50 protein-coding genes are annotated in these 57,671 nt (G+C 63.2%); 6 read left to right on the forward strand and 44 right to left on the reverse strand.

Annotation, left to right across the window (positions count from 1 at the left end):
• Positions 1–21: 21 nt before the first annotated feature.
• The 4 genes from ftsB to pyrG form a co-directional block, all read right to left on the reverse strand.
• The gene (gene ftsB / locus V6E02_RS00325; protein ID WP_347306025.1) at positions 22–327 is read right to left on the reverse strand and encodes a cell division protein FtsB; all 306 of its coding nucleotides are present in this window, start codon (positions 325–327) and stop codon (positions 22–24) included.
• Between the two features lie 34 nt (positions 328–361).
• The gene (gene eno / locus V6E02_RS00330; protein ID WP_347306027.1) at positions 362–1,645 is read right to left on the reverse strand and encodes a phosphopyruvate hydratase; all 1,284 of its coding nucleotides are present in this window, start codon (positions 1,643–1,645) and stop codon (positions 362–364) included.
• Between the two features lie 82 nt (positions 1,646–1,727).
• Positions 1,728–2,570 carry a 3-deoxy-8-phosphooctulonate synthase gene (gene kdsA / locus V6E02_RS00335; RefSeq protein ID WP_347306029.1) on the reverse strand — a complete coding sequence of 281 codons (843 nt, stop codon included), beginning with the start codon at positions 2,568–2,570 and terminating at the stop codon, positions 1,728–1,730.
• Positions 2,567–4,213 carry a CTP synthase gene (pyrG, locus tag V6E02_RS00340; protein WP_347306031.1) on the reverse strand — a complete coding sequence of 549 codons (1,647 nt, stop codon included), beginning with the start codon at positions 4,211–4,213 and terminating at the stop codon, positions 2,567–2,569. The genes kdsA and pyrG overlap by 4 nt, the downstream gene beginning before the upstream one ends.
• A 221-nt stretch (positions 4,214–4,434) precedes the next feature.
• Here pyrG and V6E02_RS00345 point away from each other — a divergent pair, with 221 nt between their 5' ends.
• Both V6E02_RS00345 and feoB read left to right on the forward strand, forming a co-directional pair.
• Positions 4,435–4,662, forward strand: coding sequence for a FeoA family protein (locus V6E02_RS00345; RefSeq protein ID WP_347306033.1), 228 nt, complete (start codon positions 4,435–4,437; stop codon positions 4,660–4,662).
• A gap of 2 nt (positions 4,663–4,664) precedes the next feature.
• Positions 4,665–6,452 (forward strand): ferrous iron transport protein B, encoded by a 1,788-nt coding sequence (gene feoB / locus V6E02_RS00350; RefSeq protein WP_347306035.1) that lies wholly within the window; start codon positions 4,665–4,667, stop codon positions 6,450–6,452.
• Here the strand turns inward: feoB and ppsA are convergent.
• Entirely contained in the window at positions 6,446–8,812 is a 2,367-nt protein-coding gene (gene ppsA / locus V6E02_RS00355) for a phosphoenolpyruvate synthase (protein WP_347306037.1), read from the reverse strand. The genes feoB and ppsA overlap by 7 nt on opposite strands.
• A 29-nt stretch (positions 8,813–8,841) precedes the next feature.
• Here ppsA and ppsR point away from each other — a divergent pair, with 29 nt between their 5' ends.
• On the forward strand, positions 8,842–9,657 hold the full coding sequence (gene ppsR / locus V6E02_RS00360; RefSeq protein ID WP_347306039.1) for a posphoenolpyruvate synthetase regulatory kinase/phosphorylase PpsR: 816 nt from the start codon (positions 8,842–8,844) through the stop codon (positions 9,655–9,657).
• On the opposite strand, the gene V6E02_RS00365 is transcribed toward ppsR, so the two are convergent.
• Complete coding sequence (locus tag V6E02_RS00365; RefSeq protein ID WP_347306041.1) at positions 9,640–10,437, reverse strand: TrmH family RNA methyltransferase; 798 nt, start codon at positions 10,435–10,437, stop codon at positions 9,640–9,642. The genes ppsR and V6E02_RS00365 overlap by 18 nt on opposite strands.
• The gene (locus V6E02_RS00370; RefSeq protein WP_347306043.1) at positions 10,425–11,345 is read right to left on the reverse strand and encodes a pentapeptide repeat-containing protein; all 921 of its coding nucleotides are present in this window, start codon (positions 11,343–11,345) and stop codon (positions 10,425–10,427) included. The genes V6E02_RS00365 and V6E02_RS00370 overlap by 13 nt, the downstream gene beginning before the upstream one ends.
• 480 nt (positions 11,346–11,825) lie before the next feature.
• Here V6E02_RS00370 and senB point away from each other — a divergent pair, with 480 nt between their 5' ends.
• Positions 11,826–12,794, forward strand: coding sequence for a selenoneine biosynthesis selenosugar synthase SenB (gene senB, locus V6E02_RS00375; RefSeq protein WP_347306045.1), 969 nt, complete (start codon positions 11,826–11,828; stop codon positions 12,792–12,794).
• Here senB and V6E02_RS00380 read toward each other — a convergent pair.
• From V6E02_RS00380 to rpsB, 18 genes are all read right to left on the reverse strand, one after another.
• Complete coding sequence (locus tag V6E02_RS00380; protein WP_347306047.1) at positions 12,776–13,486, reverse strand: class I SAM-dependent methyltransferase; 711 nt, start codon at positions 13,484–13,486, stop codon at positions 12,776–12,778. The two genes, senB and V6E02_RS00380, sit on opposite strands and share 19 nt — an antisense overlap.
• 37 nt (positions 13,487–13,523) lie before the next feature.
• Positions 13,524–14,459, reverse strand: coding sequence for a flagellar motor protein MotB (motB, locus tag V6E02_RS00385; RefSeq protein ID WP_347306049.1), 936 nt, complete (start codon positions 14,457–14,459; stop codon positions 13,524–13,526).
• A 6-nt stretch (positions 14,460–14,465) separates the two neighbouring features.
• The gene (motA, locus tag V6E02_RS00390) at positions 14,466–15,326 is read right to left on the reverse strand and encodes a flagellar motor stator protein MotA (protein WP_347306051.1); all 861 of its coding nucleotides are present in this window, start codon (positions 15,324–15,326) and stop codon (positions 14,466–14,468) included.
• 158 nt (positions 15,327–15,484) lie between these two features.
• Positions 15,485–16,084 (reverse strand): ribonuclease HII, encoded by a 600-nt coding sequence (gene rnhB, locus V6E02_RS00395; protein WP_347306053.1) that lies wholly within the window; start codon positions 16,082–16,084, stop codon positions 15,485–15,487.
• Positions 16,077–17,231, reverse strand: a complete 1,155-nt coding sequence (lpxB, locus tag V6E02_RS00400; RefSeq protein WP_347306055.1) for a lipid-A-disaccharide synthase — start codon at positions 17,229–17,231, stop codon at positions 16,077–16,079. The genes rnhB and lpxB overlap by 8 nt, the downstream gene beginning before the upstream one ends.
• A gap of 16 nt (positions 17,232–17,247) precedes the next feature.
• Positions 17,248–18,021 (reverse strand): acyl-ACP--UDP-N-acetylglucosamine O-acyltransferase, encoded by a 774-nt coding sequence (gene lpxA / locus V6E02_RS00405; protein ID WP_347306057.1) that lies wholly within the window; start codon positions 18,019–18,021, stop codon positions 17,248–17,250.
• The gene (gene fabZ, locus V6E02_RS00410; protein ID WP_347307074.1) at positions 18,018–18,455 is read right to left on the reverse strand and encodes a 3-hydroxyacyl-ACP dehydratase FabZ; all 438 of its coding nucleotides are present in this window, start codon (positions 18,453–18,455) and stop codon (positions 18,018–18,020) included. The genes lpxA and fabZ overlap by 4 nt, the downstream gene beginning before the upstream one ends.
• A 5-nt stretch (positions 18,456–18,460) precedes the next feature.
• A complete protein-coding gene (gene lpxD / locus V6E02_RS00415) occupies positions 18,461–19,513 on the reverse strand; it encodes a UDP-3-O-(3-hydroxymyristoyl)glucosamine N-acyltransferase (protein WP_347306058.1) in 1,053 nt (350 codons plus the stop codon).
• A gap of 28 nt (positions 19,514–19,541) precedes the next feature.
• Complete coding sequence (locus V6E02_RS00420; protein ID WP_347306059.1) at positions 19,542–20,048, reverse strand: OmpH/Skp family outer membrane protein; 507 nt, start codon at positions 20,046–20,048, stop codon at positions 19,542–19,544.
• 10 nt (positions 20,049–20,058) lie between these two features.
• Positions 20,059–22,335 (reverse strand): outer membrane protein assembly factor BamA, encoded by a 2,277-nt coding sequence (bamA, locus tag V6E02_RS00425; protein ID WP_347306061.1) that lies wholly within the window; start codon positions 22,333–22,335, stop codon positions 20,059–20,061.
• A 4-nt stretch (positions 22,336–22,339) separates the two neighbouring features.
• A complete protein-coding gene (rseP, locus tag V6E02_RS00430) occupies positions 22,340–23,677 on the reverse strand; it encodes an RIP metalloprotease RseP (RefSeq protein ID WP_347306063.1) in 1,338 nt (445 codons plus the stop codon).
• Entirely contained in the window at positions 23,674–24,855 is a 1,182-nt protein-coding gene (gene ispC, locus V6E02_RS00435; protein WP_347306065.1) for a 1-deoxy-D-xylulose-5-phosphate reductoisomerase, read from the reverse strand. Before ispC ends, rseP begins: the two co-directional genes overlap by 4 nt.
• Before the next feature lie 10 nt (positions 24,856–24,865).
• Complete coding sequence (locus V6E02_RS00440) at positions 24,866–25,693, reverse strand: phosphatidate cytidylyltransferase (protein WP_347306067.1); 828 nt, start codon at positions 25,691–25,693, stop codon at positions 24,866–24,868.
• Positions 25,686–26,441, reverse strand: a complete 756-nt coding sequence (gene uppS, locus V6E02_RS00445) for a polyprenyl diphosphate synthase (RefSeq protein ID WP_347306069.1) — start codon at positions 26,439–26,441, stop codon at positions 25,686–25,688. Before uppS ends, V6E02_RS00440 begins: the two co-directional genes overlap by 8 nt.
• Before the next feature lie 9 nt (positions 26,442–26,450).
• A complete protein-coding gene (frr, locus tag V6E02_RS00450; RefSeq protein ID WP_347306071.1) occupies positions 26,451–27,014 on the reverse strand; it encodes a ribosome recycling factor in 564 nt (187 codons plus the stop codon).
• 26 nt (positions 27,015–27,040) lie between these two features.
• Positions 27,041–27,757 (reverse strand): UMP kinase, encoded by a 717-nt coding sequence (pyrH, locus tag V6E02_RS00455; RefSeq protein ID WP_347306073.1) that lies wholly within the window; start codon positions 27,755–27,757, stop codon positions 27,041–27,043.
• Between the two features lie 4 nt (positions 27,758–27,761).
• Positions 27,762–28,640, reverse strand: a complete 879-nt coding sequence (gene tsf / locus V6E02_RS00460) for a translation elongation factor Ts (RefSeq protein WP_347306075.1) — start codon at positions 28,638–28,640, stop codon at positions 27,762–27,764.
• 74 nt (positions 28,641–28,714) lie between these two features.
• The gene (rpsB, locus tag V6E02_RS00465) at positions 28,715–29,461 is read right to left on the reverse strand and encodes a 30S ribosomal protein S2 (RefSeq protein WP_347306077.1); all 747 of its coding nucleotides are present in this window, start codon (positions 29,459–29,461) and stop codon (positions 28,715–28,717) included.
• 260 nt (positions 29,462–29,721) lie between these two features.
• Between rpsB and map the strand changes: the two genes are divergently transcribed.
• A complete protein-coding gene (gene map, locus V6E02_RS00470; protein WP_347306079.1) occupies positions 29,722–30,537 on the forward strand; it encodes a type I methionyl aminopeptidase in 816 nt (271 codons plus the stop codon).
• Positions 30,524–33,106, forward strand: coding sequence for a [protein-PII] uridylyltransferase (locus tag V6E02_RS00475; RefSeq protein WP_347306081.1), 2,583 nt, complete (start codon positions 30,524–30,526; stop codon positions 33,104–33,106). The genes map and V6E02_RS00475 overlap by 14 nt, the downstream gene beginning before the upstream one ends.
• An 8-nt stretch (positions 33,107–33,114) precedes the next feature.
• Here V6E02_RS00475 and V6E02_RS00480 read toward each other — a convergent pair whose 3' ends face one another.
• The 19 genes from V6E02_RS00480 to smc all read right to left on the reverse strand — a co-directional run bounded on the left by V6E02_RS00480 (position 33,115) and on the right by smc (position 57,583).
• Positions 33,115–33,390, reverse strand: coding sequence for an EscU/YscU/HrcU family type III secretion system export apparatus switch protein (locus V6E02_RS00480; RefSeq protein ID WP_347306083.1), 276 nt, complete (start codon positions 33,388–33,390; stop codon positions 33,115–33,117).
• Complete coding sequence (gene fliK, locus V6E02_RS00485; RefSeq protein WP_347306085.1) at positions 33,383–34,459, reverse strand: flagellar hook-length control protein FliK; 1,077 nt, start codon at positions 34,457–34,459, stop codon at positions 33,383–33,385. Before fliK ends, V6E02_RS00480 begins: the two co-directional genes overlap by 8 nt.
• A 27-nt stretch (positions 34,460–34,486) precedes the next feature.
• Complete coding sequence (locus tag V6E02_RS00490; RefSeq protein WP_347306087.1) at positions 34,487–34,858, reverse strand: DUF2802 domain-containing protein; 372 nt, start codon at positions 34,856–34,858, stop codon at positions 34,487–34,489.
• Between the two features lie 230 nt (positions 34,859–35,088).
• Positions 35,089–35,430: a flagellar protein FliT gene (locus tag V6E02_RS00495; protein ID WP_347306089.1), complete on the reverse strand. Its 342-nt coding sequence runs from the start codon at positions 35,428–35,430 to the stop codon at positions 35,089–35,091.
• Between the two features lie 2 nt (positions 35,431–35,432).
• Positions 35,433–35,882 (reverse strand): flagellar export chaperone FliS, encoded by a 450-nt coding sequence (gene fliS, locus V6E02_RS00500; RefSeq protein WP_347306090.1) that lies wholly within the window; start codon positions 35,880–35,882, stop codon positions 35,433–35,435.
• Between the two features lie 24 nt (positions 35,883–35,906).
• Positions 35,907–37,268 (reverse strand): flagellar filament capping protein FliD, encoded by a 1,362-nt coding sequence (gene fliD, locus V6E02_RS00505; protein ID WP_347306092.1) that lies wholly within the window; start codon positions 37,266–37,268, stop codon positions 35,907–35,909.
• An 86-nt stretch (positions 37,269–37,354) separates the two neighbouring features.
• Positions 37,355–37,732 (reverse strand): flagellar protein FlaG, encoded by a 378-nt coding sequence (locus V6E02_RS00510; RefSeq protein WP_347306094.1) that lies wholly within the window; start codon positions 37,730–37,732, stop codon positions 37,355–37,357.
• A gap of 90 nt (positions 37,733–37,822) precedes the next feature.
• The gene (locus V6E02_RS00515) at positions 37,823–38,677 is read right to left on the reverse strand and encodes a flagellin N-terminal helical domain-containing protein (protein WP_347306096.1); all 855 of its coding nucleotides are present in this window, start codon (positions 38,675–38,677) and stop codon (positions 37,823–37,825) included.
• Positions 38,678–38,971: 294 nt separating this feature from the next.
• A complete protein-coding gene (locus V6E02_RS00520; protein ID WP_347306098.1) occupies positions 38,972–44,602 on the reverse strand; it encodes a glycosyltransferase in 5,631 nt (1,876 codons plus the stop codon).
• 114 nt (positions 44,603–44,716) lie between these two features.
• Positions 44,717–45,655, reverse strand: a complete 939-nt coding sequence (locus tag V6E02_RS00525; RefSeq protein WP_347306100.1) for a UDP-glucuronic acid decarboxylase family protein — start codon at positions 45,653–45,655, stop codon at positions 44,717–44,719.
• Between the two features lie 925 nt (positions 45,656–46,580).
• Entirely contained in the window at positions 46,581–47,123 is a 543-nt protein-coding gene (gmhB, locus tag V6E02_RS00530; protein ID WP_347306102.1) for a D-glycero-beta-D-manno-heptose 1,7-bisphosphate 7-phosphatase, read from the reverse strand.
• Positions 47,123–47,656, reverse strand: a complete 534-nt coding sequence (gene def / locus V6E02_RS00535; RefSeq protein WP_347306104.1) for a peptide deformylase — start codon at positions 47,654–47,656, stop codon at positions 47,123–47,125. Before def ends, gmhB begins: the two co-directional genes overlap by 1 nt.
• Before the next feature lie 2 nt (positions 47,657–47,658).
• Positions 47,659–48,405, reverse strand: a complete 747-nt coding sequence (locus V6E02_RS00540; RefSeq protein ID WP_347306105.1) for an S-methyl-5'-thioinosine phosphorylase — start codon at positions 48,403–48,405, stop codon at positions 47,659–47,661.
• 245 nt (positions 48,406–48,650) lie between these two features.
• On the reverse strand, positions 48,651–49,199 hold the full coding sequence (locus tag V6E02_RS00545) for a hypoxanthine-guanine phosphoribosyltransferase (RefSeq protein ID WP_347306107.1): 549 nt from the start codon (positions 49,197–49,199) through the stop codon (positions 48,651–48,653).
• 412 nt (positions 49,200–49,611) lie between these two features.
• Positions 49,612–49,980 (reverse strand): DsrE family protein, encoded by a 369-nt coding sequence (locus V6E02_RS00550; protein WP_347306109.1) that lies wholly within the window; start codon positions 49,978–49,980, stop codon positions 49,612–49,614.
• Between the two features lie 20 nt (positions 49,981–50,000).
• Positions 50,001–50,885, reverse strand: coding sequence for a UTP--glucose-1-phosphate uridylyltransferase GalU (gene galU / locus V6E02_RS00555; RefSeq protein ID WP_347306111.1), 885 nt, complete (start codon positions 50,883–50,885; stop codon positions 50,001–50,003).
• A 10-nt stretch (positions 50,886–50,895) separates the two neighbouring features.
• The gene (gene ligA, locus V6E02_RS00560) at positions 50,896–52,917 is read right to left on the reverse strand and encodes an NAD-dependent DNA ligase LigA (RefSeq protein WP_347306113.1); all 2,022 of its coding nucleotides are present in this window, start codon (positions 52,915–52,917) and stop codon (positions 50,896–50,898) included.
• A 15-nt stretch (positions 52,918–52,932) separates the two neighbouring features.
• Positions 52,933–54,033 carry a cell division protein ZipA gene (locus tag V6E02_RS00565; protein WP_347306115.1) on the reverse strand — a complete coding sequence of 367 codons (1,101 nt, stop codon included), beginning with the start codon at positions 54,031–54,033 and terminating at the stop codon, positions 52,933–52,935.
• A 34-nt stretch (positions 54,034–54,067) separates the two neighbouring features.
• A complete protein-coding gene (gene smc / locus V6E02_RS00570; protein ID WP_347306117.1) occupies positions 54,068–57,583 on the reverse strand; it encodes a chromosome segregation protein SMC in 3,516 nt (1,171 codons plus the stop codon).
• Positions 57,584–57,671: the final 88 nt, after the last annotated feature.

Genomic DNA, 57,671 nt, shown 5'->3' on the forward strand with positions numbered 1-57,671 from the left:
CGCCGCGCCTGACGGAGCGGCCTACGGCGGGGCACCAGGGGCTGGCGCGGCCCCCGGCTCATCAATCACCTGGAAGAAGATTTCATCCCGACGCACCATGCCCAGCTCGCTGCGCGCCCGCTCTTCGATCGCCTCGTAGCCCGTCTTGAGATCTGTCACCTCGGCCTCGAGCGAGGCATTCCGGCTCTTGAGCCGCTCGTTCTCGGCAAGCTGCTTCTTGAGCGCCTGATCCACTTCCCATACCTTGAGCCAGCTACCCTTGCCCAGCCAAAGGGGATACTGCAGAGCCAGGATGAGCAGGGCGAGGATCAGGGTGAGCCAGCGCACGGCTCATGCCTCCCGCACGGCGCCGGCAGTGGTGTCAGCCGAGTTGATGGAAGGCCTCGCGCCCCGCATAGGTGGCATTGTCGCCCAGCTCCTCCTCGATGCGCAAAAGCTGGTTGTACTTGGCGATGCGCTCACTGCGAGAGAGCGACCCGGTCTTGATCTGCAGGGCATTGGTGGCCACGGCGATGTCGGCGATGGTCGTATCCTCGGTTTCACCCGAGCGGTGAGAGACCACGGCAGTATAGCGCGCTCGCTTGGCGGTTTCGATGCACTGGAAGGTCTCGGTCAGGGTGCCGATCTGGTTGATCTTGATCAGGACCGAATTGGCGATGCCCTGGGCGATGCCCTCCTTGAGGATCCGGCTATTGGTGACGAATACGTCATCGCCCACCAGCTGGATGCGCCGCCCGAGACGCTCGGTGAGCAGTTTCCAGCCGGCCCAGTCGTGCTCGCTCATGCCATCCTCGATGCTGATGATGGGGTAGCGATCCACCCACCCTGCCAGGTGATCGGCGAACTCTGCCGAGGTCATGGAACGGCCTTCCGAGGCGAGCACATATTTACCATCTTGGTAGAACTCGGAACTGGCGCAATCCAGACCGATGGCCACGTCGGCACCCGGCAGGTAGCCCGCTGCCTCGATCGCCTCGACGATGAGCTTGAGCGCCGCCTCGTTGCTCTCTAGATTCGGCGCGAAGCCACCTTCGTCCCCCACCGTGGTGACGTGGCCGCGATGTTCTAGCAATTTCTTCAGCGCATGGAACACCTCGGCGCCGTAGCGCACGGCATCGCGGAAGCTGGGTGCGCCGACCGGGATGATCATGAATTCCTGCATGTCCACGCTGTTGTTGGCGTGGGCGCCACCGTTGATGATGTTCATCATCGGCACCGGCAGCGCCATGGCGCCGGCGCCGCCCAGGTAACGGTAGAGGGACAGCCCCGACTCTTCCGCTGCCGCCTTGGCTACCGCGAGGGACACGGCGAGGATGGCATTGGCACCCAACCGGCCTTTGTTCTCCGTGCCGTCCAGCTCGATCAGGGTGCGATCGATGAAGGTTTGTTCCTCGGCATCGAGGCCGATGATGGCCTCGCAGATCTCCGTGTTGACATTCTCGACGGCCTTCAGCACGCCCTTGCCGCCATAGCGCTGGGCATCGCCGTCGCGCAGCTCGATGGCTTCCTTGCTACCGGTGGAGGCTCCAGAAGGCACAGCGGCGCGCCCGATCACGCCGGATTCCAGTAGAACATCCGCTTCCACGGTGGGATTACCGCGGGAGTCGAGAATTTCGCGGGCGATGACATCGACGATTGCACTCATTTGTCTTTTCCTTGACTGATGGTTTCCGCGCAGAGCTCGCGCAGCCCACGCAGGACTGCCCGCGCCCTCCGCGTTTCATGCGTTACATAAACTCACTCTCGATGAAACCAGTGCGCTTCACTAGCGCGTCCAGCTCCTTTAGCGTGGATAGCAATTCCTTCATGCGCGGTAGCGGCCAGGCATTGGGGCCGTCCGACAATGCGCGCTCCGGCTCCGGGTGGGTCTCCATGAACACACCCGCCACACCCGATGCAACCGCGGCACGCGCCAGCACCGGCACGAATTCCCGCTGCCCGCCGCTTTTCGTGCCCTGCCCGCCCGGCTGCTGCACCGAGTGGGTGGCGTCGAACACCACCGGACAGCCCGTCTCGCGCATCACGGCTAGGCCACGCATGTCCGAGATCAGTGTGTTGTAGCCAAAGGAGACGCCTCGCTCGCATACCAAGATGGTGTCGGCGCCACCATTGGCCGCCTTGGCCTTCTGCACCACGTTCTTCATGTCCCAGGGCGCAAGGAACTGCCCTTTCTTGATGTTGACCGGCTTGCCGGTGGCGGCCACGGCCTGGATGAAATCCGTCTGGCGACAAAGGAAGGCTGGCGTCTGCAGTACGTCCACCACCGCTGCCACATCGGGAATTTCCGCTTCCGTGTGTACATCCGTGAGGACCGGCACCCCGATCTGGCTGCGCACCTCCTCCAGGATCTTGAGGCCCTGCGCCATGCCCAGGCCGCGGAAGGACGCGCCGGAGCTGCGGTTAGCCTTGTCGTAGGAAGACTTGTAGATGAAAGGCACGCCTAGTTCGGCGCAGATCTCCTTGAGGGTGCCTGCGGTATCCAGCGCCAACTGGCGCGACTCGATGACACAGGGGCCGGCGATCAGGAACAGCGGGTGTTCCAGACCGACGTCGAAACCGCAGAGTTTCATGGGAGATCTTTCCGGGCTTGGGCGCGCTGGGTGAGGGCAGCGCGGATGAAGGCGGAAAACAGCGGATGGCCGTGGCGCGGGGTGGAGGTGAACTCCGGATGGAACTGTACCGCGACGAACCAGGGATGATCGGGTAGTTCGATCATTTCGCACAAGTGCTCTTCGCCGGTGGAACGGCCGCTCACGCGCAAGCCCGCCTGCTCCAGCTGCGCAAGCAGCGTGTTGTTCACCTCGTAGCGGTGGCGATGGCGCTCCACAATGAGATCCTTGCCATACGCGGCATGTCCGCGGCTGCCCGGTACGAGGCGGCATTCCTGGCCGCCTAGCCGCATGGTGCCCCCCAGGTCGGACATGGCGGAACGTTGCAACAATTTCCCGGAGCGGTCGCGCCACTCAGTGATCAGGGCCACCACGGGATAAGGTGTGTCGGGATCGAACTCGGTGCTGTGGGCGCCGGCCATGCCGGCCACGTGGCGCGCGAATTCGATCACCGCAAGCTGCATGCCGAGGCAAATGCCAAGATAGGGGATCTTGTTCTCGCGCGCGTAGCGGATGGCATTAATCTTGCCTTCCACCCCGCGCTTGCCAAAGCCACCCGGGACGAGGATCGCATCCATGTTTGCCAGAATGGCGAGATCGCCGCCTTCCAGCTTCTCCGAGTCGATGTAGTGGATGCGCACCCGACTGCGGGTATGGATGCCAGCGTGGACCAGCGCCTCGGAGAGGGACTTGTAGGACTCGGTGAGATCCACGTACTTGCCCACCAGGGCAATGTCCACTTCATGCTGGGGATGTTCCAGGGCATAGACCAGTTCGTCCCACACGCTGAGATCCGCCGGCGGCGGATTCAAGGCCAGCTTGCGGCAGACGATGTCATCCAGGTGTTGGTCATGCAGGATACGCGGGATCTTGTAGATGCTGTCCACGTCGATGGCGGAAATCACCGCCTCTTCCGGCACGTTGGTAAACAGCGCGATCTTGCGCCGCTCATCCTCCGGCAGGGGGCGGTCGGCGCGGCACAGCAGCACGTCCGGCTGGATGCCGATCTCGCGCAGTTCCTTCACGGAGTGCTGAGTAGGCTTGGTCTTGATCTCGCCAGCTGAGGCAATGTAGGGCACCAGCGTGAGATGGATGAAACAGGCATTGTCCCGCCCCACCTCGATCGCCATCTGACGGATGGCTTCGAGAAACGGCAGGGACTCGATGTCGCCCACGGTGCCGCCGATCTCCACCACCGCCACTTCTGCATCGCCCGCGCCGAGGCGGATGAAATGCTTGATCTCGTCGGTGATGTGGGGGATGACCTGCACCGTGCCACCCAGATAGTCGCCGCGCCGTTCTTTGCGGATCACGCTTTCGTAGATCTGACCGGTGGTGAAGTTGTTGCGCTTGGTCATCTTGCGGTTGATGAAGCGCTCGTAGTGGCCCAGGTCGAGATCGGTTTCCGCTCCATCCTCGGTGACGAACACCTCACCGTGCTGGAATGGGCTCATGGTGCCGGGATCGACGTTGATGTAGGGATCCAGCTTGAGCATGGTGAGCTTGATGCCGCGAGATTCGAGGATGGCGCCGAGAGACGCGGCGGCGATGCCCTTGCCAAGAGACGAAACAACCCCGCCTGTGATGTAGATGAATTTGGTCATGGAAAAGGCTGAAACAGACGGGAGTCCATCATACCGCAAAAGCCCCCCGCGGCCAAAAAAACTTGGCAGGGCGCGCGCCCTGCGCGGTTCAACCTAGATTATCCATTCTCTGGGTTGAAGGCAGCCGCGTGGGCACAGGCCACCGCGCCGGAGGACTTGCCAATCCCCACGGCGGCTGGCAGAATTAGTAACAATTCTCATTTGTAAATAAGAATGCCCTCATGGACACCTTGGCTAGCCTCAAACCCGGCGAGACCGCGATCATCACCGGGTTGCATTTCGACGAAGCCCTAAACGCGCGCCTCGCGGCCATGGGGCTACGTGTCGGCCGCCGCATCGCTCTCATCCGCCGTGCCTGCTGCAAGGGACCGCTGCAGGTGCGCGTGGGCAGCACCGATGTCATGCTGCGCCCACGCGAAGCCCGTCACATCGACATCGCGCGGACTTGAGCGTGAAGCGCATTGCCCTATTGGGCATGCCGAACACGGGCAAGTCCACGTTCTTCAATCGCCTCACCGGCGCCTCCGCCCGCGTCGGCAACTGGCCCGGCGTCACCGTGGATCTGTTGGGCGCCAAAGTGCTGCTTGGCGGCCACATGGTCGAGGTGGTGGATCTACCCGGCATCTACGATTTGCACGGCTTCTCCGACGACGAGCTGGTCGTCCGCCATTTCCTGGAACACAACCTGGTGGACCTAGTGGTGATCCTCCTCAACGCCACCCAGCTCGACCGTCAGCTCGCCCTCGCTTTGCAAGTGAAACAATTGGGTCTGCCTGCGGTACTTCTGCTCAACATGGCCGATGAGGCAGCCAAGTATGGCGTGACCATCGACACCCGGCGCATGGCGGCGGAGCTCAACATGCCGGTGGCGCTTATGTCGGCCAAGCACGGCCAGGGTTTTCAAGCAGCGGTAGAGACCATACGCCAACGGCTGGCGCAAAGCCGACCCGTGCAGCTGGAAAACCTGCGGCAGATGCTGGCGGAGGAGACATCCATCGAACAGCAGATGGAGCGTGTATTGGCCAAGGCGGTACACATTCCGCCACAGCTTGACGACGATCTCACCACGCGCTTGGATCGCATCCTGCTGCACCCGGTACTGGGGCTGCCGATCTTTTTCGCGGTGATGTACGGCCTGTTCCAGGCCATCTTCACCCTGGGCAAGCCGCTGCAGGACGGCGTGGCCTGGCTGCTTGCCGCTTTCAACCAAGCCGTGTTGACGCCCGTTCTCGCCGGTGCGCCGGCGTGGCTGTCCGGCTTGCTGATCGATGGCGTCTACAATGGCGTGGGCACGGTCGCCACCTTCGTTCCCATCATCGTGCTGTTCTTTCTGTTCATGGCCATCGTCGAGGACACGGGCTATCTTTCCCGGGCGGCGTTTCTCATGGATGCCCTCATGTCGCGCCTGGGTCTGGATGGGCGCAGCTTCGTGATGCTGCTCATGGGCTTCGGCTGCAACGTGCCCGCCATCATGGGTACACGGGTGATGCGCGCCCGCGCCCTACGCCTGCTCACCATGCTGGTGATCCCCTTCTCTCTGTGCTCGGCGCGGCTGCAAGTGTTCCTGTTCATCACCGCGGCCCTGTTTTCAGCGAAGACGGCACCCTTGGTATTGATGAGCCTGTATCTTCTGAGCTTTGCCAGCGCCATGCTCACGGCATTGTTGTTCAAGGGACGCTTTCGCAGTCATGAGCCGTTCGTGCTGGAACTGCCGCCCTACCGCTTTCCTACTCTGCGCCAGATGGTGCTACGCGGCTGGCAAGAGGTGCGCCACTTCCTGCGTCGGGCCAGCAAGTTCATCGTCGCTGGCGTGGTGATGGTCTGGTTGCTCACCCATTTGCCGCCGGGCGCAGCGCCCGGCAGCAGCGCCACCTGGGCGGGCCAAATTGGCCGCCTGCTGGCCCCAGTACTCGATCCGGTGGGAATCGACGGTCAGCTCGCCATCGCCCTCATCTTCGGCTTCGTGGCCAAGGAGATCGTGGTGGGCTCGCTAGCAGTGATCTACGGCCTGGAGGGAACGGCCCTCACCCAACACATGGCGCAGCATCTGACCTGGGCCCAGGCCTTTAGCTTCATGCTGTTCACCCTGGTCTACACGCCGTGTCTGTCCACCATCGCCACGCTGCGCAGCGAATCGCGCGACTGGCGCTTCACCTTGGCCACGGTAGGCTGGTCCCTGCTGCTGGCCTGGCTACTTAGTTTCGCCTTCTACCAGACAGTGCGCTGGCTGGGTTACTGAGGCCGCGCCAGGGCAAGCCAGGTTTCCACCACCGTGTCCGGATTGAGGGAGAGGCTCTCGATGCCTTGCTCGACCAACCACTGCGCCAAATCCGGATGGTCTGACGGGCCTTGCCCGCAGATGCCCACGTATTTTCCTGCCTGGCGGCAGGCGGCAATGGCCTGGGCGAGCAGCGTCTTCACCGCCGGGTTGCGTTCGTCGAAGGAGGCGGCTACCAGGGCCGAATCGCGGTCGATGCCCAGGGTGAGCTGGGTGAGATCGTTGGAGCCGATGGAAAAGCCATCGAAGTGTTGGAGAAATTCTGCCGCGAGGATTACGTTGGAAGGGATCTCGCACATCATGACCACCCGCAGTCCTTGCTCGCCCCGCACCAACCCTTGCTCCGCCAGCAGACTCACCACCGCCTGCCCTTCCTCCACCGTGCGCACGAAGGGAATCATGAGCTCCACATTGGTGTAGCCCATTTCCTGGCGCACTTTCTTCAGAGCGCGGCATTCCAACGCAAAGCAGTCGCGGAAGATGGGGGAGACATAGCGGGCGGCCCCGCGCAAACCCAGCATGGGATTTTCCTCGCGCGGCTCGTAACGTTCGCCGCCGATCAGATTGGCATACTCATTGGACTTGAAATCCGACAGGCGCACAATCACCGGCTTGGGCCAGAAGGCGGCAGCGATGGTGGCTACACCTTCCGCGAGACGCTCCACGTAGAATGTCACCGGATCGGCATAGCCCGCGGCCTGCGTTGCTACGGTTTTTTTGAGAACGTCCGGCAGGGCGGGATAGTCGAGGACGGCGCGCGGGTGCACGCCGATCATGCGGTTGATGATGAACTCCAGACGCGCCAGACCCACGCCATGGTTGGGAAGTTGCGCGAAATCGAAGGCGCGTTCCGGGTTGCCCACGTTCAGCATGATCTTCACCGGCGGCTCCGGCAGCGTGTCCAGACTGAGCTCGCGCACTTCCGCTTCTATCAGCCCTTCATAGACTTTGCCAGTGTCGCCTTCGGCGCAGGAAACGGTGACTGGCTGATCTTCCGTCAGCTTCTCGGTGGCATCGCCCGTGCCCACCACTGCGGGAATGCCGAGCTCGCGGGCGACGATGGCGGCGTGGCAGGTGCGCCCGCCGCGATTGGTGACGATGGCCGCCGCGCGTTTCATCACCGGTTCCCAGTCGGGGTCGGTCATGTCGGTCACCAGCACGTCGCCCGGCTGCACACGATGCATTTCCGCGGCTGACAACACGCGCCGCACCGGTCCGGCACCGATGCGGTTGCCGATGGCGCGTCCGGTCACCAACACGCGACCATGCCCTTTCAGACGGTATTGCCGCAGCACGTCCCGCGATGCGCGCGACTTTACCGTTTCCGGTCGCGCCTGGACGATGAACAGCTCCTGACTCAGGCCGTCCTTGGCCCATTCGATGTCCATCGGCCGACCATAGTGGTTTTCGATCACCACTGCCATGCGCGCCAGCGCCCGCACTTCGTCGTCCGTGAGGCAGAAACGACGACGGTCTGCTTCCGGCACGTCTTCGATACGCGTGCCCTGCCCACCTTCGCCGTACACCATACGCCGGGCCTTGGCGCCCAGCGCGCGGCGGACGATGGCGGTTTTCCCCTGGGCGAGCATGGGCTTGTGCACATAGAACTCGTCCGGGTTGACGGCACCCTGCACGACCATTTCGCCCAGCCCCCAGGAACCGGTGATGAACACCACGTCGGAAAAGCCAGACTCGGTGTCGAGAGTGAACATCACACCGCTCGCGGCGAGATCACTGCGCACCATCCGCTGAATCCCCGCCGACAGGGCCACCTGGGCATGGGTGAAGCCATGGTGCACGCGATAGGCGATTGCCCTGTCGTTGTAGAGCGAAGCAAATACTTCCTGCACGGCCTTTAGCACATTGGCTAGGCCCACCACATTGAGCAGCGTCTCCTGCTGGCCGGCGAAGGAGGCATCCGGCAGATCCTCGGCGGTGGCGGAAGAACGCACGGCGACGGACAGCTCGCCGGGAGTCGCCGCGGCCATTTTCCGCCATGCCTCGGCAATCTCCTGCTCCAGTCGGGGCGGATAGCGCCCTTCCTTCACCCAGGCACGGATCTGACGACCGGTTTCGGCGAGGGCCACTACGTCGGCCACGTCCAGGCGCTCGAGGGCTTGCGTGATGCGATCGGTCAGGCCATTGTGGGCGAGATAGTCACGAAAGGCCTGAGCCGTGGTGGCAAAGCCGCCGGGCACGCGCACGCCCAGATGGGACAGGGAACGAATCATCTCGCCCAAGGAGGCGTTCTTGCCCCCTACCCGGTCCACGTCGTGCATGGAGAGTTCTTCAAACCAAATGATGTAAGATGGTTCGCTCATAGAGGGGCCTCGTTGGCAACGGCGGGCACATGTCCATGTCTGTACGCCGCGTGTTTTTCGTTTCCGACCACACCGGGATCACCGTGGAAACACTTGGCCGTGGTCTGCTCAGTCAGTTTGATCATATTGAGTTTGTGCGCGAGACGCTACCCTTCGTGGACGACGCCAGCAAGGTGGAGGCGGCGCTGGCACGTATCACCGCCGCGGCGGCGGAAGATGGCGTGCGTCCCGTTGTAATCAGTTCCCTGGCCGACCCGGCACTACGCGACCGCTTGGCGCGTGCCCCCGCCCTGGTGATGGATGTGTTCGATCGCTTCCTACCCCCGTTGCAGGCTGAGTTGGGTACGCCTCCCGCGGGTGCAGTGGGTCGGCTGCATGGGGTGGGCGGTGCCTACGGCAGCCGCATCGACGCGGTCAATTTCGCCCTGGCCCACGATGACGGTCTGGGACAGCGTCTGCACCAGGCGGATGTGGTGTTGATCGGTGTCTCGCGCTGCGGCAAGACACCCACCTGTCTCTATCTCGCGCTGCAGTATGGGCTATATGCAGCCAATGTCCCACTCACTGCGGAGGATTTCGAGCGGGGACGGCTACCTAGTGCGCTGGATGTGGTTCGGGCGAAGCTGTTTGGCCTATCCATCCGGCCGGAACGTCTGCACCAGATCCGCGAGGAGCGACGTCCCGGCAGCAGCTATGCGGCGCTCGCCACCTGTCAGCGCGAGGTGCAGGCGGCAGAGGCATTGTTCCGCCGCCTGGACATTCCCTATCTCGATTCCACCAACATGTCGGTGGAAGAAATCGCCTCCAGCCTCGTGCACCGGCAGGGCCTACGGCCGCGCTTGTAACTGGCGCACCCTTTCGAACAGACAGACGGCTGCGGCCGCAGCCGCGTTGAGGGATTCGATGCCGCCTGGCATGGGGATGCGCACGCAGCACCGGGCCGCGGCGAGCAGCTCCGCGCTCAAGCCCGCGCCCTCGTTGCCGAAGGCGAAGGCGACGCGGCCACGCAGATCGAGATCGTAAAGAGAGGCGCGGGCGGCGAGACTGGTGGCGATCACCTCCCCTGGAAATGCCCGTGCCACCGCCACGAGATCGGCGTCTTCGTAAAGCGCCAGCGCGAACTGTGCGCCCATGCCGCCGCGCAGGGCGCGCGGTGACCAGGCATCGGCACAACCCTTGGACAAATACACGGCGTCGGCCGCGGCGGCCGCCGCGCTCCGCAGCATGGATCCGAGGTTGCCCGGATCTTGGATGTCTTCCAGCAACAAGGCGAGCCGCACCTCACGGCGAGGCGCCGTCGGAATCGCAATCAGCGTGAGCACGCCGCTGGGCGTATCCACCGGCGCAAGCGCATCCAACAAGGCATCGTCGAGAAGGGCGATGCGCCGCGCATCCAGTCCCGCAAGTAAAGCATGCGTGGCAACAGTGTCTTTTAGCCGCGCCGCGAGGAGCACCCGTTCCGGCACGCCGCCGGCGGCACGAAATGCTTCCAGCAGGTGCCAGCCATCCAGCACGGTCCGCCGCTGACGGCGGCGCTCGCGCGCCGAGGTCAAAAGCTTGCGCACGCTGCGCACCAGCGGATTGTCGGCTGAGCTGATACGCACCGGCGCGCTCACGGCAGACACACGCCCACCGACTCGGGCAGACAGATGCGACCATCGCTCCACAAGGCCAGACCGAGACGCGCATCCGTGAGATCCACGGCCTCAAGACGAGCGCCGCGCAGATCGGCGCGGGTGAGATCGGCATGCTTAAGGCTCGCGTAGGCCAGGTTCGCGCCCTGGAGGCTAGCGGCCTGCAAGGTGGCGCCTTCCAGATTGGCATAGCTCAGGTCGGCTCCACCCAGGTTGGCGTAGGCCAGCCGGGCAAGACTCAGGTTGGCGCTATTAAGATGGGCACCCGCGAGCATGGCGCTGGAAAGATCCACGCCGCGCAGCCAGGCACCGTTGCGGTCGCAGCCGGCCCAATTGACCTGGGGCCCGGCAGGCGCGCGGCAATCGGATGTGGCGCGCCCGAGATGTACCTCGATGGGACGCACCGGAGCGAACCGGGCCGCGGCCCAAATCACCAGCGCCGCCAGCAAGACGAGCAGCAATCCCATGCCCAGGAAGCGCTCGCGGCGGGCGGCGAGTTCCTGTTCCAGTTCCGCGTGGCGCTGGCGCAGCAGCTTGAGCTCGGCACGCTCCGGTGCGCGCCGTTCACGGCGGCTGCGTTTTTCCCCTGCGTCAGGAAACGGTCGCGGCTGGCGGGTGCGCCGGTCGGGTAGACGCCGTTCGTCCAACCAGCGCAGCCGCGCCCGCCGTCTTTCCTCCTGCCATTCCGGCAAATCCGTGGGCGGCCGTGCAGATTCCGCGCCGAGCCAATCTGTGCGCTGTCCAAGGGGAATCCAGGCGAGTCGGTCCAGGCTGATCTCGTCCTCCGGCCGCAGGCGACCCAACAGGAGATCACGCCGGAGCCACCTTTCCGGAAAAGGCCCACTCACCCGACCCTGCCGCCGCAGGTACCAGAGGCTTTGCAACTTCATGTCCGGCATGACGTGCATAATGCAAGGAAGATTGGGTATAGTGGCGACCGCACGCACGGAGTTTAACCCAGATCATCCATTAGACCGGCGCATGCCCCATGAACTGCAGGACAAATGGATAGTCTGGGTTTAACCCAGGATGTCCCTTGTCGAGGTTGACGAAAGTAGGTGATGGGCTCCGCCTGGACCGTCATTCCCGTGCAAGCGGCCAGGTCGCTGTGGCCGCAGCTCCACCGGTTCCTGGGTTATGGGTCGCCAGCGGCACCCGGAATGGCGACGAAGGCGCCCTTCCCGCGCAAGCGGGAATCCAGACCAACCTCGCCAAGGCGCGGGCGGGGTCCTGGATGCCGGCTCTCGTTTTGCTCGGTGGGAATGACGGTAGAAGCGTCATCCTGGCGGCAGCTCATTACGTGGCCATCCGCCGCGGTGACTGGTTGGCCTTGAGGCAAACGCCACTGGCGCCACCCGAGCCCGATCGATCCGCACGCCATGAGAATCGTCATCGTCACCCCCGCCGGCCCGCGCCAGCGCACTGGCAACCGCCAGACGGCCTTGCGCTGGGCACGCTTGCTGCGCCAACTGGGGCACCAGGTATGGATCGCCACGCGCTGGGAGGGCCAGCCGGCGGATTTGCTGATCGCGCTCCATGCGCGCCGTTCCCGCCGCTCCATCCACCGTTTCCACTTCCGCCATCCGACGCGTCCGCTGGTGGTCGTGCTCACGGGTACCGATCTCTACCGCGATCTCCCCCACGACGCGGCCGCGCGCCGCTCCCTGGACATGGCCAGCCGGGTGGTGGTGCTCCAGGAGGAGGGCCGCCGCGCTCTTTCGGGCCGGTGGCGGCGCAAGACCAGCGTGGTGTATCAGTCCGCGCCTGCCGGGCAACCGCTGCCGCCTGATCGAGACTTTACCGTCTGTGTGGTGGGTCACCTGCGTGAGGAAAAGGACCCTTTCCGCTGCGCCCAGGCTCTCTGCCATCTGCCCCCCACCTCGCGCATCCAAGTACGGCATCTTGGCCGGGCGCTGGATGGCGCCCACGAAACGCAGGCACGCTACCTGAATGCCAGCCTGCCTCGCTATCACTGGCTGGGGGAAGTGGATCGGCGCCAGGTGCGCGCCATCATGCGGCAAAGCCGCCTGCTGGTGGTGAGTTCCCGCATGGAAGGAGGCGCGAACGTGATCGCAGAGGCGCTGGCAGTGGGGCTGCCGGTACTGGCTTCGCAGGTGCCCGGCAACGTGGGCATGCTCGGACGCGATTACGCCGGTTATTTTCCAGTGGGCGACGAACGGACTTTGGCGATGCTTCTTGGCCGGGCGGAATCGAACCCGGCCTTCCTCGCATCGCTGGCCGCCCAGTGCCAGCGACGTGCCAGACGCATGACGCCGGCGCGTGAGCGACGGGCGCTTGCACGGGTCATCGACTCGGCCCGCCGCCGCGCTCAGAAACGCCACAGGTAGAGGCGTTGCCGGCCACCGGTTTCGATGATTTGGTCCGCGGCCACCCCGGGCACCGGAAATTCCACGCTGATGAAAAGGCTGCCGGGGCGCATTTCGGCACGCACCTTCTGCCACAGCTGTGGCATGGCCGCCGGCGAGAGGTAAGCGAACACCAGGTCGTAAGACTCAAGAGGAAGGCGCCAAAAGGAACCCCAGCGCAGTCGCAGATTGGCTAAGCCCCAGGCGCGCATACAGCTCGCCAGCCAGGGCAGCGGCGCCGCCTCGATGCCTTCGAATTGCAGATCCGGGCGGCGACGCGCGAGATACAGGAGCGGCCCGCCTAGACCCGCGCCTAGATCCAGCACCCGCCCGGAGACCGGCAGGTGCGCTTCGATGGCCTGCCACACAGGCTGCCCCGACAGGTAAAGGGGCACGCGGCTGCGCCAGGTGCTCCAATAGATCAGGCTCAGCAGCAAGAATGCGGCCAGAAACCACGCGGGCGCGATCTCCAGCGAGGCCACCAATAGCAGTGCAGGGACGAAGCCAAACTGGATGGGCAGCCACCACCAGGGCAAGCGCAAGGCGGCGGCGAACGTGGTCGCGCCGAGACTGTGGAGCAGAAACCAAGCTGCGGCGGGTAAGGCAAAGAAGAAAGCCAGGGTGGCCACCGCCAGACCCGCCCCCAGCTGAGCCAAGGCAGCCCGCAGCGCCACCGGCCAGTGCCGTGGCCCGTTCCCGAGCCGTGTCGGTTTAGGGGCGGGCGGGAGGGATGGCCGCATCCGGATTGGCCTTCAGGGCCTCGGCCGACAGCTCGAGTTTGCCGCCATCGCTGCGCACCGCCTGTTCCGTGCGCTTGTTCATGACGATGATGCTGATGCGACGGTTGATGGGATTGAAGGGATCGTCCTTGTCAAAGGGCACCGCCGAACCCAGACCCACCACGCGCAGGATCTTGCCTTCGTTGATGCCACCGTTCACCAGTTCCCGGCGCGAGGCATTGGCGCGGTCGGCCGACAACTCCCAGTTGCTGTAGCCCCGCTCGCCACCCGAGTAGGGCGTGGCGTCGGTATGGCCCGACAAGCTGATGGTATTGGGTACGTCGTTCAATACCTTGGCAATCTCGCTCAGGATCGCCCGCGCGTAAGGTTCCAGCACTGCGCTGCCCACCTTGAACATCGGGCGGTTCTTCTCGTCCACGATTTGGATGCGCAAGCCCTCGCTGGTGATGTCGATCAACAGCTGCTTCTTGAACGGCTTGAGGGCGGGATTGCTGTCGATGAGTTTTTCCAGCTTGTCCTTGAGTTTCTCCAACTGCTGGCGCTCCAACCGTTCCTGCTCGGCACGCGCGGCCTCCAGGTTCACGGTTTTCTTCTTCTGGGGCGTGTCGGTCTTTTCCACCTGGCCGGTTTTGCGTGATACATCGGTGCCGCCACCTTTGATCACGGATGAGGCATCCCCCGCCCCACTGCCACCGGATAGGGAAATCTTGAGGGGCGCCTTGAAGTATTCGGCGATACCCTCGCGTTGGGCCTTGGTGGTGGAACCCAGCAGCCACATGAGGAGGAAGAAGGCCATCATGGCGGTGACGAAGTCCGCATAGGCGATTTTCCACGCACCCCCATGGTGGCCATGGGCGGCCTTCTTGATCCGCTTGACGATGATGGGACGTTGGGAATCGTCACTCATGGCGCGTCACTTGCCTTTGCGGCTCTTCACTTCTTCCTCCAGCTCGCTGAAGCTGGGCCGTTCGGTGGAGTAGAGCACTTTGCGCCCGAATTCCACCGCCATCTGCGGCGCATAGCCATTAAGGCTAGCGAGCAGGGTGACCTTGATGCACTCCAGGAACTTGGTTTGTTCCGCGAGGCTGTGCTCCAGGCGTGTGGCCAGTGGCCCGACGAAACCATAGGCGAGCAGGATACCGAGGAAAGTTCCCACCAGGGCGTGGGCGATCAGCATGCCTAGCTCGGAGGGTGGCAGGCCCACCGATTCCATGGTGTGCACCACCCCCATCACGGCGGCGACGATACCGAAGGCAGGCATGGCATCTCCCAGCTTGGTCAAGGCATTGATGGGCACCTCTCCTTCGTGATGATGGGTTTCGATCTCGTTGTCCATGAGGTTTTCGATTTCGAAGGCGTTGAGACTGCCGCTCACCATGAGGCGAAGGTAGTCCGTGATGAAGTCCATCACATGGTGGTCAGCCAGGATGGCTGGGTATTTAGAGAACAGTGGACTCTCCTGGGGCGACTCCACGTCGCTCTCGATGGACATCAGGCCTTCCTTGCGCACCTTGGCCAGCACCTCGTAGAGCATGGACAAAAGATCCATGTACAACGCCTTGTTGTACTTGGAACCCTTGAACAGTTGGGGCAGGGCCTTGAGGGTGGCCTTCATGGGCTTGCCGCCATTGGCCACCACGAAGGCACCGACGGCGGCCCCACCGATCATGAGGAGTTCCAGGGGTTGCAGCAGCGCGGCGATGTGACCGCCGGAGAGGATGAAGCCGCCCAGCACGGAGCCGAGGACGACGATGTAGCCGATGATGACGAACATGAGCCAGTCTCTATAGCGAACGAAGAGGCGGCAGCTTGTCGGGATCAACCGTGCGGCTAGGCACGGACTGCCTAAAGACAACTACGGCATGAATACTGCGATCTTTAGGGTCGCCTTGCAAAAGCGTGCGGCCCGCGCCGCGCGAGTCAGACGCCTCCTCAACACTTGCCACTGGCGGCGAGCACACGCGCTACCGGTGCGAAGCTTCTGCGGTGTTCCGGACAGGCGCCGTGACGGCGCAATGCTTGCAGATGATCTTTGGTGGGATAGCCCTTGTGCCGTGCGAATCCATAGACCGGATAGAGACGGTCCAGATGTGCCAACGCCCGGTCGCGCGCGACCTTGGCCAGGATGGAGGCGGCGGAGATCTCGGCTACCGTGTCATCCCCTGCGACGATGGTTTCCACGCAGGCGGCAAACCCCGCTGGCAGCACGGGCGCGCGATTGCCGTCCACGCGCACGTGGGTGGGCGCCACGGGCAGGCAGGCCAATGCCCGCTGCATGGCCAACAGGCTTGCCTGCAGGATGTCGAGGCGATCGATTTCCCAGGCCTCGGCGCGGGCGACGGCCCAAGCCAGGGCATGGCGAGTGATGTCGCGATAGAGGGACTCGCGGCGCGCCGGCGTGAGTTTCTTGGAATCCTTGAGCCCCGCGAGGGGACGTCTGGGATCGAGAATGACCGCCGCGGCATAGACAGGTCCCGCCAGGGGTCCCCTGCCCGCCTCGTCCACGCCGCATACCAGCAGCCGTTCAGCCACGCTGCCCTTCCAGGAAGGTGGCGATGGTGGCCGCTACCTGCTCTGCATTGGAGCGACGCATCAGCTCGTGCATGCGCAAAAACTCTGCCTCCAGCCCCGCGCTGAAGCGGGAATGGGCAAGCAGGTTGCATACCGCCTGGGCGAGATTTTCCGGCGTGGCGTCATTCTGTAGCAGCTCGGGTACCACGAACCGACCCGCGAGGACGTTGGGCAGCCCCACGTAGGGCAGATAGCGCCGCGGCCACATGAGACGATAGGTGAGCGTGGGCACGCGGTAGGTGATCACCATGGGACGTTTCACCAATGCTGCCTCCAGGGTTGCCGTACCGGACGCCACAAGCACTGCGTTGGCTGCGGTCATCGCAGCGTGGGCGTGACCGAACAGCATGCGTAGCGGGAGATCCTGGGCCTGTTGGGCATAAAGGGCGGCCTCGAAGCGATCCCGTGTCTCGCGCGTGACCAGTGGGACCAGGAAAGACACACCGGGCCGCAGGCGCAGGATCGCCTGTGCGGTCTTGACGAAGAGGTCGGCCATCAACGCCAGTTCGCTTTGCCGGCTGCCCGGCAGGAGGGCCACGATTTCTCCTTCCGGCGGCAGCCGCAGAGCCTCACGGGCCGCTGCCCGATCGGGCACGAGGGGCAGTAAGTCCGCCAAGGGATGACCGACATAGGTGGCAGGAATGCCCGCCGCTTCGTAGATGGGCGGCTCAAAGGGAAACAATAGCAGCATGTGGGAGACCGCCCGCCGAATTTTGCGCAGGCGCCCCGCGCGCCAGGCCCACACCGAGGGGCCGACGTACTGGAAGGTCGGAATGCCTGCGGCCTTGAGGACGCGCGCCAGCCCTAGATTGAAATCGGGCGCATCCACCCCGATGAAGAGATGCGGCCGGTTAGCGAGGAAATGCCGGCGCAGACGGCGTCGGATGCGCAGGATGGCGGGCAGATTCCTGAGGGCTTCCACGTAGCCACGCACCGCCAAGGTTTCCAGGGAAAACAGAGATCGTACGCCAGCTGCGATCATCTTTGGGCCGCCGATGCCTTCGAAGTGCGCGCCGGGCAGCCGGGACTTGAGGGCGGTGACTAGATGGCTGCCCAGCAGATCGCCGGACGCTTCTCCCGCCACGATGCCGATGCGCACCTGCTCCATGGGCCGCGCGCCGGGATTAGCGGATGATGCCGCGCGTGGAGCGGGCAAGAAAGTCCACCAGCAGCCTGACCGCCGGCTCTGCCTCGGCTTGACGGGCAAGCGCTGCTTTGGCCTCTTCCAGGGTGAGGCCGGCGCGGTAGAGTGTCTTGTAAGCCTGCTTTAGGGCCGTCAGCGTCTCGGGCGAGAAGCCGCGCCGGCGCAATCCTTCGGTGTTGAGTCCGTGCGGCTTGGCACCATCGCTACCCGCCGCCGTGACATAGGGCGGGATGTCTTTGAAGACCGTGGTGTTCACCGCCGTCATGACATGCGCGCCGATCTTGCAGAACTGGTGCACCCCAGTGAAGCCGCCCAGGATAGCGTAATCATCCACCTCCACATGGCCAGCGAGATTGGTGCAGTTGGCGAAGATGGTGTGGTTGCCGACGATGCAGTCATGGGCGATGTGCACGTAGGCCATGATCCAATTGTCACTGCCGATGCGTGTGACGCCACCACCCTGGACCGTACCCACGTTGAGGGTGGTGAACTCGCGGATGGTATTGCGGTCGCCAATTTCCAGGCGTGTGGGTTCACCTCCGTATTTCTTGTCTTGGGGAATCTCGCCGATGGAGGCGAACTGGAAGATACGGTTGTCGCGCCCGATGCGGGTATGACCGGTGATCACGGCATGCGCCCCGATGCGGGTGCCGTCGCCGATTTCCACGTGTTCGCCCACCACGGCATAGGCGCCGATCTCGACGTTCGCACCGAGACGGGCACCGGGATGAACGATAGCGGTGCGATGGATCATACGACCTTGCGCACCGTGCACATGAGTTCGGCCTCGGCAGCGACGGTATCTCCCACGCGCGCCTTGCCCGCAAACTTCCAGATCCCCTTGATGGCGCGCAGGAATTCCACTTCCAGCAGGAGCGTATCGCCAGGCCCAACCGGCCGCTTGAAGCGGGCACCGTCGATGCCTACGAAGTAATACACGGAGTCGGCATCCGGGGTCGTGTTCTCGCTCTTGAAAGAGAGAATGGCGGCCGCCTGGGCCATGGCTTCCACGATCAGTACGCCTGGAAACACCGGCCGGTTGGGAAAGTGGCCCTGGAAAAAGGGCTCATTCACACTGACGTTCTTCACCGCCACGATTCTTTTGCCGGGCTCGATCTGGTCCACGCGATCCAGCATCAGGAAGGGATAGCGATGGGGCAGATATTTCATGATCTCGTTGATGTCCATGGCACTCACGGCTGTTTCCTTTCCAGTTCCTGAATTCGCTGTTCCAATGCACGGATGCGCTGCGCCATCTCCTCGACCTGACGTAGCCGCGCCTGCATGCGCATCCACTCGCGGTGCGGCTGTGCCGACCACACGCCGGTATAGGTGCTGCCGGGCTCGGTGATGGACTTGGTGACGAAGCTGCCCACGGCGATGGTCACGTTGTCCGCAATGGTCAGATGGCCGATGATCCCCGCCGCGCCACCCACCATGCAGTGGCGGCCGATGGTGGTGCTGCCCGCCACACCCACGCAGGCGGCCATCACGGTGTGGGCACCGATGCGCACGTTGTGAGCGATCTGGATTAGGTTGTCGAGCTTGACACCCTCTTCGATCACCGTGTCATCCAGGGCACCGCGGTCGATGGTCGTGTTGGCGCCGATTTCCACGTCGTCCCCGATCACCACTCGGCCGATTTGCGGAATCTTCACCCAGTGTCCGTCTTCCGGCGCAAAACCGAAACCATCGGCACCGATCACCGCGCCGGCATGCACGATCACCCGCCTGCCGAGAATACAGCCGTGATAGATGGTGACGCCGGCATGGAGCACACAGTCCTCGCCCAGCACCACACCCTCCCCCACATGACAGCCGGCACCGATCCGGCAGCGTGCGCCGATGCGCGCGCCGCGGGCAACATGTGTTAGAGGGCCGATGGCGGCGCTGGCATCCACTTGGGCGCCATCTTCCACCACGGCGCTGGAATGGATGCCCGGCGCGAGGGCCGGTGGCGGGTTGAAGAGGGCGAGTGCCCGTGCCAAATAGGCGTAGGGGTTGGCCACGACGATGCGCGGCAGGCCTGTGGCGTCCCGGTCGCGTGGCCCGACGATCACCGCCGCGGCTTTCGTGGTGGCCAGTTGCGCGCGGTACTTGGGGTTGGTGAGAAAACTGAGCGCCTCCGGCCCCGCCTGAGCCAGGGTGGCGATTTCCCGAATGCGCACCGCGCCATCCCCCACCACCTCGCCACCGAGACGTTGGGCGATTTCGGCGAGACTGAAGCCGGGGGACGCATCGGGCATGATCGCAACGTTGCGCAAGCAGGCTGCGTCACTTGTCGGCGAGTAGCTTCAGGATCTTGTCGGTGATGTCGATGCGGTTGCTGACATACACCGCCTCCTGCAGGATGAGGTCGTATTTTTCCTTCTCCGCCAGCTCACCAATGGCCTTGTTGACGCGCTCCTGGAAGGCCGCCCGCTCTTCGTTCTGACGAATGTTGAGATCCTCCCGAAATTCGCGCTGAGCCCGCTGCAGGTCGCGATTGAGATTGGCGAGCTCGCGTTCCTTGTTGCGGCGTTCGGTCTCGCTCAGGGTGACACTCTCCTTTTCCAGATAGGCCTGCAGGTCACGAAACTGCTTGGCCATTTTCTGGATCTCGGCATCGCGTGCAGCAAATTCTTTTTCCAGTTTCTTGCTGGCGCGGATGGCGGGCGCCGACTCGCGGAAGATGCGTTCCACGTTTACGAAGCCCACCTTGAGCTCTGCCGCCATAACCGAGCCGGTGATACCTGCGGTCACCAACAGGGCGACTGCCATGATCTGCTTGACGCTTCTCATACTTCTCTCTCTAGAAAACGGAACCCAACTGGAACTGGAATACCTCGGTCTTATCATCAGGCTTGGGGTTTAAGGCCTTGGCCAGACTGAACTTGAGCGGGCCCACGGGTGACACCCAGCTCAGAGCGATACCGGCCGAATAGCGCAGATCGCCCAGGCTCACCTTGGCGTCCGGCCCATAGACGGCGCCAGCGTCGAGGAAGGCGCTTAAGCGTGCCGACTTGTCGTTTTTCAAACCCGGCAGGGGGAAGAGATATTCGGCATTGCCTATTATGCGGCGCGTGCCGCCAATGGCTTGGCCTAAGTTGTCCTTGGGCCCGATGGTGCCCGCCTTATAGCCGCGCACCGAGGTGACGCCACCCGCGTAGTAATTCTTGAAGAAGGGGAAGGGATCGCCCAGCAGGCCCTTGGCCCAGCCGACCTCGCCATTCAACAAAAGCGCCGTATCCCGCGACAGGGGTGTGAGCCATTGGTGCTGATAGGTGAGTTTCACGTAATTGAGCTCGGCGCCCGGCAGGCCGATCTCGCCCACGGCCCGTTGCAGCCTGCCTTTCATGGGATAGAGACGGCTGTCGCGGGTATCCCGCGCCCAGGAGGCATCACCGCGCAGGATGGAATAGCTGTTACCGAAGGTGGAAACGAACTGTGCATACACCGGCGAGGCCGTGGTGTCCACGGTGGACTTGGTATGTTCGTAACCGAGGCCAAAGCCGATGCTATCGGTTTCCGCGATGGGCACCCCCAGCCGCAGCCCGAGGCCCTGGCTGGAGGTCGTGTAGGTGGTGACCGACAGGGCAGTCGAGTCTACCTTGCGCGTATAGATGTCGAAGCCCAGGCTCAGGCCATCGTCGGTGTAATAGGGATTGGTGTAGGACAGGGCGTAGACCGTGTTCACCTTGCTGGTGTTGGCTTGCACCGCCAAGAAATTACCCGATCCCAGCACGTTGGCCTGGGAGACGGAGCCACTCAAAATCAGACCCTCTCCGCTGGAGAAACCGGCACCCGCCATGATGCTACCGGTGGGTTTTTCCTCCACACGCACGTTGACGTCTACCTGGTCCGTGGTGCCCGGCACGGCCGGCGTTTCGATGTTCACTTCCTTGAAATAATCCAACTTGTCGATGCGCTCTTTGGAGCGGTTGATCTTGGCAGCCGAATACCAGCCGCCCTCGATCTGGCGCATCTCGCGCCGGATCACCTCGTCACGGGTACGCGTGTTGCCCGAGATACGCACCTGGCGCACATAGACACGCCGACCGGGATCGATGAAGAAAGTAAAGGCTACTCGCTGTCGCTCCCGATCCACTTCGGGTACGGCGTTGACGTTGGCGAAGGCATACCCTTCGTTGCCCAGCCGGTCGCTGATCGCCTTGGTGGTTTCCGTGATGCGCTCGCGCGAGAACACCTCGCCACTCTTCACCTTAACCAGCTTGCGCAGTTCGTCTTCCGGAATGAGCAGCTCGCCGGCGACCTTGATGTCGGACAGGGTATAGCGTGGCCCCTCGTGAATGTTGATGGTGATGTAGATGTCTTTCTTGTCCGGGGTGATCTGCACCTGGGTGGATTCGATGGCGAAATCCATATAGCCCCGGTTGAGATAGAAGGAGCGCAGGGTCTCCAAATCACCCGCCAGTTTTTGCTTGGAATATTGATCGTTCTTGGTGTACCAGGAGAGCCAGTTGGGCGTGGAAAGATTCATCAGTTCCAGCAAGTCCTTCTCCCGGAAGGCTTGAGCACCGACGATGTTGATCTGGCGGATCTTGGCCACCTCCCCTTCCGAGATGTCGAAGCGGATCGCCACGCGATTGCGCTCCAGAGGCGTGACGGTAGTCTTGATCTCCACCCCATATTTGCCGCGCGCGAGATACTGGCGCTTGAGCTCCTGCTCGGCCTTGTCCAGCAGCGCCCGGTCGAAAATGCGCGACTCGGCCAGCCCCACTTCCTTGAGGCCGGTCTTAAGCTGGTCCTTGCTGAATTCCTTGGCACCGAAGATATCAATCTGGCCGATGGCGGGCCGTTCCTGGACCTGGACGATGAGGACACCATCCTGCACCTCCAGGCGCACGTCGCTGAAGAAACCAGTGGCGTACAGGGCCTTGATGGCGGCGGCGGATTTTTCCTCGTCGAAGGTCTCACCCACCTTCACCGGCAGATAGCTGAACACGGTTCCTGCCTCGGTGCGCTGGATGCCCTCGACGCGGATGTCTTTCACCACGAAGGGCTCGAAGGCGAATGCGGCGCGGCTCAGTCCCGCTGCCACCAGCCACACCAGGAGGGAAGGTCTCATGCGATCAGGGCCCCAGCAAGCGGTTGATGTCGTTGTAGAGGGCGAACAGCATTAGGGTGAACAGGAGCGCCATGCCGATCCTTTGCCCGAGCATGAGAATCTTCTCGGACGGTGGGCGTCCCGTGATGATTTCGCCGACATGATACAACAAATGCCCTCCATCCAGCACCGGCACCGGGAGCAGGTTGAGCACACCCAGACTCACGCTGAGCAGGGCGAGAAAGAGTAGCCAAGGCAGCCAGCCCATCTGCGCCGTCTGCCCCGCATAGTCGGCGATGGCCACCGGTCCGCTCAGATTGCGCCACGACACCTCGCCCCAGAGCATCTTCCAAAGAAGCTGCACACTCAACACCGCCCCATCCCAGGTCTTGCGCGCGCCGGCGACGAGGGCACCCAACACGCCGTGCCGCACCGTGGTGAAAGCATAGGCGCTGGCGCCGATGCGACCGATGCGCTCGTCCTGTACTGTCTCCGCACGCGGTGTGACCACGATCTCCACGTTGCGACCTTCGCGCAGTACGCGCAGAGTCAACGCCTGGCCGGGGTGGCGGCGAATCTTTTCCACCAGGGCCTGCCAGCTGTCCACCGGCTCGCCATTCACCGCCACGACCCAGTCTCCTGTTTGCAGGCCCGCGGCTGCCGCGGGTGAATCTGGCAATACCTCGCCGATGCGCGGCTGGAGAAAGCGCGCGGGGGCAAGCCCCAGACGCGTAAGAAACGCGCGCCCCTGGTCGGCCCCATCGTCGGCGGCGATGCGCAGGACATACACCGCGCGGCGGCCGTCGGCCTTGCGCACCCATACTTCTAGCTGGCTGGCGCGTCCCAGCCGGGAAAGCAGTGTCCAATGCACGTCGTCCCACACGGCCACCGGTTCACCGGCGATGACTTCCAGCGTATCGCCCTTGGTAAGCCCCGCCACGGCGGCCGGCGTCCCCGGCGCAGGCGCATCGATCACCGGGCGCAGGCCAGGCATGCCATGCAGGAACAGGCCCCAATAGATGAGTAACGCGAGCAGAAAGTTGGCCAGCGGCCCCGCGGCCACGATCACCATGCGCCGCCACACTGGCTGGCGGTTGAACGCCTGCGGCAGCGCCTCCGGTGACACCGGTCCTTCGTGCTCATCCAGCATTTTCACGTAGCCGCCGATGGGAAAGGCGGCGATCACCCATTCGGTGCCGTCCGGAAAGAAGCGGCGCGCCCAGAGGGGGCGGCCAAATCCCACCGAGAAACGCAGCACGCGCACGCCGCAGGCACGTGCCGCCAAATAATGGCCGAATTCGTGCACGACGATGAGCACCCCCAGGGTCACTAGGAACGCGATGGGCGTGATGAGGACGCTCATGTTACCTCGCTTTGCGATAGCAGCCGGCGAGCGAGGGCACGTGCCTGCGCGTCCGCCGCCAGCACCGTGTCGAGACTGTCCGCAGCTTGAACCGGCAGGCGTGCCAGCACCGTCTCGATCAAGGCCGGAATGCGCCGGAAGGGCAATGCTTCCGCAAGAAAGGCCTCCACTGCGATTTCGTTGGCGGCATTGAGCACCGCGGGGGCCGTACCCCCCGCCCGTAGCGCCTGGTAAGCAAGGTTTAGACAGGGAAAGCGGTCAGGATCGGGCGCTTCGAAGGTAAGCCGCGCCACGCGGAACAGATCGAGCGCTTCCACTCCGCTGTCGATGCGTTCCGGGTAGCCGAGCGCGTGGGCAATGGGCGTGCGCATGTCCGGATTGCTAAGCTGCGCCAGCACCGAACCATCCACGTATTCCACCATGGAATGGATCACGCTCTGGGGATGGATCACCACCTGGATCTGCTCTGGCTGGGCGTCGAACAGCCAGTAAGCCTCGATCACCTCCAGCCCCTTGTTCATCATGGTGGCCGAATCCACGGAAATCTTGCGACCCATCACCCAGTTGGGATGGGCGCAGGCCTCGGCCGGCGTGACGCCCTCCAGAGATTCCGGCGCGCGCGTGCGAAACGGCCCGCCGGAGGCGGTGAGCAGGATGCGCCGCACGCCCCGCGCCGCAAGTCCCCTGCCGTCCCCTGGCAGGCACTGGAAGACGGCGTTGTGCTCGCTGTCGATGGGCAACAATTCGGCACCGTTGGCCTTGACTGCCTCCATGAACAGCGCTCCCGACATCACCAACGCCTCCTTGTTCGCAAGCAGGATGCGTTTGCCGGCCTGCGCCGCTGCCAGGGTGGGCACCAGCCCGGCAGCGCCGACGATGGCGGCCATGACCGTGTCCACCTCCGGCGCGCTGGCAACCTGCGCCAGCGCCGCCTCGCCCGCCAGCACCTGGGTGGGGAGGTCTTCCTCTCGTAGCGCTTGTGCCAATGCCTCGGCGGCCTGTCTGTCGGTCAGCACCGCATAGACGGGGCGAAAGCGCCGACACTGTTCCATCAGTCGCTGCCACTGTGCCTGCGCCGTCAGGGCGAATGCTTGGAAGCGGTCGGGATGGCGCGCCACCACGTCCAGCGTGCTGGTACCGATGGAGCCGGTGGAGCCGAGGATGGTCAGTCGCCGCATGGTGTCCCCGTCAATTGCCCAGGCGCCCCAGGTAGGCGAAAGCGAGCAGCAGAAACACGGGTAGCGCGGCGGTCTGGCTGTCGATGCGATCTAGCACGCCACCATGACCCGGGATGAGGTGGCTGCTGTCTTTCACGCCCGCCACGCGCTTGATGTGGGATTCGAACAAATCGCCTTCCACACTCACCGCCACCAGGAACACGCAGGCCGCGACCAGGACCGGCGCCGACACCCGATGCCCTGCCAGGAGCAGATTGGGACTCGACACCCCCACCAACCATGCCAGGAGCATGCCCGCCAGCACGGCGCCGAGCACGCCTTCCCACGTCTTGCCGGGACTGATGAGGGGCGCGAGCTTGTGGCGTCCAAAGCGGTGGCCCGCGAAATAAGCGGCACTGTCCGCAAGCCAGATCAGGCCCATGATGAACAAGACCAGACCCGGCCCGACCAAGCGCAACTCCAGCATGGCCACCCAGGTGGGCAAAAGCAGCAACCAGCCGGTGAGCGCACGCACAGGCCACGCCTGCCCGCGCCAGCCAAGCGCGAGCCAGAAGGGAACGACCGCGAGCCAGAACAGGGTGGCCGCGACTGCCAGCCAACCGGTGAGGGTGGGGCCGGTTTCCAGCAACCGGTAGCAGCCAAAGAGAATCAGCGTCGTCAGCGCAAGATAGGCCCATGCGCCGCGGCCCGCAAAGCCGGACAGACGTGCCCATTCATGCGCGGCGAGCAGGACCACGATGCCCAGCAGCACCGCCCATGCCCATTGCGGCAACAGAAACAGCGCCGCCAGGAATAACGGGATCAAGATCAGCGCGACGAGCAGCCGCTGCCTAAGCATTTTCCTCAAGCTGCTCGCTGGTGCGGCCGAAACGTCGCTCCCGCCTCTGGAAAGAGGCGATGGCCGCATCGAAGGCCTTGGCGTCGAAATCGGGCCAGAGTGTATCGGTGAAGTAGAGCTCGGTATAGGCGAGCTGCCAGAGCAGGAAGTTGCTGATGCGCTGCTCGCCACCGGTACGGATGAAGAGATCCGGCTCCGGCGCATCCGACAGGCATAGGTAGGGGGCGAGCTCCTCCTCGCCGAAGCCGTGCATCAGTTCTGGACGTTCGGCCAGCATGCGGTTGGCGGCTTGCAGGATGTCCCAGCGTCCACCATAGTTGGCGGCAATGGTCAGCGTGAGTCGGTTGTTGCCGGCCGTGAGGGCCTCGGCATCGGCGATGAGTTTCTGCAGGCGTGGGTCGAAGCGGGACACGTCGCCAATGAGGCGGAAGCGAATCCCGTTCTCGTGCAGCTTGGCCACTTCCTGCTCCAGAGCGACCACGAACAGCTGCATGAGCAGGGAGACTTCCTCTGGCGGTCGACGCCAGTTCTCGCTGCTGAAGGCGAACAGGGTGAGATATTGCACGCCGCGCTCGATGCAGGCACGAATGATTTCGCGCACCGTCTCCACACCCTTGCGATGCCCCGCCACGCGCGGCAGCCTGCGATTCTTGGCCCAACGACCATTGCCATCCATGATGATGGCCACATGGCGCGGCACGCGACTGGGCTCCGGGATGCCGCGAGTAGAGCTGCGCAAGAGGGACACGGGCCCGCCTCAGATCGCCAGCAGATCGGCTTCTTTGGCGTTAAGCAGTTTGTCGATTTCCGCCACGAAGCGGTCGGTGAGCTTTTGTACCTCGTCTTCTGCCCGCCGTGCCTCGTCCTCGCTGATCTCTTTGTCCTTGACCATCTCCTTGAGCGTATTGTTGGCGTCTCGGCGCGCGTTGCGTACCGCCACCTTTGCCGTCTCACCCTCGTGCTTGACGACCTTGATCAGTTCCCGGCGCCGCTCTTCCGTGAGGGGTGGCATGGGCACCCGGATCATGTCACCCTGGGAAGCGGGATTGAGCCCCAAGTCGGATTCGCGGATCGCCTTCTCCACCACCGGCAGCATCTTTTTCTCCCAGGGTGTGACGCCGATGGTGCGAGCATCTACCAGGGTGACATTGGCAACCTGGTTTATCGGCACCAGGCTGCCGTAGTAGTCCACCATGATGTGATCCAGCAACCCGGTGTGGGCGCGGCCGGTGCGCACCTTGCCGAGATCGGACTTGAGCGCCTCGATGGCCTTTTGCATCTTCTGTTCGGCTTGTTTCTTCACTTCGGCAACGGAACTCATGTCTGCAATCCCTTTCGATCGATGGTTCAGCTCACGGTGACCAGCGTGCCCTCGTCCTCGCCGCGCACCACGCGTTCCAACGCGCCGGGCTTGAAGATGCTGAACACGCACACCGGCAGCTTCTGCTCTCGGCACAGGGCGAAGGCGGTCGCATCCATCACGCCGAGATTGCGGCCAATGGCCTCGTCAAAGGTGAGCGTGCGGTAACGGTTGGCATGCGGATCTTTCTTAGGATCCGCGCTATAGACGCCGTCCACCTTGGTGGCTTTCAGAACGATGTCGGCAGCCATTTCCGCGCCCCGTAGAGCGGCGGCAGTGTCAGTGGTGAAGAAGGGATTGCCGGTACCGGCAGCAAAGATCACCACCTTGCCCTCCTCCAGGTAACGCAGGGCCTTGCCGCGAATGTAGGGTTCGGCCACCTGCTCGATGGTGAGGGCCGACTGCACGCGGCAGTCCACCCCCGAGCGGCGCAACGCGTCTTGTAATGCCAAGGCATTGATCACCGTGGCCAGCATGCCCATGTAATCCGCCTGGGCGCGGTCCATGCCCGCCGCTCCCGCCGAAACGCCACGAAAAATGTTGCCGCCGCCGATGACGATACCGATCTGCACCCCCAAAGCGGCGGTGCGCGCCACCTGGGCGGCCATGCCGTCCAGGGTCACGCGATCGATGCCGTAGCTGCCCTCGCCCATCAGCGCCTCGCCGGAGAGCTTGAGCAGGATACGCCGATAGCGCAGCGCCATGGGCTCAGACTTTCGCCGCGGCCGCCACCTCAGCCGCGTAGTCCACGACCTTCTTCTCGATCCCCTCGCCGACGATGAAGAGGGTGAAACTATTCACGGTGGCACCCTTGGACTTGAGCAGCGCTTCCACGCTCTGATCCGGATTCTTGACGAAGGGCTGCCCGAGCAGGGTCACTTCCGCCAGAAACTTGGCTACGCTGCCTTCCACGATTTTATCCACGATGTTGGCCGGCTTGCCTGATTCCAGCGCTCGCGCTTTGGCGATTTCGCGCTCGCGCTCGATGGTCTCGGCCGGCACCTGCTCCTTGGACACGGCGATGGGCTTGGATGCCGCCACGTGCATGGCGATGTCCTTGCCCAGGGTCTCGTCGCCGCCGTTAAGGTCCACCATCACGCCGATGCGATTGCCGTGGAGATACACGGACAGGCGGCCGGAGGTGGCGAAACGGGCGATGCGGCGGATAGCCATGTTCTCGCCCAGCTTCATGATCAGCGCCTGCCGCGCTTCCTCGACGGTCTGACCGGAAGCCATCTTCAGCTTGGACAATGCTTCCACGTCGGCGGGATCGTGCTCCGCCACCAGTTGGGCGCACGCCTTGGCAAAGTTGAGGAATTCCTCGTTCTTGGCCACGAAGTCGGTCTCGCAATTGACCTCCACCAATGCGCCGATCTTACCGTCCGGGCTGACGTAGCTACCGATCACGCCTTCCGCGGCGATACGGCCCGCTGCCTTGGAGGCCTTGGCGCCGCTTTTGATGCGCAGCAGGTCCTCGGCCTTGTTCATGTCGCCATTGGCCTCGGTGAGCGCCTTCTTGCATTCCATCATGCCGAGCCCGGTTCGCTCGCGCAGTTCCTTCACCATGCTTGCGGTGATTTCAGCCATTGTGTACTCCTAAAAACAGATTCGATGGGGAGAAGGTCCGCGTGAAACGACAAAGGGGCTTGCGCCCCTTTGTTTCAGACGGCGGGCTGTTCCGCGTCGGCGACCTCAATGAATTCCTCGCCACCGACGATTTCACTGATGATCTGCGCCTTGCCCTCCAGCACCGCATCGGCCAGGCCGCGGGCGTAGAGCCGGATGGCGCGGCTAGAGTCGTCGTTGCCCGGGATGACGTAGTCCACGCCATCGGGTGAGCAGTTGGTATCCACCACGGCCACCACTGGAATACCCAGCTTGCGCGCCTCCGTCACGGCGCCCTTGTGATAGCCCACGTCGATGACGAACAAGGCGTCTGGCAGGCTGCTCATGTCCTGGATGCCGCCCAGGCTGCGCTCCAGCTTTTCCAGCTCGCGCCGGTAACCCAACGCTTCCTTCTTGGCCATCTTGTCCAGGGTACCGTCCTCGGCCATTTGCTGCATCTCACGCAAGCGCTTCACCGACTGCTTGACGGTCTTGAAGTTGGTCAGCATGCCGCCCAGCCAGCGATGGTTGACGAAGGGCATGCCGGCACGGCTGGCCTCTTCGGCGATGATCTCCCGCCCCTGGCGCTTGGTGCAGACGAACAGGATGGTCCCCTTGTTGGCCGCCAGCTGGCGCACGAACTTGAGCGCCTCCTCGTATAGGGGCAGGGTCTTTTCCAGATTGATGATGTGGATCTTGTTCCGCTCCCCGAAAATGTAGGGAGCCATCTTGGGGTTCCAGTAGCGGGTCTGGTGGCCGAAATGGACACCCGCTTCCAGCATCTGACGCATGGTAACGGACATGGGAATACTCCTAAGCCAAAGGGTTGAGCCTCCACCCGCCGGGCCGACACCGGCGACATGCGCCGGCACCCTTCTGGCCCGCCGCAACGTATGCGACGACGGCAGGTGTGGGAATTTTCGCGACCGGGGCCCTCCCCAGCCTAGCGAAGCCGCGCATTATAGCGGGGGTGAGCTAATTCATTCAAGAGAAAGCGCATTTTTTGGCATCGCGGACCCCGGGACGGTATAATCAAGCACTTTCGTCAACTATTCGTCCGTTCATGCCCATCACCATCAAGAACCCCGAGGAAATCGAAAAAATGCGCATTGCCGGCCGGCTGGCCTCGGAGGTGCTGGATTACATCGCGCCCTTTATCAAACCTGGGGTCACCACGGGGGAGATCGACCGCCTATGCCATGATTACATGGTGAACGTGCAGGGCACCATTCCTGCGCCACTCAACTACGCGCCGCCGGGTTATCCGCCCTATCCTGCCTCCGTCTGTACCTCGGTCAACCACGTGATCTGCCACGGCGTGCCCTCGGACAGCAAAAAGCTCAAGAGCGGAGACATTATCAACGTGGACGTCACCGTCATCAAAGACGGTTTCCACGGCGATACCAGCCGCATGTTCTACGTGGGCGAACCTTCCATCCTGGCGCGCCGCTTGTGCGAGGTGGCCTTCGAATGCATGTGGCTGGGCATCGAGGAAGTGGCGCCGGGCAAGCATCTGGGCGACATCGGCCATGCCATTCAGAACCATGCCCAGGCCCACGGTTTTTCAGTGGTGCGGGAATTCTGCGGCCATGGCATCGGCCGCAATTTCCACGAGGAACCTCAGGTGCTGCATTACGGCAAGCCCCATACCGGCGTGGAATTGAAACCCGGCATGACCTTCACCATCGAGCCGATGATCAATGCCGGCAAGCGCGACATCCGCCAGCTCGCCGACGGTTGGACCATCGTCACCAAGGACCACAGCCTGTCCGCCCAGTGGGAGCACACTGTGCTGGTCACCGAAACCGGCTACGAGGTGCTCACGGTCTCCGCCGGTGCGCCCGCCAAGCCGGCGCGCCTGTCCCGTGTCGCGGTCTGAGCCCTTTCCTTTCCTTCCGGTGAATCTGTCGGCGCTGCGTGCGGACCTCAAGCAAGGGCGCACGCGACTCGCCGCGACCTATCAGGGCCGACCCGGTGCTTACCTGCGCGCCCACAGCGACCTGCTCGATGCGGTGCTAATCCGCCTCTGGCAAGCCGCTGCCCCGCCCCGTGAAACGGCGCTGGTGGCGGTGGGCGGCTTCGGGCGCCGGGAACAATTTCCCCATTCGGATGTGGACCTCTTGATCCTGCTCCACGAGGAACCGGGTGCGCGCCTGACCGCCGCTCTAGAGCGGCTGGTGGGCGGTTTCTGGGACGTTGGACTCGAAGTAGGCCACAGCGTGCGCACCATCGCCTCCTGCCTGGAGGAAGCAAGACGGGACGTGACCGTGGCGACCAATCTCTTGGAAGCGCGCCGCATCACGGGTTCACGCCGCCTCTTTTCAAACTTACGGCAGGCCTTTCGTGAGGCCTTGGACGTGCCAGGCTTCGTGTCGTCCAAAGTGCTGGAACAACAGCAGCGCCATACCCGTTTCCAGGACAGCGCCTATAACCTGGAACCCAATGTCAAGGAAAGCCCCGGGGGCCTGAGAGATCTGCAGAACTGCCTCTGGATCGCTCGCGCCTTGGGCATGGGCGGTGGCTGGCACGGCCTGGCTCGCGCCGGTCTGCTGAGTCGCAGCGAGGTACGCCGGATCATGAGCCTTCAGACACGCCTGCAAGATCTACGCATCCGTCTGCACCGCCTCGCGGGACGGCGCGAGGACCGTCTGCTGTTCGATTACCAGGAGACTCTTGCCAGCGAGCTGGCTTGCCAGCCGCGTGGCGGGCGCGCCGCCAGCGATGTCTTCATGCAGCGCTACTATCGCACCGCCAAGGAAGTGCGTCTTTTCAACCACGCGTTGCTGATCGGCCTGTCCGAGCGGCTGGAACCACGGCTGGGCGAGCCGGCACTGATCAACGCCCATTTCTCCCATCGCCGCGGCTTGCTGGAAATCAACGCGCCGGACGTATTCGAGCGCCATCCCGCGGCGATTCTGGATGCCTTTCTACTGTTGCAGCAACGCACCGATCTCGTCGATCTCAGCCCGGCCACGGTGCGTGCCCTGGTGCGGGCCGTTCCCCGCATAGATGCCGCCTTCCGGCGGGTACCGGAAAACCGGGCCCGTTTCCTTGCCATGTTGCGCGCCCCCCGCGGCCTGACCCATGCACTCCGGCGGATGAATCTGTACGGCGTGTTGGGGCGTTACTTGCCGGTGTTTGGCCGCGTCGTAGGCCAAATGCAGCACGACCTGTTCCACGTCTATACGGTTGACGAACACATCCTCATGGTGGTGCGCAACCTGCGCCGCTTCACCCTGCCCGAATACGCCCACGAATATCCCCTCTGCTCGCGCCTGATCGCCAACTTCGAGCGCCAGGAGGTGCTCTATATCGCGGCCCTGTTCCATGACATTGCCAAGGGGCGGGGTGGAGATCACTCCATCCTGGGGGCGCGCGAAGCACGGCGGTTCTGCCGGGACCATGGCTTATCGGAGGAAGATACCGAACTGGTGGTTTGGCTGGTAGCCGAACATCTGACCATGTCCACCACCGCCCAGAAACAGGATTTGTCCGACCCCGCGGTGATCGCCGCCTTCGCCGCGCGGGTCAAGACGCAGCGCCGGCTCACGGCCCTGTATCTGCTCACCGTGGCCGACATCCGCGGCACCAGCCCCAAGGTGTGGAACGCGTGGAAAGGCAAGCTCTTGGAGGAGTTGTTCCGCGCCACTGAGCGCAATCTGAGCGGCGGCATGGTGAGCCGGGATGTGCAGATGGAGCTGCGCCGGCGGGAAGCGTTGCGGTTGCTGGCGCGGGCGGCCGTGCCGCCGGAAGTGCCCCAGGAAGTATGGCCGCAGCTGGGGGAGAACTATTTCCTGCGCCATGGCGCGCAGGAAATCGCTTGGCATACCCGCATGCTGGCCCGCGCCCTTTACAGCGCAACGCCGCTGGTGCGCGCCCGCGCCGCCCCTCACGGAGAAGGCATCCAGGTGATGATCTACACCCCTGACCGGGAAGATTTATTCGCCCGCATCTGCGCCTTCTTCGAGCGCATGAACTTTAACGTGGTGGAAGCAAGGATCCATACCACGCCTCACGGCTATGCCCTGGACACCTTCCTCATCCTCGACCTGGGCGGCATAAGCGCAAGCTACCGCGACCTGTTACCTTTCATCGAGTTCGAGTTGGCAGCCCGCCTGGCGTCTTCCGCGCCACCGGAGCCGCCGCTGGCGGGGCGTGTCAGCCGCCTGGTGCGCCATTTCCCCATCGAGCCGCGGGTGAGCATTGCACCGGATGAGCGCGGCCAATATCACGTGCTGTCGGTGACGGCGGGCGACCGTCCTGGCCTCTTGTCGCGTATCGCCCAGGTGCTGTTCCACCACGGTATTCGACTACACATGGCCAAGATCACCACCCTGGGTGAGCGCGCGGAGGATACCTTCCTGGTGCGGGCCGATGACGAACGGCTCGACCACCCACGGCAAGTGGTGCAACTGCAGGCCGATCTGATCGCCGCCCTGCGCGGCTGAGGCGCCCATCAACCGGCGGCCTGCGCCTGTTCCAGCCGATATAGCCAGGCGAGCAGCTCGGCCACGGCCAGGTACAGTTCGGGCGGAATCTGTTCGTCCAGATCCACCTGCATCAGAAGCGCCACCAGTGCCGGCGATTCGTGCACGTAAACCCCGGCCTGACGGGCCCGCTCGATGATGGCCTCGGCAAGCACGCCCCGTCCCTTGGCCACTACCCGGGGCGCAGCCATGCCATCCCGATAGGCGAGGGCAACCGCACTGGGGCGCGGATCCGGTTTAGCCATCGCCCGCCACCTGGAACCGGGCCAGGGTGAGCCCGGCCCGTGCAAACCCCGCCTGCAGGTCGTCTGCCGCCCGCGCGAGCCTTGCGCGGGTGTGAGCCTCTTGGACGACCAGCTCCACGTGAACGCCCAGGGCATCGAGACGCAGCCGCGCCTGCACTTCCCCCAGAAGCGGTAGGGTGAGGGCGAGACGGGTGAACCACTGGCGCTCCGCAGGCGCGCCATGCTCGCTTCCCCCTTCGCGCTCCTCTATTTCCCAGCGTAGCGTCTGGCCAGGCCAAGCCTCGCCTTGCCAGACGATCTGACGCGTATCCAGGGTCTCCAGTTGCTGCTGCACCAGGGGTGCGGTCTGGGGATGCACCGGCTCGCGAGGCGCTGGCGCCGGCTGCGCGCCGCCTCCAGCGCCCACCCCGTCGGGACCCTGTGCGGCCGGCAGGGGCGTGGCTGGGCTCGAGGCAGCCGACAACGGGCTTTTCGCGACTTGATCCTGGGCCAGGGCAAAGGCGCGCGGCTGGGAGAGCTGGGCTTGGGGTTCGCGCAACAACGCAGCGAGGCTGCGTTCCCCCGACACCCATTGCGCCTGGTGGGCCTCGTAGAATAGCCCACTCTCGCTCAAGCTGGTCTTCAGGGCCAGGGCGAGTTTCTGGGGATCGGTGGGCGGTGCATCGACCACCGGCACGCTCGCAGCCGTGGCCGCGCCCGCCCCGGTGAGGCTGTTCGCGCGGGCGAGCAAGGCGCCGATGTGGCGTGCGGCATCGCTGAGATTGACCGCGGGGCGGGCTTGGCCGGCTTCATGGACCAGCACGAAGGTTAAGCGCGGCTCGCTCGCCAAGAAGCGCAGCGTCACCTGGGCCCCAGGCTGGGTGTCGCGGGGCAGGTTGAGATCCAGGTGCTGGCCATTGACCTGGACCAGAAACCGGCCGCTGGGTTGCTGCGAGAGCACCGTCCCACTCACCTGCTGCCCCGGCGTGAGCTTGAGGAAAGTTTCGGGCAGCCGCTCCGCTCCTTCCACCAGGGGTGTGGCGCCGCGAAGCAACTGCTGGAGCTGGGCGAGGACGTCATTGACCGGCATGCGCGACTCCCTGCCCGCGAGGGAGGTTCAGAGGTGACCACCCCGCTGCATGGCGACGATGAGCTCGGCCTCCGCGCGGGAAATGCCGCAGGAGGCGGCCACCTCGGCCACGTCCAGCCCCTGCTTGGCCAAATGGAACGCCTTGGTGTAGGGGGTGGCAGGCGTTTCTTCGGGGGCACGGCTCGAGGCCTGCTCGAGGCGATTCAGACGTTCCCGCAGCTCGGCCAGCTCGCGCTTGAGCTCCATGAGTTCGCGCGCCTGCGTGCCCCGCCGCCACAGTCCACCGCCCTGCCCGCGCGAGGAATACATGAGAAGCAGCAGCTCGGCGATGTACACACCCAGGATCACCATCGCGCCGATCAGGACTTCTTTCCAGGTGAGAACGAATGCGCCTTCCATGACGGCTTCCTCCTACACTGCTTCGTTGCAGGATTATATGCTCGCCTCCCATCAGGCGTAATCGTCTATGTGGTCGGCTGGCACGCGTGGCCTGGACGGCTCGGACGACGGTTGACGGCGGCGTTGACGCTGACGCGGCCATTCGGGTCGGCGCGGCATGCGCTCCGGCTTGACGGGGAGCAGGTCTGGTACCTGCCCCAGGGGCGTAGGCGTAGCCAACCGCTCCCCACTCATGGTGATGCTTGCCAGCCGCCAGGGGCGCTCTGGTAGGCCACGGCAAGCTGACGCTGGGCACGCAGGGTGGCCAAGATGTCCTGCATCTCGGCCATCCAGGTCTGGCTGAGACGAGTGATTTCCTGGTCAGCCTCGACAATCGCGTGGATACAGGCATCTTTCTCGGCGGCGCAGGCGCCGAAATCCAGGTCTGTGCTGGTGAGCGCGTCGACCGCGGCCCTACGCGCCCGTTCCAGCTCAATGAGCACGTCCCAGTGCCCCGCCTGGGCGGCAGCCAGCATGCGCCGCGTGGTCTCCAGGATGGCGCGGTACTGGGCGAGGGCTTGGCGAGCGTCCATGGTCAAGCCCTTAGACTCAGGCCGGCAGGCGCTTCCGCCATCTGGGCGACGGGAAGCTGCTGGCGCTCGCGCGCGGCGAGTGCCACCCAGGCTTCGCGCAGGTTGCCCAATAGGCCCATCACCTCGTCCAGCCCCGCCGGATCGTTCCTGAGGTTGGCGCTGGCCAGCCGCCGCTTCATGTAGTCGTAAAGGGCCTCGAGATTGCGGGCGATCTCCCCACCCTTCTCATGATCCAAGACCGACCGCAGGCCTTCCACGATGCCGATGGCCTTGGAAATCAGCGCCCCTTTTTCGGCCAGTTTCATTTCCTGCATGCGGCCCTTGGCCGAGGCGAGGGCGGCCAGCGCACCGTCATAGAGCAGCACGATGAGCTGCACGGGGCTTGCTGTGGCGACGGCGGTCTGCAGATCCACGTCCGTATAGGCAGTGAGCGCCCGATTCATCGTGTTCATGGTGGTTATCCGTCCTTTCCTGGGTCAGCGAGGGAGTGAAGAGAGCGCGCGCAAAAGCTGGCTGCTGGTCTGTTGCATGCTGCCCAGCATGGCATCGAGCGCGGCGAACTGGGCGCGCAGGCGTTGTTCCATGGCGTCCAAGCGTACCTGGAGCTGAGCCTTGCGTTGCTCGATGTCGGAGATGCTCGCGTTCAGACTCTGCGTGGTCGCATCCAGCACGCCGTTCGTCTGGAGTAGATTGTCAAGCTGCGTAAACAGACGCTGGGCAAAGCCCTGGGTGTTGTCCGTCAGCAGGTTGATGACGCTATCGAGCTTGTTGCTCACCGCGGCATTGAAGTCGGCACTGTTGAGCGCAAGCTTGCCGTCCTTCTGGAGGCTGATGCCGATCTGGGCGAGATAGTTGAAATCATTCCCGGGCAGGTTCACCGAAGCATTGAACACACCCAGAATCTGGGACTGGATGGTGAGCACCGTGTTTTGCGCCTCCAAGGTGCCGCCTTTTTGGTGCAGCTCATCCATATCGCTGACGAGCTTGTTGTAAGCATTGATGAAATCGTTCACCTTGGCGGTGATGGCGTCCCGATCCACCGCCACCGTCAGTTGAGTACTGCCCACGGCCTTGAGATTGAGGGTTACGCCCTGGATGACGCCGCTTACGCTGTTGGAGGCACTTGTAATGCCCGTCAGCCCATCGACGGTCAACACGGCATCCTGCGCTGCCACGGTCTGGGTGAGGTTTTGCCCGCCGGCCACGTAGGATAGGCGAGAAAGCCCGAGATTGTCGGTATTGTTGCCATCGCCCGTATCGGTCACCGCCACTGTGATGGCTTTGGCCGCGCCGGTATCGTTGGGCGACAGTACCAGGCGGTAACCCGTGCCATCGTTGAGCAACGTGGCAGATACACCAAAGTTGCCGGTGGCGGAGTTGATGGCATTGGCAATGCCCGCCAGCGTGTTATTGCTGCTGTCGATGGTGACCGTGAAGCTATTTGTGCCGTTACTCAGAGTGAGCGTGCCTAAGCCCACCTGCGTCGTATTGGTGTCGGCGAACGCGCCCGAGACGAGCTTCTGCGCCTGCGCAAGCTGGGTCACAGTGATGGAATGGGTGCCCGGTAGCGCAGTGGCGTCCGCCGTGGCGGTGAAATAAACATCAGTAGCCGGTATCGCCTTGAACACCTGGAAATCGGTTCTGTCCTTGAGTGCGCCAATGGCGCTTTGCAAGGCGGCGAGATCGCTTTTCAGTTTGCCGTAAGCGGAAATCTCGCTGGTGAGCAGGGATTTCTTCTGGTCGAGGACATTCAGGGGCCGGCGCTCGATGGCCATGAGCTGGGAAACCAGCCCGTTCACGTCCAGATTGGAACCGATACCGGCAGATGAAATCGCCATGACACGCTCCTGTCTTGCCTGTTTGCTCCGATGGATGGCATGGCGCTCGCGCGCCATGCCAAACGACTTGCCTAGATCTCAGCCAATCAAACCTTTGATCGGAACAGCACACCCTGTGCCGAATCCAGGTGTTTGGCGATGGTGAGCGCCTCTTCCGGTGGGATTTGGCGGATGACCTCGCCACTTTCCCGATCCACCACCTTCACCACTACCATTCCGGTGTCCTGGTCCACCGAAATTTTCAAGTCGCTTTGGGCGGACTGGATGAAGGCATTGATGCGCTCGACCGCCTGCTTCACCACCTGGGCGTCGGCTTGTTGCCTCTGTCCAGGCGCGGGAAGCAGTAGTGTGGTCGCCGGAGGCGGCATAGGTGGCGGCGTCTCGGGCGAGACGTTTGGCGCCGCCCCTGAAACACCACCCATCCGCATCCCCGGACCCAAGGGGGAGATGGAACCGTTGGACATGGCCTACCCTCCGTTCGTGCGGGGAGCCGAGCGGGAAGGACTTCGCGCCAGCGCGAGGCCCTCCCGTTTCGGTCGTCCGCTGTTCCGGATTTACCGCAGCAGCGTCAGCGCCGTCTGCGGCAGGGCGTTGGCCTGGGCCAGCACTGCCGTACCCGCTTGCTGCAGGATCTGTCCGCGGGTAAGCGCCGCGGTCTCGGCCGCGAAGTCCGCATCCATGATACGGCTGCGGGAGGCTTCCAGATTCTCCACGTAGTTTTGCAGGTTGGCGATCACCGCCTCAAAGCGGTTCTGCACCGCGCCGAAAGTGGAGCGAATGGTGGAAATCTGGGAAATATCCGCATCCAGGTTGGCCAAGGCCGCTGAGGCATTGGCCTGGGTAGTGACATCGATGACGCCTGTCGCGCTCAGGCTGCCGCTGTAAGTCCAGAGGCCAGCCGAACCATTCACCGCCAGGTTGGTGGTGCTCACGCTCACCTGGTTATCCGCTGTTCCGGATGCGCCCACCTGGAACGTGAGGGTCGAAGCGCCAGACAGCAGCAGGGTGCCGTTGAAGGAGGTGGTCTGGACGATACGCGAGATTTCCTGAGTGAGCTGGTCCACCTCTTTCTGTAGCTGCTTGCGGTTGGTATCGCTCAAGGTGCCATTGGCCGCCTGCACGGCGATCTCACGAATCCGCTGCACGTTGCGGGCAATTTGGCGCAGGGCGCCTTCCGCGGTCTGCCCCAGGGAAATGCCGTCGTTGGCATTGCGGATCGCCTGATTATTGCCCCGAATCTGGGCGGTGAAGGCCTCCGACACGGCGAGGCCTGCAGCATCATCCTTCGCGCTGTTGACCCGCAGGCCGGAAGACAGCCGCTGCAGGGTTACCGCCAGCTGGCTGCTGTTGGTGGCTAGGTTGCGCTGAGCGTTCAGGGACGCGATGTTGGTGTTGACGATCAGAGCCATTTTTCGATCTCCTTATACAGGTCATCCCGCATGGCGGCGGGCACGGCTGGCGCGCCACTCGCGCTGCCGTCATGGCCTTTAACGGCGCTTGCGACTTGAACTTTAGGGCGAGCCAGCGCATCGTGCGGAGTTCACTACAGACCTCCCCTACGGGTTGTTTTTCACGGCGCTGACAAGGCGCGCAGGGAAGTCGGCTTCTGGAGCCCTTTGTTTGCCTACTGCTGGCCTCTCCGCGCCGAGAATGCGCGATGTATCCCTGTGGGGAAAGCCCGCTACTGAGACTGGGAGTCAACGCTACCGGGTCAAGGCGCGCAGCCATTCATCCAGATGGTTTTCCAGCAGGTAGTGCCGGCGTACCCATTCTCGAAGTTCGTCACCTTCCGCTTGCGCGGCATCAAGGTCATGAATGCGCTCGCGGATGGCTTCGACCCAGGCCTCGGTGGTGTTCGGAACCCGTTTCACCGGTGCGTCGCGATAGGGATGGATGTCGGTGCACACCACAGGCCATCCTAGGATGCCGTATTCCAGCAGGCGCAGATTGCTCTTGGCTTCGTTGAAGGCGTTGATGGCAAGGGGTGCCACGGCCAGATCCAGGTCCAGGCTCGCCAGCTTGGCGGGATAGTCATAGAAGGAAACGACAAAATCGTGATACTCGCGTACGTGAGGACGGAGCGCGTCGGGACACATGCCAAAGAACACCCAGTCCACTTCTTGGGCGGTCGCTTTTACCACATCGGCTATGAGAGCTAGATCCCCGGCGTGCTGCTGCGCACCCGCCCAGCCCACGCGGGGTTTTCGCCCCACGCGGCGCCGTGACGTGAGATGCCCCCAGATCGCGTTTTCCAAGCGGTTAGGCAGGACGCGCACATCCTCGTGCATAGTCCGGCATAAGTTTGCGATAGGCTCGGTACTAACCACCACCCGATCGGAGAGGGACAGCGCTTTGCGTAAACGGGGTTTGACGTCGCGCGGCATATGCCGATGGAAAGAGTTCTCGGGAGGCAGTTCCGTCACCAGATCGTCCAGCGAGAAGACGAGTAGCACGTCTTTATTGTATTGCCGGTATTGGTGCATGGCCTTCAGGTGCGCATCTCCGAGCGTGGCATGCAATACGAAGGTGTCGGGCTGGGCACGCGCCAGCTCGACGGGCCAAACCACCCTGCTCTCGAAATATTTGCCACCTTGAACGACGTCACCATGGGCGAGCCCGGCCCGGCTCAGGGCGCGGAACGGGCCAATGATACGGTACTCCCCGGAACCGCCGGCTAGCGGCAAGCCCAACAAGCGGGGCCGGTCGTGAAAATTCGGGTCCCAGTCGATGACCAGCGTGCTTTCCACTTCATACCCGGGTGGCAACAAGCTGAGATGGCGGTTGTAGGCAGGATCGGTGGCCAAGACTGGCAGCCAACGCTCCAGCATCACAGCCCGTTCCTGCTCGGCACGCGCGTAGTCAGTGGCAAGTTTCATAAGATCGACCCCAGCGCTCTTGATGCTGCTCGACCCATGGTGCACCACCGTAGCATACGGGGTCCAGACGACCTTGTAGCCTGCGCGCCCAACCTTCAAGCAAAGATCGACGTCGTTTAACAACACTTTCAGATGATCTTCATCCATTTCCGCGACCTGCTGGTACACGGTTTTCCGTACCAGCATGCAGGCCGCGGAGACCGCCGAATAGTTTTGATCGACGAGGGCACGTTTCATGTAACCCGGGTCATTCAGGCCCAGTCTGCCGTTGAAAGGATGATCAGCAACGCCGTGAAGACCCAGCACGACACCAGCGTGTTGCAACTTGCCTGTCTCGGGATAAACTAGCCTCGCCCCGACGATTCCCACCTCTGGCCGCTGGCCGTAGTTCAACATGCGTTCCAACCATTGCGGCTGAACGATTTGGGTATCGTTGTTCAAAAGTAGCAAATAGTCGCCCTTTGCCTGCCGAGCCGCCAGGTTGTTCATGGCGGAAAAATTGAACGGTGCGTCATAGGACAGCAGGCGCACCCGCTCGCCGTGGGTCTTTTCCAGCTCGCGGTAATAATCCAGCACGTCAGGGTCAGTGCTTTGGTTATCGACGATGATCACTTCGTAGTAGGGATAGCTCGTCTTTGCCAAGAGGCTTTCCACGCACGGCTTGAGAAACTCTAGCTTGTCCCGGTTCGGAATGATGATGGAAACCAAGGGTTGCTCTGCATGTGCGTACGTCACGCGATGCGTGCCAGGGATGTAACCCGGAGTCACTTCGCCCGCAATTCCAGCCCGGCGCAAATGGGCGCGGACAGCCTCCATCGCTGCCTCGTCGCTTTTGGTGAGCATCCCTGTTTCCGGCAGATGAACGAGGACATCGGCAATGTGTCCAATAGCCTCCTCTCCCACTCGGTCGAGCACGCGCAGGGCCAAGTCATAGGTTTCGGCACCTTCCAGAGTGGAATAACCACCAGCCTCAAGCACGGTATCGGCGCGAACCGTGAAGGGACCGATGTAGTCCATGGAGCGGAGCAAATCCAAGTTGAAGTCTGGCTTGAACCAGGGCTCTGTCATCCCACCATCGTGCCCACTCCGGTCATGGTCGCTATAAATGAGGCGCCAGTTCATTCTCGAGTTGATGTAATCACCCATCCGGAGCATTGCATGGGGCTCGAGTCGCGCCCCAGGAAGAAGGCACCAAAGCCACGCTTGCGACAAACCCGCCAATACGACATCCACTGCTCGCTTGCGCTCGGAAACTGTGCCCGCCTGAATCCACACCAGCTGAGGAATCGTGTTAAATGCTGGGTCTGGTGAGGGCACGGGCGCTACGACAATAAGTCGCCAATTTTTATACAGTTGCAGCGCTAAGGAATCTACCGTGTCCGCGAGTAGCCCCAACTCATTTCCCCCAACCACGACCAGACAAACAAACTCCGGCTGGTTACCCCATTTGGTCATCATGCGCTCGGCAAACAACTCGCCATCGATTTCTTGCAAGCCGTGTTTGCTGCGCCAGATTTGGTACCGTTCAGTTTCGCCGCGCAATGCGTCGGATCTCGTTATCGCACCCGTAGGTCTCACGTAGCCAGCCTCGACCAGCGCCAAGCGCTCGGTACGTGCCCGTGCGGTAAGTTCGTCGGCCAGATCTCGGCTGCGCTCGTAGATGTCGCGCCAAGTCACGGCAAGGTGCTCCTGACCCAACCCAGTGCGTTGTTGCTGTAAACCTTCGCGCACTCGCACTTCGACCGATGTATGTGCCAGATGCTTTGGGCGCGAATAGCGCGCCAACCGTATGAGATATTCCCAATCCTCGAGCACCGGTAATCGGTCGTCGAAGAGACCAGCCTGACGCACGAGTTCCCAGCGATGTGCCCAAGTACAGATCGGAATATAGTTGGCCACCAGCAGCCGCTCCCGTGAGAAATCTAGGTGAGCGTACGGATTGTGCCCGGCGCCAAGTACCGTGCGCTGGCCGTCCGGTTCAATGCGCTCCGGAACGAGAACGGCATCGGTGTAGACAAAGTCGCACCCGTCCTCATGCAAAGCTGCGACCACGGTCGATAAGTGATCGGTCCGCCAGAGGTCATCGTCATCGAGATAACAGACGATCTCGCCGCGCGCGAACTTTAGTGCCGTGTTACGGGCTGCGCCAGGACCGAGCGAGCGCGGATGGCAGAAATAACGCAGGCGGCTGCGCTCGGGGTCGGCGGCGGCGACGATCGCCGCGACGTCCTCGCCGCCGTCGTTGACCACGATTCCTTCCCAGTTCGGATAGTCCTGGGCCACGAGCGAGGCGAGCGCATCGGCGAGCAGGCGCGCTCGGTTGTGCGTAGGAATGATGACAGTCACCAGCGGCCCGCCTGGGTCGTGGTGCAAAGCCAGCGGCTGCTGCGCCGCAGCCTGGCGCGCCAAGGTCGCGCGCGCCCAGGCGAGATCCTCGGCGCGATAGAGGGTCGGGTTGTTGAGCATGATCTGCGCGCGCTTTTCCTCAAAGTGCGCGAGCGCATGCTGGTAGAGCCCGGTGTCGTGCCGGCGATAGAGGAAGAGCGGCTCCGGGATATAGCGCCCGTAGTAACCGCGCGCGCAGGCGGCCACCCAGAAGTCCCAGTCCTCGCAACCTTTGACGTTGTCGCGGTAGCCACCCACATCCTCCCACACGCAGCGTCGGTAGAGCGCGCAGTACGAGATATGATTCTGATAGGGTAGCCGCACCGGATCATAAGGCGCGGCTTTGACGAGTTCGGTGACCCCATCGAAGTCCACTCGGTCGGTGTAGGCAATAGCCACGGTGGGGTCTGCCTCGAGCGCGGCAACACAGCGCTCGAGCATAGTCGGCGCGATCATGTCATCGGCATCGAGGCAAAGGATGTATTGACCGCGTGCTTCTCGAATGCCACGGTTGCGCGCGTGTGCAGGCTGGCCCGAGTTCGGCTGCCGGATAACCCTAATCGCCACCTGACGGCAGTCTGCCACAAGACGTTCACACACTTGCGGAGTATCGTCCGTGGAGCCGTCATCCACGATGATGATTTCAAAGTCTCGAAAGGTCTGCGCAAGTACGCTGCCTACGGCCTCGCTCAGATAGCGCCCGTAGTTGTAACAAGTGATGACCACCGAGACCTTGGGCGAGCACAGACTATCGGAAAGCGCCGCGGTCGCCTCCAACGCTGCCCCTGGGAGGGCAGCCGCCGACCGCCTGCCCTCCTCGACATCAACCCGGTCTGCCCCATCGGCGAGCTTGCGCCAGGCGGCAAAGGCCTCCTTCACCACCGCCTTCATGTCGGCGTAGGGCTCGGTCTTGACCAAAAACGGCATGATGTAGGTGTAACGCGCGCGGTGCAGCGGCGCGCGCTCGGGCGTGTCGTACGGAACGAATTCGTCCGGCCCGTGGTTCTTAAGATAGTTCGGGTCGATGCCGTCACAGACCTCGCGCGCCCCGCAACGGGCGCATGGTTCGCCGAAGTGCTTGAGATTCGCCCCACGTACGCCAGTCACCCGTACACCGTTGTCGTGCTGTGCCTGCGTGGGGCGGAAGGTCAAATAGTCCTCAATCCCGCCCTCGCGCACCGGAAGCCTCGCGGCACACTGTGCTGGCGTACCGCCAAAATGGCCGGCCGCATTCATCCATTCATAGGGGTCGTACCGCACGCCAAGCATCCCGACCAAGTTCTTTTCCATGCCGCGCACTGCACACAAGGGCGCGTAGCGGATATTGACGGCCACATCGTTCGACTCAAGAATCGCCACCGCCTCGCTGAGGTACGGATGGATGTCGCTATAGCGCGCCTGCACGCCAAAAGCGCGCCCGTCGCGGTTCCATTCGTAATAGGCATTCATGATGATGAAATTGTGCAGATAGATGCCGTGCCGCAGGATCTCCCGCGCAATGTCCGGCAGATGGCGGTAGTTCCAATCGACAACCGTGGTGTTGCTCGTGAACTGGAAACCCTTTTCGTCGAGATACTCCATGGCGCGGCGCTGTCTTTCCCATGATTCGCCAGTCAGTCTTTCGAACAACGCCTCGTCGACGGCATGCATGGAAAAGAGAAAATTCACCAGCCCCGCCTCGAGCAGGTCGTCTATGAGCCGCTCGTTCTGGCAGTTTTTCATGCGCCGCATGAGGTACTGGCCGAGAGTGATGATGCGCCCTTTGAGTCCAAGTTCCTGATGGGCGTAGCGCGTAATCTCGATGATGTTTTGATGCAGTGTGGGCTCGCCGCCCGTGAAGTCGAAGTTCACGAACCCCTGGGCGGCAAGCAGGCGGAGGATCTCCTTGCACTCCTCAAGCGTGCGGAACTCTGCACGGCGCATGCCACGGAACTGATCGTCGCTACCGTCGAGATAGCTGTAGTAGCAGAACTTGCAGGAGTGGACGCATTTCAGTCCCACGTCCAGCACGGCCCCGCGGCTGAGCCGGCCGGGTGTATGGAGAAAATATCCTGGGTTATTTCCGTTCGGCATATCACGTCCTCACTAACAGGGCCACCGCTCCATGCGCACGCTCACGCCATATTGTCCGCGTTGTTTTGCGCACACCAATTTTGCTCACTCATCTACCGAGCCAGCCGCCAACCACTACGATTTTAGGAGTCTTTTGAAATAGCCTATGGTCTCCCGCAACCCATCTTCCAGCTCCACTTGCGGCGCCCACCCAAGCTTGACTCGAGCCAGAGTAATATCTGGCTTGCGTTGCTTGGGATCGTCCTTCGGAAGAGGACGAAAGGTGATCTTTGCCTTTCCACCGACCAGTTTCAAAATTTTCTCGGCGAGCTCCAGCATTGTGACTTCCTGCGGATTACCAAGGTTGACGGGCCCCGTAAAATCCTTGTCACTGTCCATCAGTCGCAACAACGCTTCGATCATGTCATCGACATAACAGAAGGAGCGGGTTTGCTGCCCATCCCCAAAAATTGTGATGTCTTCGCCTCTTAGAGCTTGCACGACAAAATTACTTACCACTCTCCCATCATTCGGATGCATACGTGGGCCGTAAGTATTGAAGATTCGCGCCACTTTGATATCCAGGTTGTGCTGGCGGTGATAATCGAAAAATAGGGTTTCGGCGCAGCGCTTACCTTCGTCATAACACGAGCGTGGGCCAATTGGGTTGACGCGCCCCCAATAGTCTTCCGTTTGTGGATGCACCTCGGGATCGCCATACACTTCACTCGTAGATGCCTGCAATATGCGCGCCTTGATCCGCTTGGCCAGCCCCAGCATGTTGATCGCACCATGAACGCTCGTTTTCGTGGTCTGGACTGGGTCACGCTGGTAATGCACGGGCGAAGCTGGACATGCGAGGTTGAATATCCGGTCCACCTCGACATACAGAGGGAAAGTGACGTCATGTCGCAACAGCTCGAAATAAGGATGAGCTAGCAGATGAAAAATGTTGGCTTTGGTGCCCGTAAAAAAATTGTCAACACACAATACGTCATATCCGCGTTGAATCAAGCGCTCACACAAGTGTGAGCCCAAAAATCCAGCCCCGCCGGTTACCAGAATCCGCTGCATATACTCCCCCACTACTCCTTTACATTCAGAGTATTCATTAGTCAATCGGTGCGCGCGCCATGAGATGAACTACCCATGACATTCATCTCCGTCTTTTACATCTCTCCGGCGCCTACCCGGGGTGGACGAGCCCAGGCAGTCCGGCTCGCAGTCGAATTCTCGACCGGGTATTCAATGCCCTGCGGCCATCGCGCGCAACCCAGGCGCACCTGCGATCACCTCTATCCTGCGTCCTGAAGAGCAATCTGGGTTAAAACCCCAATCGACTGCTCGTCGGACGCCATCGCAGCCCATGAGCAGAGCGGGTAGGGTCTCCGCCCACGCCCGGTGCCTGGATGGAAACACGGAACGGCCACTGCTGGGTCTGGCTACGGTTGCTTGCCTTATCGAGTGCTACGTAAGCAGGTGACACGCTTACGTCGTCCCCGCCAAAGCGGGGACCCAGGAAGAAGGCCGGTACGATTCTGGAGTCCCGCTTTCGCGGGAATGACGGACCACTCATTAAGCCTGTCACTTGCTTTTGTAACGCCCTTTAAAAGGACGCACCTGCACTTCACCTAGAAGCGGAAGGAGGCAGCGTAGCGGGCAACCCATTTTTGCCACCCTTAGCCGTTTTCGGCATGGCGATTCAAGACTTTAACCTCCCGTGAAGAGGTTGGAAGGTGTGCTACAGAAACCTGGCCATTTAGGTTGCCAGCGGCGCTGGAGTCGGGAATGACGACAGACCTTCTCTGCAGGCAAACATGCCAAAGGGGCGGATCAAAGCGCTCCGCTGGCGTAATGGGCGAGACGTTTCGATGCATGGATGCAGCCGGGACACGGTTCAGCGTGTCTTGCCTCTGTGTCGCTGAGGCCGCAATCGATACGTCCTTTTTCGGAACCACGGCGACAAACTTGAGGCGCGGTGTGCCAGCCCAAGCCACCGCTAACCCAAGATCCACTCCACCGCGCGCCCTACATCCCGCACCACCAAGGTGGCCGGCGGCACGTCCGCGCGCGCCTGCTCGCCATAGCCGGTAAGCACGAGGATTGGCGTTGCGCCCACCGCGAGGCCGGCCTCGATGTCGGCCGCCTTGTCGCCGATGATGTAGGAGCGTGTGAGGTCGATGTCGTGCTCTTCCGCGGCCCTGAGCAGCATGCCAGGTTCGGGCTTGCGGCAATCACAGTCGCGAAGGGGCCCGTACTGGGGGTGATGGGGGCAGTAGTAGTAGGCGTCGATGTGGCCACCGTGGCGCGCCAGGTCCGCGTCCACCTGTCGGTGCAATTCCAATACGTCCGCCTCGGTGTAGTAGCCGCGGGCAATGCCGGACTGGTTGGTGGTGACGATGACCAGGAAACCCGCTTCGTTCAGGCGCCGGATGGCGTCGATGGCGCCTGGGATCCATTCCCAATCCTGCCAGCGATGGAGGTACTCCTTCTCTACGTTGAGGGTCCCGTCACGGTCGAGGAAAACGGCGGGTTTGTCCATCAGTCGTCCTGCAAGTTCTGCCCGGGAAAGAGCACGTCCGTGAAACCGAATTTGCGCATGTCGCGCATGCGCATGGGATAGAGGATGCCGTAGAGGTGATCCACCTCGTGCTGCACCACGCGGGCATGGAAACCTTCCACGGTGCGGTCGATGGACGCGCCGTAGGCATCGAAGCCCTGGTAGCGCAAACGCTTGTAACGCGGCACCATGCCACGCAGGCCGGGCACGGAAAGACAGCCTTCCCAACCCTCTTCCATTTCGTCGTCCAGCTTGCTGAGGCTTGGATTGATGAGCACGGTGTAGGGCACATCCTCGGCGTCTGGATAGCGCGGATTGCGGCGGACACCGAAGATCACGACTTGCAGTAAAACCCCGATCTGTGGCGCGGCAAGTCCGGCACCGTTGTGCGCCTCCATGGTGTCGTGCATGTCCTGAATGAGGGCGTGCAGCTCGGGGGTGTCGAAGTGCGCGACCGGATCGGCCACGCGCAATAGTCGTGGATCCCCCATGCGTAGGATTTCACGCACGGCCATAATCAGCTGCTATGCAGACTCACCAGGTGCTCCAGGATGGTGCGCACACGCTGCATGGCACCCTTGAGCACGGATTCCACGTCGGTGAGACGAATGCCTTGTGCGCTCGCCCCCCGCCCCGCGGCGTAGTTCGCCACCACGCCCAAGTGGGCATAACACAGGCCCAGTTCCTTGGCCAGGATGGCTTCCGGCATGCCGGTCATGCCCACCATGGTGGCTCCGTCCCGCTCCAGGCGATCGATCTCGGCTTTGGTTTCGAGCCGCGGCCCCTGGGTGCAGGCATAAACGCCGCCTGCCACGTAGCTTTCTCCTGCGGCCTCGGCCGCTCGCATGCAAAGCTGGCGCATGTCTTCGCAGTAAGGATGCGTGAAGTCCAGGTGCGTCACCGGCGTTTCGTTGCCTTCCCGGTAAGTGCTCTTGCGCCCCCACGTGTAGTCGATGATCTGGTCCGGAACGACGATGCGCCCGGGTGTCAGATCCGGGTGGATACCACCCACCGAGGCGACAGACACCACGTCTTTCACGCCCCGCGAGTGTAGGGCCCACATGTTGGCTCGGTAATTGACCTCGTGGGGCGCGATGGTGTGTCCATAGCCGTGGCGGGCCAAAAAGATCACCTCCTCGTTTTTGATGCGGCCGAAGGTGAGCGCGCCGGAAGGCTCGCCGTAGGGTGTGCGAATGACCTGGCGATGGGTGATTTCCAAGTTCGCGAGCTGGGTAAGGCCGGTGCCGCCGATGATCGCAAGCATGCGTGACGTTTCCGCGTGCCAATGATGGGATGGGTCGTGATTCTACCTGGGTTTATCGAGGATTTCGTAGCCACATGCCAAGTTTCCATCGTCCCCGTACAGGCGGGCACTGGGGACACTCGCCATGGGATGACGAATTGCCGCCCACGCGGCAACGACGATCCACACCCGGCAAGTCGCGTATTTTTGCAAGCGGACACGGCCGCTCCAGGCGCACGCGGGAGGTGCTGTCTCGCCTCGAAGACTCAGTTCTGCTTCAGCGCATAGATTTCGGGCAGGTTGCGCCAAGCGCCATGGACATCCATGCCACAGCCGAACACGAAGCGGTTTGGCAGTTTCAGGCCGACGAAGTCGGCCTCGATGGGTTTGGGGCGTCCCGTTTCCTTCTCGGTGAGAACCGCGGTGTACACCTCGGCTGCGCCCAGCTCGCGGAGCTTGTCCAGAATCGCGGCCAGAGTACGCCCTTCGTCCAGAATGTCGTCCAACACCAAGACCACTCGTCCTTTCACGCTCTCGCTGGGCAACACCTTCCAGATCAATTCCTGTCCCTGGGTGCCGCGGCCATAGCGGCTGGCGTGCACGTAGTCAAACTCCAGGGGAAAGCGCAGCAGAGGCAAAAGCTGACCGGTGAATACCACCGCGCCACCCATTACCGACAGCAGCACGGGATGGCGACTGCCCAAACGGGCGGTGATCTCCTCCGCCACGCGCGCAATGGCGGCAGCCACCTGCTCACGGGAATAGACCAGTTCTGCCTGCGCGAGCAGCGCCCAGGCTTGTTCCGTACTCAGCACTGATTTGTCCTCACCAGAATGGCCTTTTATTCGTTTTCGATCGCGGCCAAAGCCGCTCCCACCCATCCCTGCATCCTTATCGCGAATGAGGTCAGTGCGCGACCTCTTTCCGTCGTCCCCGGCCAAGCGGGATCCAGGCGACGGGTTGGCCGGCGCCGCCCACGCAAACTCGTCCCCGCGCCAGATGCTTTCTGGGGCCTCGGCTGCGTGGGGAGGACCCATGGCTGTCCCGCGGTTACAGACGCCAAAGTGGATTGCTGCTTGCGCGGTCATGGCGGCGCACGCGCAGCCGCTCACCCACTTTCACAAGCCTGGACGGCTTGCAAGACGCGTCAGCGTCGATCTGCGAAGGAAATAAGGAAATTGAATCCCTCGCGGCTAAAGCGGCAGCCACACGCCCAGCACTGGCCCCTCAGTAGGTGAAGGTCACGGTGTCATCGTCCATGGCGCGCTGGATGAGGTAGGCACCGCCCACGGTTTCCTCGATTTCGGGAATGAGGTCCTCGCCCCACAATTCCAGGGTGGGCGTACACACCTTGAAGCGCACGCCGGCTTCGTGGGCATCGCGCATGAAGTCATACACGGTTTTACCGCTGCCTTCCTTGATCTGGATACGCTCGGCCACGCCGCGCTTGGCCAATTCGCCCGCGCCGGCGGTGAGGATGATTTCCACGTCGTATTCCATGGCCGCGGCGACCGTGGCTTGGAAGAATGGCGCGCCCAGCTCCGCCGGATTACGCGGATCGGTATTGACCATCACGATCATCAGTTTGTCGGCCATGATGTCCTCCTTGGCGGCGATCACTGAGGCAGTCGGCACTTCAGGGAGAGCAAATAGTCGCGGAATGCCGCGCCCACGTCCGGATGTTTCAAAGCATAGTCTATGGTGGCCTTGAGGTACCCCAGTTTGCTGCCGCAGTCGTAGCGGGTGCCCGTGAATTCATACGCCAGGACAGGCTCTTCCGCCAGCAGCGCGGCAATGGCATCGGTGAGCTGGATCTCGCCCCCCGCCCCAGGCGCCACCTGGCGCAGCAGGTCGAACACGCGCGGCGTGAGGATGTAACGACCCACCACGGCGAGGGTGGAGGGGGCCTCTTCGGGGCACGGCTTCTCGACGATGCCCTTCACCCGCCACAAGCGATCGCTCATGGCGTGGGCATCGACGATGCCATAAAAGCGGGTGTGGGCGCGCTCCACTTGTTGCACGCCGAGAATCGAGCATTGGTGACGCTCGTAGAGCGCCACCATCTGGGCCAGTACCGGTGGGCGAGCGTCGATCAAGTCATCGGCAAGGATGACGGCGAAGGGTTCCCCATCCACCACCGGCTGGGCGCACAGCACCGCATGCCCGAGTCCCAGCGCCTCCGACTGCCGGGTATAGACGCAGCTCACCGCAGGGGGAAGCATGGCGCGCAATGCTGCTAGGACCTCGTGCTTGCCGCGCGCGGCAAGCTCCGCCTCGAGTTCGTAGTTCTTGTCGAAATGGTCCTCGATGGCACGCTTGCTGCGCCCAGTGACGAACACCATTTCGCTCAGTCCCGCGGCGATGGCCTCCTCCACCGCGTACTGGATCAAGGGCTTGTCCACCACCGGCAGCATTTCCTTGGGACTGGCCTTGGTGGCCGGCAGAAACCGTGTGCCCATGCCCGCCACGGGATAGACCGCCTTGCTGAGTTTCTTTTGCATGTCTCCTCGCTTATGTTTCGCCGAGCAGAGCCTTGAGCCCGTCTTCGTCCAATAGGGGAACCCCCAGCTCTTCGGCCCGAGCCAGTTTGCTGCCCGGGTTGGCCCCCACCACCACGTAGTCGGTCTTCGTCGACACGCTACCGGTGACCTTACCGCCGGCGGCTTCGATTTTTTCCTTGGCCTCCTCCCGCGTCCAGTTCGGCAGCGTGCCGGTGAGCACGAAGGTCTTGCCGGCCACACCCGCCACGGCGGCGCGCCGCTTCGCGCGCCCCTCCTCCCAGCACACGCCCAGGCGGCGCAGATCGGCGATCACCTGCCGGTTGTGGGGCTCGGCGAAGAACTGCACGATGCTCTCCGCCACCACCGGCCCAACCTCCGGCACCTTTATGAGTTCCTTAACGCTGGCATGCATCAGCGGGTCCAGCGCCCCGAAATGACGGGCCAGGTCGCGCGCCGTGGCTTCTCCCACGTTGCGGATCCCTAGGGCATAGATGAAGCGCTCCAGGGTGGTGTGCTTGCTCTTTTCGATGGCATCGAGCAAGTTTTGCGCGGATTTCTCGCCCATGCGTTCCAGTGCGGCCAGGGTAGGCAAGTCGAGCCGGTAGAGATCTGCCGGGGTTTTCACCAGGCCCTTGTCCACCAATTGATCCACCAGTTTCTCGCCCAGGCCCTCGATGTCCATGGCTCGACGGCTGGCGAAGTGCAGCAACGCCTGCTTGCGTTGAGCGGGACAGTAAAGACCGCCGGAACAACGGGCGATGGCTTCGCCCTCCAGCCGCACCACCCTTGAGCCACACACCGGGCACTGCTTCGGCATCTGGAAGGGGCGCACGTCTGCAGGCCGCCGTTCCTTGACCACGCTCACCACTTCCGGGATGACATCGCCGGCGCGGCGCACGATCACGTAGTCGCCAATGTGGATGTCTTTGCGCCGGATTTCGTCCTCGTTATGCAGGGTGGCATTGGTCACCGTGACGCCCCCCACCTGCACCGGCTTCAGGCGCGCCACTGGCGTAAGCGCGCCGGTACGCCCCACCTGTACCTCGATGTCCAGGATCTGGGTGATCTCTTCTTCCGGTGGATACTTATGAGCGATGGCCCAGCGCGGGGCGCGCGCCACGAACCCAAGTTCGTCCTGCGCGCGCAAGTCATTGACTTTGTACACCACGCCGTCGATCTCGAAGGGAAGATTCGCCCGCCGCCGGCCCATTTCCCGGTAGTAACCCAACAGCCCTTCTAGACCCTCGACCACACGCCTGTCGGTGGTGACCGGGAAATGCAATTCCGCGAGCCAGTCCAGCACTGCGCTCTGGGTGCCGGGCAGACGCGCACCTTCCACCGCACCCAGAGCATAGGCAAAGAAGGTGAGCTTGCGCGAGGCGGTGATCTTGGGATCGAGCTGACGCAGGGAGCCGGCTGCCGCATTGCGTGGATTGGCGAATTCTTTCTCGCCCTTGCGTCGCTGCTCAGCATTGAGCGCTTGGAAGTCTTCTTTGAGCATGAGCACCTCGCCACGCACTTCCAATAATGTCGGCGGATGTGTGGCGTGCAAGCGCAGGGGAATGGCGGGAATGGTGCGCACGTTGGCAGTGACGTCTTCGCCGGTGCTCCCGTCGCCGCGCGTGGCTGCCGTGGTCAGTACGCCACGCGCATAGACCAGGCTGATGGCCAGCCCATCGAATTTGGGCTCGCAGTTGTATTCCACCCGTGTTTGGGAGAGTGCCTCGCGCACGCGGCGGTCGAAATTCGCCACGTCCTCGTCCGTGAAGGCGTTGTTGAGGGAAAGCATCGGCACCCGATGCTTCACTTCGCGAAATTCTGACGCCGGCGCGCCCCCTACCCGCTGGGTAGGCGAATCCGGCGTCACCAGTTCAGGATAGCGCGCCTCCAGTTCCTGCAGCTCGCGGAAGAGGCGGTCGTATTCGGCGTCCGGAATCTCCGGCGCATTGCGCACGTAATAGAGGTAATCGTGCCGCGCGATCTCTTCCCGCAGCTTCCGGATCCGTTCGGCGATCTCGCGCGGGGCGGTCATGCGGCAGAATTCGCGTCAGGAAAACAGGCGCAGGGCCTGGGCACTGCCAGCGGGAATGCCGCGCGCATCCATCTTGGCGTAAAGGGCTAACAATTGCTGACGAATCTTGGCCACGCCCTCGTCGCTCAAGGGACGCAGGTTGTCGTCCACCAGGGTTCCGTGCAGCGTGTCGGCGAGGTGGCGGGCGAACTGCATCATCTGGTCGAACACCTTGAGCCCGCCCGCGACGCGGGGCACATCGAACAGCAAGGTCACCCCATGGGTGGAAAATTGGCGCAGGGTCGCCGCCTCGAAGGGAGCAGGTTCCTGGTTGGCCAAAGCGTAGAGAACGTTGTTCTGCTCATCCCGGTACTGGAAGGTGCCGTCGGCGGAAAGCCGCAGGCCGGCGGCCTCCGCCAGCGCCCGCAGTTGGGTACCGGGGAAACTCGCCTGTCCCACCGCCACCACGTTTACGCCCACCAACACGTCCACGTCGGCGCAGAATTCATCCAGGGCACGGGCCGCTTCCAGCGTGGCGGCTTTCTCCGGCAGCTGGGCCACGGCCATGAGACGGGCGGCGGCCTCCTGTGCCTGGTGCAGGAAACGATCCACGGTCTCAGCCGTCACCGCGCCGGCGCGGTCGGCAAGCTGCAGCGCGCCCACGACTACGGCAAACTCTGCCGACTCGCGCGCCTCGGCCACTGCCATCCATTCACCTCCGGGCGTGCGGCCATACCAGGTACAGGGCTTGTCCCAGGGCATATCGGTGGCGAGCGCCGCCTTCACCGTTTGGCCCACCTGGGGCTCGGCCAATTCCAGGCGCGCCACGCAGGCGATGGCGCGGTCCACTTCTGGCGGCCACTCCGCGTCGGCCGGGGGCGTGGCAGGGGGATGCGCCGGTTCGCGCAGCACCTCGGGTTCCCCTGGCGCAAGCGCCGGAGACACCGTGGGCTCGATGCGCGTCTGGCTGGGGGTCTTGCCTAATCGGGTAGCGCCAAACAGCACGTCATCACGCTGGGCCTGGAAACGCTCCTGGGCGAGCTTGCGGAAACGGCGCTCCTGCCAGGCGTTGTAGGCCACCACCCCGAGGATCACCAGGGCCCCCAAGGCCAGCAGACTCAGTTGCAGATCGTTCATGCTTGCATCCTTTTCGGCTAGTGGCGCACTTCTTTTAGGCCACGGCCTTTTCCTGCATCTTCATCGCATCATCCACGTCCACCGCCACCACGCGCGACACGCCGGGCTCCGGCATGGTGACGCCAATGAGCTGTTGGGCCATTTCCATGGTGATCTTGTTGTGGGTCACGAAAAGGAACTGGGTGTGCTCCGACATGCGTTTGACCAGTTCGCAGTAGCGCAGAGTATTGGCATCATCCAGCGGCGCGTCCACCTCGTCCAGCAGACAGAAGGGCGCCGGATTGAGGCGGAACAGAGAGAACACCAAAGCCAGCGCCGTCAGGGCCTTCTCCCCGCCCGAGAGCAGATGCAGGCTGTTGTTGCGTTTGCCCGGCGGCTGGGCCACGATTTGCACCCCCGCATCCAGCAGGTTGTCGCCGGTGAGGATGAGTTCGGCATGCCCGCCGCGGAAGATGGAGGGGAACAGCTCCTTGAAATAGCGGTTCACCGTGTCATAGGTTTGCTGTAGCCGCTCGCGGGTTTCTCGGTCGATGCGTGCGATCGCGGTTTCCAAGGTCTCCACCGCCTGGGCGAGATCGGCGGCCTGGGCGTCGAGATAGGTCTTGCGCGCGCTGGCCGCCTCGAGTTCCTCCAGCGCGGCGAGGTTGACCGCACCCAACGCTTCGATGTCTTGTTTGAGCCGGACGATTTCCCGCGCGAGATGATCGGCCCGCACGCCCTTCTTAACCTGCGCGGCCAGGGTTTGCAGATCCGCCTGCGCCTCCTGGAGTTGGGCTTGCGCCTGCTCATTGCTCAGACGCGCCTCCTGTTCCTTGAGCCGCGCCTGCTCCAGCCGGTCGCGCAGGGGACCGAGTCGCCGCTCGACCTCCGCCCGCTCCTGCTCCACCGCCTGCAGTGCCTGGGCCGCCTGGGCCAGGGCATCGCGTGCGCCGGCCTGTAGCGCTTCCGCCTGCTGGCGTGCTTTTAGGGCCGCATCCAGGGCGGTGCGCAAAGGCGCTTCGTCGAGTTCGACAAGCTCCTTGTCGAGACGTGCCAGTTCCGCCGCCAGCCGTTCCTCCTCTTCGCGAGAGAGCCGCACCAGGTTTTCTAGCTCCGCCACCTTGGCTGCGCAGCTGCGCTCGCCGAATACCGCTTCCTGCGCCGCGCGCTCCACTTCGCCCAGCCGATTGCGCTGGCGGTTGAGCGCCTCCTCGGCTTCGTCGCGGGCGTGCTTGGCGTCTTGCAGATGCTCCAGCAGCTCCTCCATGCGCAGGCGCAGTTCCCGCAGTGCCTCGGCACTCGCCAATTTCTGTGCCTGCTCCCGCTCGATGGCGGCACGCACTTCCCCAAGTTCATCCTCGATGGCCTGGGAACGCTGGTGGGCCTGCGCTTCCAGCTGGGTGAGTTTCTGCACCTCCAGCTGGAGTTGGTGCACCGCCTGCTGCATGCGACTGATTTCAGTCTGCCGTGCGGCCAGCTCGGTCTTGTGGCTCGCGAGGGCGGCCTCCGCCTGTTCGACCCACTGTTCCAGTTCGCCCTGGCGTGCCCGCTGGCTCGCGATCGCCTGGGCGAGTTGCTCGATCTCGCGCTGTCGCAGCAGCACCCCGTGCAAGGGCGATTGCTCGCCATGAAAGCTCAGGCTGTTGCGGGTAATCACGTGGCCCGCCTGGCAGACGATGGCTTCGCCCGGCGCGAGCCGATCCCGCAGGGCGAGCGCCTGGGCGCAATCGGCCACGGCATACACGCCGGCCAGCCAGTCCACCAGACAGCCGCCGCCTTCGCCCTTCCAGCGTACGTACTGGAGAAGGGGCGTGAAATCAGCGCGCGCCTCAGGCGTGGCGGTGCTGCCGATTTCCGTCAGGACCACCGCCGCTGGGGGCAGATCGGCAAGCCATGCGCCGGCGCGCGCCACATCGTCCACCACCAGCGCATGGACCCGCTCCCGCAGCACACCCTCCAAGGCCACGTCCCAGCCGTTGGCAATGTCCAGCTTTTGCCATAACCGGGCTAGATGGCTGAGACCGTGACGGCCCAGCCACGCGGCCAGCTTTTCATCCTGGTCGGCGGCGGCCTGCATCTGCTCCAGGGCCTGTCGACGCGCCTCCAGCGCGGCGAGCGCACGCACGCTCTCCTGCACCCGTCCCTGGGCTTCACGCAGGCTGCGCTCCAGCTCCGGCTGGCGCTGGTGCATCTCGGCATACCCCCGGCGCGCTTCTTCGAGGACACGGGAAGCGGCTTCCACCTCGCTACGCAGGCGCGCAAGACGCGCGGAATCCGGCACCTCGAGTCGGCTGCGCTCGTCTTCCAGGCGGCTCATGCGTCCGTAGAGCTGTTCCAGGGTCTTTTCCGCGTGGGCGTAATGGGTCTCCTCCACGCGCCGACCCTGCTCCACATCGGTGAGGTTCTTCTGCAGCTCAAGATGTCGCTGTTGCGCCGCTTCGAAGGCCGCGCGGGCTACAGGCAGCGCTGCTTTTTCTTGCACCACGGCCGCTTCGGCCTCGGCCACCGCCTCGCGTGCGGCGATCAGTTTCTCCCGCCAGTCGGCGAGTTCCGCTTCGGCCGCTTCCTGCCGCGCCCGGCTTTGTGCCAGTCGTTCCATGAGTGCCGCGCGTTGTTGCGTCATGCGGGCATGGTTGTCGCGCTGGTGCGCCAGCTGCTGTTCGATCCGGGCCACCTCGCTGTTGGCCGCATAGACCTGGGCCTGCACCTCGTGCAAGCGATCGCTGGCCTGGTAATGGGCGGTACGCGCTTCTTCCAGTCGCGCCTCGGCTTCACGCAGGCGCGCGGTCTCTGCCTCCAGTTCGTTTACCAGCCGTTCCACTTCGCGCGCCATTCGCTCCCACTGGCCCTGCGCCTCCTGCTTGCGCAGGAACCACAGCATGTGCTGGGAGGCGGTCAATTGGTCGTTCAGCGTGTGGTACTGGCGCGCCACCTCGGCCTGGGCCGCGAGTTTCTCCAGCTGGCCGGCGAGTTCCTGGCGGATGTCATCCACCCGCAGCAGGTTCTCGCGCGTATCCCGCAGGCGCAGTTCGGTTTCGCGCCGGCGTTCCTTGTAGATGGACACCCCTGCCGCTTCCTCTAGGAACACACGCAATTCCTCGGGCTTGGCTTCCACCACGCGCGATATCATGCCCTGCTCGATGATGGCGTAAGCACGCGCCCCCAGGCCGGTGCCGAGGAACATGTCGGTCACGTCGCGCCGGCGCACGTGGATGTTGTTGATGTAATAGTTGGAGTCGCCGTTGCGGTCGAGCACGCGCTTGACGGAAATCTCGGCATAGGCCGACCACTGGCCATGGGCACGCCCTAGGCTATTGTCGAACACCAGCTCGACACTGGCGCGCGAGACCGGCTTGCGGCCACCGGAACCGTTGAACAGCACGTCCTGCATGGACTCGCCGCGCAGATGCTTGGCCGAGGATTCTCCCAGCACCCAGCGCACCGCATCGATGACATTGGATTTGCCGCAGCCATTGGGACCGACGATGCCGATGAGCTGCCCGGGAACGTGGATAGTGGTGGGATCGACGAAGGACTTGAAGCCCGCCAGCTTGATGTGGGTCAGTCGCACGGATGTCTTGTTCTCGATCGGGGAAGCGCCTTGTGCGCGCGTCCGTGTGGTGGTCGGCGGCTGGGGGCCGCCGCGCGATGCCGTATAA

The organism is Thiobacter sp. AK1 (assembly GCF_039822265.1).
GTDB lineage: Bacteria > Pseudomonadota > Gammaproteobacteria > Burkholderiales > Thiobacteraceae > Thiobacter > Thiobacter aerophilum.

What these genes read in the sequence shown, in the direction of transcription:
- eno (WP_347306027.1), bottom strand. Translation starts at nt 1,645, where the DNA reads ATGAGTGCAATCGTCGATGTCATCGCCCGCGAAATTCTCGACTCCCGC.
- kdsA (WP_347306029.1), bottom strand. Translation starts at nt 2,570, where the DNA reads ATGAAACTCTGCGGTTTCGACGTCGGTCTGGAACACCCGCTGTTCCTG.
- pyrG (WP_347306031.1), bottom strand. Translation starts at nt 4,213, where the DNA reads ATGACCAAATTCATCTACATCACAGGCGGGGTTGTTTCGTCTCTTGGC.
- V6E02_RS00345 (WP_347306033.1), top strand. Translation starts at nt 4,435, where the DNA reads ATGGACACCTTGGCTAGCCTCAAACCCGGCGAGACCGCGATCATCACC.
- ppsA (WP_347306037.1), bottom strand. Translation starts at nt 8,812, where the DNA reads ATGAGCGAACCATCTTACATCATTTGGTTTGAAGAACTCTCCATGCAC.
- ppsR (WP_347306039.1), top strand. Translation starts at nt 8,842, where the DNA reads ATGTCCATGTCTGTACGCCGCGTGTTTTTCGTTTCCGACCACACCGGG.
- V6E02_RS00370 (WP_347306043.1), bottom strand. Translation starts at nt 11,345, where the DNA reads ATGCCGGACATGAAGTTGCAAAGCCTCTGGTACCTGCGGCGGCAGGGT.
- senB (WP_347306045.1), top strand. Translation starts at nt 11,826, where the DNA reads ATGAGAATCGTCATCGTCACCCCCGCCGGCCCGCGCCAGCGCACTGGC.
- motB (WP_347306049.1), bottom strand. Translation starts at nt 14,459, where the DNA reads ATGAGTGACGATTCCCAACGTCCCATCATCGTCAAGCGGATCAAGAAG.
- motA (WP_347306051.1), bottom strand. Translation starts at nt 15,326, where the DNA reads ATGTTCGTCATCATCGGCTACATCGTCGTCCTCGGCTCCGTGCTGGGC.
- lpxB (WP_347306055.1), bottom strand. Translation starts at nt 17,231, where the DNA reads ATGGAGCAGGTGCGCATCGGCATCGTGGCGGGAGAAGCGTCCGGCGAT.
- lpxA (WP_347306057.1), bottom strand. Translation starts at nt 18,021, where the DNA reads ATGATCCATCGCACCGCTATCGTTCATCCCGGTGCCCGTCTCGGTGCG.
- fabZ (WP_347307074.1), bottom strand. Translation starts at nt 18,455, where the DNA reads ATGGACATCAACGAGATCATGAAATATCTGCCCCATCGCTATCCCTTC.
- lpxD (WP_347306058.1), bottom strand. Translation starts at nt 19,513, where the DNA reads ATGCCCGATGCGTCCCCCGGCTTCAGTCTCGCCGAAATCGCCCAACGT.
- V6E02_RS00420 (WP_347306059.1), bottom strand. Translation starts at nt 20,048, where the DNA reads ATGAGAAGCGTCAAGCAGATCATGGCAGTCGCCCTGTTGGTGACCGCA.
- bamA (WP_347306061.1), bottom strand. Translation starts at nt 22,335, where the DNA reads ATGAGACCTTCCCTCCTGGTGTGGCTGGTGGCAGCGGGACTGAGCCGC.
- rseP (WP_347306063.1), bottom strand. Translation starts at nt 23,677, where the DNA reads ATGAGCGTCCTCATCACGCCCATCGCGTTCCTAGTGACCCTGGGGGTG.
- ispC (WP_347306065.1), bottom strand. Translation starts at nt 24,855, where the DNA reads ATGCGGCGACTGACCATCCTCGGCTCCACCGGCTCCATCGGTACCAGC.
- V6E02_RS00440 (WP_347306067.1), bottom strand. Translation starts at nt 25,693, where the DNA reads ATGCTTAGGCAGCGGCTGCTCGTCGCGCTGATCTTGATCCCGTTATTC.
- frr (WP_347306071.1), bottom strand. Translation starts at nt 27,014, where the DNA reads ATGAGTTCCGTTGCCGAAGTGAAGAAACAAGCCGAACAGAAGATGCAA.
- pyrH (WP_347306073.1), bottom strand. Translation starts at nt 27,757, where the DNA reads ATGGCGCTGCGCTATCGGCGTATCCTGCTCAAGCTCTCCGGCGAGGCG.
- tsf (WP_347306075.1), bottom strand. Translation starts at nt 28,640, where the DNA reads ATGGCTGAAATCACCGCAAGCATGGTGAAGGAACTGCGCGAGCGAACC.
- rpsB (WP_347306077.1), bottom strand. Translation starts at nt 29,461, where the DNA reads ATGTCCGTTACCATGCGTCAGATGCTGGAAGCGGGTGTCCATTTCGGC.
- map (WP_347306079.1), top strand. Translation starts at nt 29,722, where the DNA reads ATGCCCATCACCATCAAGAACCCCGAGGAAATCGAAAAAATGCGCATT.
- V6E02_RS00480 (WP_347306083.1), bottom strand. Translation starts at nt 33,390, where the DNA reads ATGGCTAAACCGGATCCGCGCCCCAGTGCGGTTGCCCTCGCCTATCGG.
- fliK (WP_347306085.1), bottom strand. Translation starts at nt 34,459, where the DNA reads ATGCCGGTCAATGACGTCCTCGCCCAGCTCCAGCAGTTGCTTCGCGGC.
- V6E02_RS00490 (WP_347306087.1), bottom strand. Translation starts at nt 34,858, where the DNA reads ATGGAAGGCGCATTCGTTCTCACCTGGAAAGAAGTCCTGATCGGCGCG.
- V6E02_RS00495 (WP_347306089.1), bottom strand. Translation starts at nt 35,430, where the DNA reads ATGGACGCTCGCCAAGCCCTCGCCCAGTACCGCGCCATCCTGGAGACC.
- fliS (WP_347306090.1), bottom strand. Translation starts at nt 35,882, where the DNA reads ATGAACACGATGAATCGGGCGCTCACTGCCTATACGGACGTGGATCTG.
- fliD (WP_347306092.1), bottom strand. Translation starts at nt 37,268, where the DNA reads ATGGCGATTTCATCTGCCGGTATCGGTTCCAATCTGGACGTGAACGGG.
- V6E02_RS00510 (WP_347306094.1), bottom strand. Translation starts at nt 37,732, where the DNA reads ATGTCCAACGGTTCCATCTCCCCCTTGGGTCCGGGGATGCGGATGGGT.
- V6E02_RS00515 (WP_347306096.1), bottom strand. Translation starts at nt 38,677, where the DNA reads ATGGCTCTGATCGTCAACACCAACATCGCGTCCCTGAACGCTCAGCGC.
- V6E02_RS00520 (WP_347306098.1), bottom strand. Translation starts at nt 44,602, where the DNA reads ATGCCGAACGGAAATAACCCAGGATATTTTCTCCATACACCCGGCCGG.
- V6E02_RS00525 (WP_347306100.1), bottom strand. Translation starts at nt 45,655, where the DNA reads ATGCAGCGGATTCTGGTAACCGGCGGGGCTGGATTTTTGGGCTCACAC.
- gmhB (WP_347306102.1), bottom strand. Translation starts at nt 47,123, where the DNA reads ATGGACAAACCCGCCGTTTTCCTCGACCGTGACGGGACCCTCAACGTA.
- def (WP_347306104.1), bottom strand. Translation starts at nt 47,656, where the DNA reads ATGGCCGTGCGTGAAATCCTACGCATGGGGGATCCACGACTATTGCGC.
- V6E02_RS00540 (WP_347306105.1), bottom strand. Translation starts at nt 48,405, where the DNA reads ATGCTTGCGATCATCGGCGGCACCGGCCTTACCCAGCTCGCGAACTTG.
- V6E02_RS00550 (WP_347306109.1), bottom strand. Translation starts at nt 49,980, where the DNA reads ATGGCCGACAAACTGATGATCGTGATGGTCAATACCGATCCGCGTAAT.
- galU (WP_347306111.1), bottom strand. Translation starts at nt 50,885, where the DNA reads ATGCAAAAGAAACTCAGCAAGGCGGTCTATCCCGTGGCGGGCATGGGC.
- ligA (WP_347306113.1), bottom strand. Translation starts at nt 52,917, where the DNA reads ATGACCGCCCCGCGCGAGATCGCCGAACGGATCCGGAAGCTGCGGGAA.
- V6E02_RS00565 (WP_347306115.1), bottom strand. Translation starts at nt 54,033, where the DNA reads ATGAACGATCTGCAACTGAGTCTGCTGGCCTTGGGGGCCCTGGTGATC.